The 57671-nt window shown below is 49.8% G+C and carries 47 protein-coding genes and 1 pseudogene (1 of these 48 running past the window's edge); 30 read left to right on the top strand and 18 right to left on the bottom strand.

Translation table 11 applies throughout. The features are described 5' to 3' along the window. Window positions 1-298, bottom strand: a 298-nt coding sequence (locus tag V5T82_RS16725) for a hypothetical protein (protein ID WP_332896815.1), incomplete at its 3' end; no start/stop codon positions are given. Between the two features lie 395 nt (window positions 299-693). Here V5T82_RS16725 and V5T82_RS16730 point away from each other — a divergent pair. The 8 genes from V5T82_RS16730 to V5T82_RS16765 all read left to right on the top strand — a co-directional run bounded on the left by V5T82_RS16730 (window position 694) and on the right by V5T82_RS16765 (window position 12842). Further along, window positions 694-2463, top strand: a complete 1770-nt coding sequence (locus V5T82_RS16730; protein WP_332896864.1) for an ATP-dependent nuclease — start codon at window positions 694-696, stop codon at window positions 2461-2463. Beyond that, a complete protein-coding gene (locus V5T82_RS16735; RefSeq protein WP_332896816.1) occupies window positions 2460-4238 on the top strand; it encodes a UvrD-helicase domain-containing protein in 1779 nt (592 codons plus the stop codon). The genes V5T82_RS16730 and V5T82_RS16735 overlap by 4 nt, the downstream gene beginning before the upstream one ends. A gap of 12 nt (window positions 4239-4250) precedes the next feature. Beyond that, a complete protein-coding gene (locus V5T82_RS16740; RefSeq protein WP_332896817.1) occupies window positions 4251-4910 on the top strand; it encodes a hypothetical protein in 660 nt (219 codons plus the stop codon). A 9-nt stretch (window positions 4911-4919) separates the two neighbouring features. Next, a complete protein-coding gene (locus tag V5T82_RS16745; RefSeq protein WP_332896818.1) occupies window positions 4920-5519 on the top strand; it encodes a hypothetical protein in 600 nt (199 codons plus the stop codon). A gap of 41 nt (window positions 5520-5560) precedes the next feature. Continuing rightward, a complete protein-coding gene (locus tag V5T82_RS16750) occupies window positions 5561-6868 on the top strand; it encodes a hypothetical protein (protein WP_332896819.1) in 1308 nt (435 codons plus the stop codon). Window positions 6869-7601: 733 nt separating this feature from the next. Next, the gene (locus tag V5T82_RS16755; RefSeq protein WP_332896820.1) at window positions 7602-7889 is read left to right on the top strand and encodes a hypothetical protein; all 288 of its coding nucleotides are present in this window, start codon (window positions 7602-7604) and stop codon (window positions 7887-7889) included. Between the two features lie 304 nt (window positions 7890-8193). Next, complete coding sequence (locus tag V5T82_RS16760; RefSeq protein WP_332896821.1) at window positions 8194-8778, top strand: cell wall hydrolase; 585 nt, start codon at window positions 8194-8196, stop codon at window positions 8776-8778. A 206-nt stretch (window positions 8779-8984) separates the two neighbouring features. Then, on the top strand, window positions 8985-12842 hold the full coding sequence (locus tag V5T82_RS16765; protein ID WP_332896822.1) for a DUF3683 domain-containing protein: 3858 nt from the start codon (window positions 8985-8987) through the stop codon (window positions 12840-12842). 27 nt (window positions 12843-12869) lie between these two features. On the opposite strand, the gene phnN is transcribed toward V5T82_RS16765, so the two are convergent. Beyond that, window positions 12870-13427 (bottom strand): phosphonate metabolism protein/1,5-bisphosphokinase (PRPP-forming) PhnN, encoded by a 558-nt coding sequence (phnN, locus tag V5T82_RS16770; RefSeq protein WP_332896823.1) that lies wholly within the window; start codon window positions 13425-13427, stop codon window positions 12870-12872. A 656-nt stretch (window positions 13428-14083) separates the two neighbouring features. Here phnN and V5T82_RS16775 point away from each other — a divergent pair. Then, window positions 14084-14929 (top strand): GNAT family N-acetyltransferase, encoded by an 846-nt coding sequence (locus V5T82_RS16775; RefSeq protein WP_332896824.1) that lies wholly within the window; start codon window positions 14084-14086, stop codon window positions 14927-14929. On the opposite strand, the gene V5T82_RS16780 is transcribed toward V5T82_RS16775, so the two are convergent. Continuing rightward, window positions 14926-16413, bottom strand: a complete 1488-nt coding sequence (locus tag V5T82_RS16780; RefSeq protein ID WP_332896825.1) for a protein adenylyltransferase SelO — start codon at window positions 16411-16413, stop codon at window positions 14926-14928. The two genes, V5T82_RS16775 and V5T82_RS16780, sit on opposite strands and share 4 nt — an antisense overlap. A gap of 149 nt (window positions 16414-16562) precedes the next feature. Here V5T82_RS16780 and V5T82_RS16785 point away from each other — a divergent pair, with 149 nt between their 5' ends. From V5T82_RS16785 to V5T82_RS16820, 8 genes and pseudogenes are all read left to right on the top strand, one after another. After that, on the top strand, window positions 16563-16943 hold the full coding sequence (locus tag V5T82_RS16785) for a transporter substrate-binding protein (protein WP_332896826.1): 381 nt from the start codon (window positions 16563-16565) through the stop codon (window positions 16941-16943). Between the two features lie 33 nt (window positions 16944-16976). After that, window positions 16977-17216 carry a hypothetical protein gene (locus tag V5T82_RS16790; RefSeq protein WP_332896827.1) on the top strand — a complete coding sequence of 80 codons (240 nt, stop codon included), beginning with the start codon at window positions 16977-16979 and terminating at the stop codon, window positions 17214-17216. A 181-nt stretch (window positions 17217-17397) separates the two neighbouring features. Continuing rightward, window positions 17398-17790 (top strand): annotated as a pseudogene (locus tag V5T82_RS16795) (GTP-binding protein); the annotation flags it as partial. Between the two features lie 202 nt (window positions 17791-17992). Continuing rightward, the gene (locus V5T82_RS16800) at window positions 17993-18835 is read left to right on the top strand and encodes a hypothetical protein (RefSeq protein WP_332896828.1); all 843 of its coding nucleotides are present in this window, start codon (window positions 17993-17995) and stop codon (window positions 18833-18835) included. Then, a complete protein-coding gene (locus V5T82_RS16805; protein WP_332896829.1) occupies window positions 18832-20526 on the top strand; it encodes a hypothetical protein in 1695 nt (564 codons plus the stop codon). Before V5T82_RS16800 ends, V5T82_RS16805 begins: the two co-directional genes overlap by 4 nt. Continuing rightward, window positions 20526-21746, top strand: coding sequence for a hypothetical protein (locus V5T82_RS16810; RefSeq protein WP_332896830.1), 1221 nt, complete (start codon window positions 20526-20528; stop codon window positions 21744-21746). The genes V5T82_RS16805 and V5T82_RS16810 overlap by 1 nt, the downstream gene beginning before the upstream one ends. Window positions 21747-21748: 2 nt before the next feature. Next, entirely contained in the window at window positions 21749-22702 is a 954-nt protein-coding gene (locus tag V5T82_RS16815; protein WP_332896831.1) for a hypothetical protein, read from the top strand. A gap of 15 nt (window positions 22703-22717) precedes the next feature. Further along, window positions 22718-23473 (top strand): hypothetical protein, encoded by a 756-nt coding sequence (locus V5T82_RS16820; protein ID WP_332896832.1) that lies wholly within the window; start codon window positions 22718-22720, stop codon window positions 23471-23473. Window positions 23474-23508: 35 nt separating this feature from the next. Here V5T82_RS16820 and V5T82_RS16825 read toward each other — a convergent pair whose 3' ends face one another. Genes V5T82_RS16825 through V5T82_RS16840 form a run of 4 tightly spaced genes read right to left on the bottom strand, consistent with a single transcriptional unit; the run spans window position 23509 to window position 30527 of the window. Beyond that, window positions 23509-24048 carry a cyclic nucleotide-binding domain-containing protein gene (locus tag V5T82_RS16825; protein ID WP_332896833.1) on the bottom strand — a complete coding sequence of 180 codons (540 nt, stop codon included), beginning with the start codon at window positions 24046-24048 and terminating at the stop codon, window positions 23509-23511. Window positions 24049-24069: 21 nt separating this feature from the next. Beyond that, window positions 24070-27015, bottom strand: coding sequence for an NHLP bacteriocin export ABC transporter permease/ATPase subunit (locus V5T82_RS16830; protein WP_332896834.1), 2946 nt, complete (start codon window positions 27013-27015; stop codon window positions 24070-24072). Window positions 27016-27017: 2 nt separating this feature from the next. After that, the gene (locus V5T82_RS16835) at window positions 27018-29207 is read right to left on the bottom strand and encodes an NHLP family bacteriocin export ABC transporter peptidase/permease/ATPase subunit (protein ID WP_332896835.1); all 2190 of its coding nucleotides are present in this window, start codon (window positions 29205-29207) and stop codon (window positions 27018-27020) included. Window positions 29208-29225: 18 nt separating this feature from the next. After that, the gene (locus V5T82_RS16840; protein ID WP_332896836.1) at window positions 29226-30527 is read right to left on the bottom strand and encodes an NHLP bacteriocin system secretion protein; all 1302 of its coding nucleotides are present in this window, start codon (window positions 30525-30527) and stop codon (window positions 29226-29228) included. A 228-nt stretch (window positions 30528-30755) separates the two neighbouring features. On the opposite strand from V5T82_RS16840, the gene V5T82_RS16845 reads away from it, so the two are divergent. Together V5T82_RS16845 and V5T82_RS16850 are read left to right on the top strand one after the other, a co-directional pair. After that, window positions 30756-32249: a radical SAM/SPASM domain-containing protein gene (locus V5T82_RS16845; RefSeq protein ID WP_332896837.1), complete on the top strand. Its 1494-nt coding sequence runs from the start codon at window positions 30756-30758 to the stop codon at window positions 32247-32249. 52 nt (window positions 32250-32301) lie between these two features. Beyond that, window positions 32302-33627: a radical SAM/SPASM domain-containing protein gene (locus tag V5T82_RS16850; RefSeq protein ID WP_332896838.1), complete on the top strand. Its 1326-nt coding sequence runs from the start codon at window positions 32302-32304 to the stop codon at window positions 33625-33627. On the opposite strand, the gene V5T82_RS16855 is transcribed toward V5T82_RS16850, so the two are convergent. Further along, on the bottom strand, window positions 33608-34138 hold the full coding sequence (locus V5T82_RS16855) for an HD domain-containing protein (RefSeq protein WP_332896839.1): 531 nt from the start codon (window positions 34136-34138) through the stop codon (window positions 33608-33610). The two genes, V5T82_RS16850 and V5T82_RS16855, sit on opposite strands and share 20 nt — an antisense overlap. Next, window positions 34135-34878, bottom strand: coding sequence for a hypothetical protein (locus V5T82_RS16860; RefSeq protein WP_332896840.1), 744 nt, complete (start codon window positions 34876-34878; stop codon window positions 34135-34137). The genes V5T82_RS16855 and V5T82_RS16860 overlap by 4 nt, the downstream gene beginning before the upstream one ends. Window positions 34879-35029: 151 nt before the next feature. On the opposite strand from V5T82_RS16860, the gene V5T82_RS16865 reads away from it, so the two are divergent. Next, complete coding sequence (locus V5T82_RS16865; RefSeq protein ID WP_332896841.1) at window positions 35030-35215, top strand: bacteriocin; 186 nt, start codon at window positions 35030-35032, stop codon at window positions 35213-35215. A gap of 58 nt (window positions 35216-35273) precedes the next feature. Here the strand turns inward: V5T82_RS16865 and V5T82_RS16870 are convergent, their stop codons facing one another. Continuing rightward, window positions 35274-37097, bottom strand: a complete 1824-nt coding sequence (locus V5T82_RS16870) for a B12-binding domain-containing radical SAM protein (protein ID WP_332896842.1) — start codon at window positions 37095-37097, stop codon at window positions 35274-35276. A 43-nt stretch (window positions 37098-37140) separates the two neighbouring features. On the opposite strand from V5T82_RS16870, the gene V5T82_RS16875 reads away from it, so the two are divergent. From V5T82_RS16875 to V5T82_RS16890, 4 genes are all read left to right on the top strand, one after another. Further along, window positions 37141-38058, top strand: coding sequence for a hypothetical protein (locus V5T82_RS16875; protein ID WP_332896843.1), 918 nt, complete (start codon window positions 37141-37143; stop codon window positions 38056-38058). 1065 nt (window positions 38059-39123) lie between these two features. After that, window positions 39124-39480 (top strand): hypothetical protein, encoded by a 357-nt coding sequence (locus tag V5T82_RS16880; RefSeq protein ID WP_332896844.1) that lies wholly within the window; start codon window positions 39124-39126, stop codon window positions 39478-39480. After that, on the top strand, window positions 39477-39692 hold the full coding sequence (locus V5T82_RS16885; RefSeq protein WP_332896845.1) for a hypothetical protein: 216 nt from the start codon (window positions 39477-39479) through the stop codon (window positions 39690-39692). Before V5T82_RS16880 ends, V5T82_RS16885 begins: the two co-directional genes overlap by 4 nt. Beyond that, a complete protein-coding gene (locus V5T82_RS16890) occupies window positions 39679-40008 on the top strand; it encodes a hypothetical protein (RefSeq protein ID WP_332896846.1) in 330 nt (109 codons plus the stop codon). The genes V5T82_RS16885 and V5T82_RS16890 overlap by 14 nt, the downstream gene beginning before the upstream one ends. Window positions 40009-40500: 492 nt before the next feature. Here the strand turns inward: V5T82_RS16890 and V5T82_RS16895 are convergent, their stop codons facing one another. Both V5T82_RS16895 and V5T82_RS16900 read right to left on the bottom strand, forming a co-directional pair. Then, the gene (locus tag V5T82_RS16895; protein ID WP_332896847.1) at window positions 40501-42411 is read right to left on the bottom strand and encodes a relaxase/mobilization nuclease domain-containing protein; all 1911 of its coding nucleotides are present in this window, start codon (window positions 42409-42411) and stop codon (window positions 40501-40503) included. Continuing rightward, window positions 42383-42748: a plasmid mobilization protein gene (locus V5T82_RS16900; protein ID WP_332896848.1), complete on the bottom strand. Its 366-nt coding sequence runs from the start codon at window positions 42746-42748 to the stop codon at window positions 42383-42385. The genes V5T82_RS16895 and V5T82_RS16900 overlap by 29 nt, the downstream gene beginning before the upstream one ends. Before the next feature lie 294 nt (window positions 42749-43042). On the opposite strand from V5T82_RS16900, the gene V5T82_RS16905 reads away from it, so the two are divergent. Together V5T82_RS16905 and V5T82_RS16910 are read left to right on the top strand one after the other, a co-directional pair. Continuing rightward, entirely contained in the window at window positions 43043-43471 is a 429-nt protein-coding gene (locus V5T82_RS16905; protein WP_332896849.1) for a hypothetical protein, read from the top strand. A 10-nt stretch (window positions 43472-43481) separates the two neighbouring features. Further along, entirely contained in the window at window positions 43482-45035 is a 1554-nt protein-coding gene (locus V5T82_RS16910; RefSeq protein ID WP_332896850.1) for a TrbL/VirB6 family protein, read from the top strand. A gap of 75 nt (window positions 45036-45110) precedes the next feature. Here the strand turns inward: V5T82_RS16910 and V5T82_RS16915 are convergent, their stop codons facing one another. The 6 genes from V5T82_RS16915 to V5T82_RS16940 all read right to left on the bottom strand — a co-directional run bounded on the left by V5T82_RS16915 (window position 45111) and on the right by V5T82_RS16940 (window position 50903). After that, on the bottom strand, window positions 45111-45245 hold the full coding sequence (locus V5T82_RS16915; protein ID WP_332896851.1) for a hypothetical protein: 135 nt from the start codon (window positions 45243-45245) through the stop codon (window positions 45111-45113). A gap of 537 nt (window positions 45246-45782) precedes the next feature. Further along, window positions 45783-46925, bottom strand: a complete 1143-nt coding sequence (locus V5T82_RS16920) for a ComEC/Rec2 family competence protein (RefSeq protein WP_332896852.1) — start codon at window positions 46923-46925, stop codon at window positions 45783-45785. Beyond that, window positions 46915-47526 carry a hypothetical protein gene (locus V5T82_RS16925; RefSeq protein WP_332896853.1) on the bottom strand — a complete coding sequence of 204 codons (612 nt, stop codon included), beginning with the start codon at window positions 47524-47526 and terminating at the stop codon, window positions 46915-46917. Before V5T82_RS16925 ends, V5T82_RS16920 begins: the two co-directional genes overlap by 11 nt. Continuing rightward, window positions 47523-48221: a hypothetical protein gene (locus V5T82_RS16930; RefSeq protein ID WP_332896854.1), complete on the bottom strand. Its 699-nt coding sequence runs from the start codon at window positions 48219-48221 to the stop codon at window positions 47523-47525. The genes V5T82_RS16925 and V5T82_RS16930 overlap by 4 nt, the downstream gene beginning before the upstream one ends. 129 nt (window positions 48222-48350) lie before the next feature. Beyond that, on the bottom strand, window positions 48351-49370 hold the full coding sequence (locus V5T82_RS16935; RefSeq protein ID WP_332896855.1) for a site-specific integrase: 1020 nt from the start codon (window positions 49368-49370) through the stop codon (window positions 48351-48353). An 849-nt stretch (window positions 49371-50219) separates the two neighbouring features. Further along, window positions 50220-50903, bottom strand: a complete 684-nt coding sequence (locus tag V5T82_RS16940) for a hypothetical protein (protein WP_332896856.1) — start codon at window positions 50901-50903, stop codon at window positions 50220-50222. 205 nt (window positions 50904-51108) lie between these two features. Here V5T82_RS16940 and V5T82_RS16945 point away from each other — a divergent pair, with 205 nt between their 5' ends. The 4 genes from V5T82_RS16945 to V5T82_RS16960 all read left to right on the top strand — a co-directional run. Continuing rightward, on the top strand, window positions 51109-52740 hold the full coding sequence (locus V5T82_RS16945) for a hypothetical protein (protein ID WP_332896857.1): 1632 nt from the start codon (window positions 51109-51111) through the stop codon (window positions 52738-52740). Beyond that, window positions 52737-53765, top strand: a complete 1029-nt coding sequence (locus tag V5T82_RS16950) for a hypothetical protein (protein ID WP_332896858.1) — start codon at window positions 52737-52739, stop codon at window positions 53763-53765. Before V5T82_RS16945 ends, V5T82_RS16950 begins: the two co-directional genes overlap by 4 nt. Continuing rightward, window positions 53762-56428 carry a hypothetical protein gene (locus V5T82_RS16955; RefSeq protein ID WP_332896859.1) on the top strand — a complete coding sequence of 889 codons (2667 nt, stop codon included), beginning with the start codon at window positions 53762-53764 and terminating at the stop codon, window positions 56426-56428. The genes V5T82_RS16950 and V5T82_RS16955 overlap by 4 nt, the downstream gene beginning before the upstream one ends. Window positions 56429-57293: 865 nt before the next feature. After that, window positions 57294-57671: the 5' portion of a retron St85 family effector protein gene (locus V5T82_RS16960; RefSeq protein ID WP_332896860.1), read on the top strand. The gene runs 591 nt beyond the window's last position; 378 of the gene's 969 nt are visible here — the first part of the coding sequence; the start codon lies at window positions 57294-57296; the stop codon falls past the right edge of the window.

Genomic DNA, 57671 nt, shown 5'->3' on the forward strand with positions numbered 1-57671 from the left:
CCATATCTCCAATGGCCTTTTTGTTTTCCGTAATTGCAAGTGAAAGGCCGAGTTGGGCGAGCGGATTGACAATAGCCAGGTTTCGTCGCCCTTCAACTGTTCTTGGGACGGTATAGGTCTCAAAGTCAGTGTTTAATTTGCTTAGTCGGCGGCGTTCAGGTTCAAGATACGAGAAGTCCAATTTGCAGTATTCAGAGAAGGTCTTTGTTGTTAAGACAGGTGGTACTTCCTCCGGGAAATATGCCGTTCTAATTAGGCTGGACAGGAATTCGTTTTTGGGAAGTCGACGTGGTCTCATGCTGTAGCCCTCTGTTCCTTATCCGTACAAGCGTCACGTATTGAAGAGTTTCTAGGAGCCATTGGCAGATGATTTCGGTCAATGCGATGGTCGCCACTAACCAGCCGCTCGTGATCGAAATACACTTGTCATTTAGTACAGTTTCCCAGGTTTTTATTCGTCTTCTTACAAAATGGGTCTGGTTGATGCTTATAAGAAATTGATGTCTGCATGTGTTCGGCCACACCTTTTGATGGACTTGGCAGATTTACATGGTCATAAATGTACCTGAAAATTGCAGAAAACCAAGGCATCAATACATCCTTACAGTTGTAAGGTAAGCGTGTTGTGGATAATCAGCCCTTGTCTTGCCCTGCCATCACGAGAGAAAATTAACAAAATGATCGATTCTCTTGATGGAAGCTGCCGTGCACCTCGACACGTTGATATTGACACGCTTCAAATCCTGCAAGCTTACGAAAGTAAAGCTGCAACCTGATCTTGCGGTTCTTGTTGGTCCCAACAGTGGTGGCAAGTCAAACCTGATTGATGCTCTTCGCCTGCTGACGCCCCCGTTGAACGGGCGGCGTGACCGGTATCCTGAGCCTGATGATCTTCAGCGGGGTAGCACTGAAACCAACTTTCTGATTGAAGGGCACTTTTCCGGTCTGAGCGTGGCCCAAAAGGGGCTGCTCATCAGCGCGGTCCCCGATCCGACGCAGGACCTAGCTATATTTGGAATTCGCCATGACACAGAAGCGGGCAAGAGCGCGCGTGGGCGCTCCACCTACTGGGCTGGGAAATTCCAGGAAACAAGCCCAGAGCCCGGCTCAAGGGACTTGATCCGCCATGTCTACTTGCCGCCATTGCGCGATGCACAACAAGCCTTGGGTTCGGGGAGTGCTACGCGGGTTACCACTTTAATCCAACACTTCCTCGCGGAAGACGAGGAGGAGAATTTTAAGAACCATTATCAAAGAGACGATGCTGCCCCGCACCCTGTCGTGACTGACATAAACACCGCGATTGGCAACGCCCTTACCGATTTAACCAGTGGCGTAAGGCCACATGCTGCCGAACTGGGCTTTAAGACAGAGACCCTTTTTGATGTTGCTCGCGACCTTCGGTTCCGGATAGCCGATGCAGGTTTGACTTTGGAAGAAATCCGCATGTCGGGCCTCGGGTATGCAAATCTGCTTTACATGGCAACCGTCATCGTCGAACTGGCGAAGGCACGGGAAGCTGATCTCACATTATTCCTGGTCGAAGAGCCTGAGGCACACCTTCACCCTCAACTTCAAATGCTGGTTTTGGACTTCTTGTTGGGCCAAGCCAAGAAGTCGAGGGAACGTCCATTGGTCCCAGGGGAGCCCGAAGGCCGTATCCAAGTTATCGTCACCACACATTCCCCCAATCTGACCGCATGGGTTTCGCCCAAGCACCTTGTCGTGGTTCGACCGATTAAGGATGACACCGTTGAGCCTCCCGCGCACCGCACTGCTTGCGTGCCAATTGCGGAGCTTGGGGTGGACGACAAAACGCTGAACAAGGTGAGTCGATATCTAGACGTTACCCGATCAGCAATGCTGTTCGGCGGACGTGTTTTGCTGGTCGAGGGCATTGCGGAAGCGCTGCTCGTCCCGGTTTTTGCGAAGCACGTTGTTTTTCAGAAAGCACCTGCCTCGTGGAAACGCTTTCAAGGGGCGGTGCTTGCCTCCATTGAAGGCGTTGATTTCAAGCCCTATGTTGAGATGCTGCTTCGTCAGCACGACGGGCAGCATGTGGCGGATCACGTTGTCATCGTCACGGATGCCGATCCATCGGTTCCAGGAAACCGGCAGGACGAACTCGAAGCGCTGGCGAACTCCTTCGGATCGCGAGAGAAGCTAAGTGTGCACGTTAACCAGCGCACGCTTGAGCATGAACTTTTTTTGGCAGGCAACGAAGCTTTGTTGAAGAAGGTGTTCATTGAGATTTACCCTCAGTCCGAACATCGCTGGCAGGAAGATGTCGAGATTTTCGGGGACGATGCCTGTCGCGCTGATGCGTTTGTAGAGCTTCTTGCCGACAAGCAAACGCGCAAAGGGGACTTCGCTCAACATCTCGCGCAAATGATCCAAGAGGGGGAGGCCGTCACAGTTCCTGACTATCTTCTCCAAGCCATTAATGCGGTGGTGACGGAATGACGCTTCCTGCTTTGACCGATGAGCAACAGGCGTTCGTCGATCATGCTGGCGAGGCTTTTGTTGAAGCTTGCCCGGGCGCGGGGAAAACCAGAGCTATTGTTTCGCGAATTCACAGGCTCAGCTTAACCTTGCCCCCGCGCAAGGGGATCGCGGTCCTGTCTTTCACCAATACCGCTGTCGATGAATTCAAGGAGCGTTGTTTTTCCATAGGACTGGAAAGCTCACTCCGACACCCGGGGTTCATTGGCACCTTTGATGCGTTTATCCGGCATTTTTTCGTAATGCCTGCGGGGATACCCGGGGTGCATGCTCGGCCACACATTGTTGATAGCTGGAAAACACTTGGGATTGATGACATCCGGCTATCTGGGGAAGCTGCCTTTTATGCTGGCGTCTCTCTGGATAAATTTAGTGCAGTTGATGGGACAATTGACTTCACCAAAATAAATAATGATGCACTTCAGCGTCACGTCCAGCAGTACCAGGACCGGTTTGAAAACGCGGCCCTTGCTAGACGTAACGCACTGCGTCGAAACGGCACATTAAGTTCGGCAGATGCTCGAGTTGTAGCAATAGAAAACCTTGGCCGCGAAGGCTGGGAGCAAGCTTGGCAGGATGCTCTCTCTGCTCGTTTTTCCGAAATTATCGTAGATGAGGCCCAGGACAGCAATGACGTTGATCTAGCTTTATTGGAACTGCTTAAGGCAGGAGGAATACCCGTCACAGTCGTTTGTGATCCAGACCAAGCGATTTATCAATTTCGCCACGGAATGCCGTCTGAACTCGGGGAATTCAGGCAGACCTATTCTGCGGCCAATCAGCTTAGCTTGACCGGAAACTTTCGCAGCAGCCCAAGCATTTGCCGGCTTGCGGCCACCCTACGCGCACGAGAGGAACCCGATGACACTCTAGGTGCGAGCCGGGATATCCAAACGCCAATTCAAATACTGGAATATGGCGCATCTATCCAACCCGCTATTGGGCAGTCCTTTTCCGCTCTGGCCCTGGAGCGCGGAATTTCTATTGATCAAACGTATATCCTGTCACATGGACGTAGTGCCGCTATCCGGGCGGCGGGGAAAGGGGGCAGCACGTCAAATAGTGGAGCAAAAACGGCCCAAATGGCGGTGGCTGTTGGCGCATATTGGTCTTCAGCTGGGTCAAACAAGACACGCGAATATGCGCTCAGGACTGTTGAGAAACTCATCCTTCAACTCACGGGTATGGTCGAAGATAACCAGCCCTTGAGCAAAGCGATTGAGCGCAACAACCTAAGCGAACGAGAACTTCGTCGCACGGCACTTACTCTACTTACATCGCTACCGAAAGCTTGTGCTCACACTGATGATGGGCGCGCAACATGGCTTGAAGCCCTACGTGCCTCCACGGTGGGTCTCAATCTGGAACTGCCGCAGGGCCAAACCATCAGGAGCTTTTTTTCAAGCCGAGGCAACACAGACTGGAGCAAGGCTCTCCAGGAGAATGATCAACAGAGCTCACTCCCCTGTGCCACCGTTCATGAAGCAAAGGGGCGAGAGTATGACGCTGTCTGTTTTGTGATCCAACCCAACCGAGCGCCGCAGAACTATACGGAACAACTCTTTCATGCCTGGGAGGAACGCGAGGGCGATGAGGCGAAACGTGTTGCTTACGTGGCGATCACACGCGCTAAGAATCTTGCGGGCATCGCAGTTCCGTCGGCGTACTCAAGACGCTTGACCTCAATTTTGGATGCAGCAGGTGTGCAATGGGAACGGCACGATCTAACGCAGTAAGTGGAGATATCCATGTCGCTCAAACTTTCAGATTTTTTTCAGCCTAAGCTGGTTTACAGCTTTCTCAAGGCCTGCGTTCTTATCGGCATGATTGGGTTTCTTGTTGCCACAGGGCACATACCCGTTCGCGAAGTCGCTCTAGAAGTATACGGAGTAAAAGCTCTGCTAAGTGGTGCAACTCAAGAAAAATGGAAACCAATTTTGTCACGAATAGTTCTGGAGGCGGATACACCGTGGGCCACGGAAGTAGGACTATTCCTTCAAATCAATAACGAACAAAACATCGATGGAAGGTTGGCCCGAAACTATGGGGAGATTTGTTACGCTGTTCGAAAAGCACTGAAACCTTCCCCTAATCAGGATGTCACTTGTACCCCAGAAGATTTCGCACGCACACGGATGGCTGTTGAGACTCTGAAACATTGGGGTTTCCTGGAACCCCACAAGTACGTAGCGGCTGATTATTGGAGTTATAGATTAAATGCTTTGGGCACGAATGCCTTTGAGGCTGTAAGAGTAAAATGGCTACAGGAAGGGAATGAGAAGGCTAGAATTATCGCACTCTTAGATTCTGAATACCCCGGCCTAAGAAGGAAACTTTTGGAAGCTCGTGATTGGTACGGTGCGCAAATCAAAGCCGAGTTAAAGAGGGGCAACGATTACAATAGCTGAGTTTATACAATGGGCCATCATTCACGTGAAAATCCGACCGAAGAATTTCGCATAGCTGCTGATATGTTTAAGGCGGATCAAAGAAACTTGGACGCCCCCCATCTGTTTGCAGGTCAACCCATCTCAGCTGAAATGTTCAGAGACTGGGTCAATGAATACGATATTCCAGAACATTGTCCCGAGGATATCCGTGTTCAGTTTGACGTTTCCAGAAACTTGTACATCTACTCTTGGTATGTCTATAGGTTCACATCCCCGGCACAAGCCCAGGCATATGCAACACTTGAGCTAGCGCTGCGGACTAGGTTTGAAGAACTCGGTATTAAATTCAATAAGCGGAGGGATGGTCTATCTGTGCTGCTTCAGAAAGCAATCAAAAAAGGCTTTCTTCGAGACGGGGGATTCCCTCATCTTAAACACACTCCTATAGCAGATAGCCTAGATCCGAACGGAGTTGAATACTGCCAAATGCTCCCGAAGATTATATCTACCTTCAGAAATTCTTTCGCTCATGGGGGCACAACTCTTCTCAATTTGCCACCATCGTTAATGGCCCTGCAAGCGACATCGGCAATTATCCATCAGATATACTCAACTACTGAAGACTGAATTCGGGATAATTGGGAACCAGATGTTATTGAGATAACCAGATGTCAGATGCCCTATCTCTCCAAGCAATTAAATTAATATTAGAGGCAATGTCCTCCAAACCAGGAGATGGCCTCCTTGCATCCTTTATGTTCGGTAAACCAGGGGCTCCTGATTGGGATAAACGTATGGGGACCGAGGTTTACTTTGACCCAAGCAAGCTTATGCGTGTTGCATCGCTCGTGCGCCAGAAGGGGCCTCCCCACCTTAGACATCTTGCAGCAAGCGATATTTCAAACATGTTGCAAGACTTTGTAATAGAAAACTTTTGGTATTTAGCCGACGACGTATTTTTGTCGCGCAATCAAGGCCCCTATTCAGAACAAGTTCGTCCACAAACCGTGCTAACCCTGGTGAGTGTCCTCACAAATTCAAAAATCTTTCAGCCCGAAAGCCATCTCACCCTCTTCCCCCTTGTTACTGTAAAAGTGCATGCCAATTTCCAGGCCTATTCGTATTTTCTTATTTCATCAAATTCCCTGACTGAGGGCTTTCTTCCTTCGAGCGTTGATGAACATTATATCGTGCCCGATCAATTTCCCCCAATTCGTGATTGGGAAGGTGTCAAAAACAAGCCTTCTTGTTGGTTAGGAGTCCACTCACCTGTGGTGCAGACCGCCACTAAAACGAAGTCAGCGATTTTGGGGGCAATAGCCCTAACACCTTTGCCACAATATCGGCATATGTTTTCAGGAAGGAAGATGTTCGGCGGGTACTGTTCAATAACAGATCGAGCAACAACGACATTTGAAGATGTCCACACTCCTCCTTTAATGCACAATATCGAAATTACTAAGGAAGACCACAAGTGGCTGGAAATCCTTGCCACAAAACTAGTTGCAAATGACAAAGTGACGCGCCGTCAGATTAAGGCGCTGGAATATTTTTACAGAGCTTGGGGTCAAGAGCCTTCACAACGGTTTCCTACCCTCTGCATGACCTTAGACGCAATTTTTGGGGATGCAGGTGGCGCTACCCAATCCGTAATTGATGGCGTTAGAAATGTGTTAGGGCCCCATATCCGACATGAGCGTTTAAGTTTGCTCATGAAATTACGTGGTTCCGTCATACATGGCGGTGCTCCAGATGTATATGAATCGCGTAAGTATGCGAAATACTTTGATACATACGAGGCCGATCCAATTCACGACTTAGAGTTGGTTGTCGCGAAATGCCTGCGCCAAGTCATGTTTGCAGACGCTCTGAAAGAGCATGCCGATCCGAATGCGGAGCTAATTGCAGAGGCGAAAACGAAGGGTATGATCCCAAAGGAAACCAGGAAACCAAGTATCCTGGAAGATAAGGCCTAGCAGTGCCTGCGACGATGTTAGGTCTTTTTCAGTGATTATCTGCAGTCATCTGCGGGTGCCTCAGTGAAAAGGGTGCCCCCACCCCCGGAAGTGGTCTCTAAAATACCCCCCCACCTAGTATGTCTAAGCGCAGCAATGAGGCGTTATTAATATGACGGTGGCTTGTGCATTGCTGCATCTAACACTCAGATATCTCTTCCGTTTTTCTTCTCGATTTGCCATCCTATAGCCGGAACAGCCGACGCAGCTGTTTTGGGGCTTTGTAACCCCGATAAACCGGTATTGCTCCGACCGGAACGGAGCAACCCTGATCCTTGAGGTCGGGGAGCCTGCGGCGTATGTCCAGGTTCCTCGAACTAAAGGCCGTAGGGACCGTGTTTATCCGGTTTACAAACTCCCCGATCACCAGAGGTTAGGTATCGAAATGCGGTGGGCGCACCGCATGCTCTGGGGACGTGTTATGAAAATCCGTACTGCTAAAACAAAGATGGCCGTAAGAGCACTATGTGTGTTCGGGCTTGTGGTTCCTATGCTTGTCGGCTGCACAGCACAAGGAAGGCTCATCAGTGGAAGCCCCTCATCTGCGATCATTAAGCACGATGGTTCATATGAACAGGCCACGGGGATAGCCGTTCAGCATTGTGCGCAATATGGCAAGGACGCTCGATTGATCCACACAGAAGGCTGGATCATGTCTTTTGATTGCGTCGAGAGGTGAGCGTGGAGGGCGTAGATGAGTGACAGTAAAAACGATAAGGGCATTGCTCTTTTAGCCATCTTTGCATTCATTGGCGTAGTGGTTGTCACACTGTTTTTGAAGGATGCGTGGAAATGGATGGAATATAAGGGCTACGATATCTACGTGGTCTATTTCGTTCTGGGCGTAGGTCTCTTGTGGGGCATGTTTGTGACTTACACGCGAGATGGATTGGTAGCCGCTTTTTCATTGCCATTGGGTCTTGCCGTTGTGTTGGGTGTGATTTGGGGTGTGGGGGAACTTGTTGCTGGTGTCTTTGGTTGAACGGAATAACGTGAGGCCAAAAGGAGTATTGTTTGTGGGCTTATTTGTGGGTAAATATAAAAAACAATTATAGTGAATTGTTTTAAAAGATAATTATTATCCCTCCCTGTCCGCCAATTCAAAAGCCGGGTCCAATTGGGCCCGGCTTTTTTGTGATTTTTTTCACCCCAACCTCACTCATATTTCAACACCTTAGCCATTTCCTCCCCAATCCGACCTAAAATAACGCTGGACATATGGGTACAGTATATTAGATAAAGCTAAATTAGAAACTTATGGACTTCCCCGAGTTCGGAGTGAGGACATGCGGATCGACCGTTTTCCTGCTTTTGTGGTTGCATTTTTTGCGCTGTACCTGGGTGCCGATTTGGCGCACCAGTCGTTTGCGAGCGTGCCGAAATCTTATGAACCGCGCGCAGAGCAGTGCTTGGCGTTGAACGTTTATTGGGAAGCCCGTTCTGAATCCGAACTGGGGCAAAAGGCTGTGGCGGCCGTGACGCTCAATCGTGTCAAAAGCGAAGCCTTTCCCAACGATATTTGTTCCGTGGTGCGTCAAGGTGGCGAACGCCGTCATCGCTGTCAGTTTTCCTGGTGGTGTGACGGTAAAAAAGATACGCCCACGGACAGGACCGCCTGGGACGAGGCCGTGCGCATTGCGCAAGCCGCCCTGGATGAGCGCCTCGAAGACCCGACACATGGGGCGCTGTTCTATCACGCGACCTACGTCAATCCCAGCTGGGCCGGGCGCATGACCAAAACCCGAAAAATCGGGCAGCACATCTTTTTCAAAGACCCGACCTTGTCTGCCGACAACTCCCCCATGCCGGTGCAAAATCGCGATCTGGAGCAAACCCGTTTGGGCGAGCGGATTATCGCGTCGTTATTCTAAGGTTTTTGATTTCGCATGTGCAGCATCGAAAGTGCTGTGAGATCAGAGACTTGAGCAAAAATGGGGCGAATCTCCCTCTCTTCAGCATGGCTAAAGCCCTTAGAAATCAAAGAAATTTTCGCCCAATCCGCTTGAAATCCGACTAAACTTAGGGGTAGTAATGGCGCTTCCTTCGCTTCCCCAGACTGTCCAATTAAGGACTGAAATTGTCGGCCGCCATGCGCATTCGTGAAATACCGTACAACTACACATCCTATTCCGACCGGGAAATCATCATTCGTTTGTTGGGCGAAGAGATGTGGGACGTTCTCAATGGGCTGCGCGAACAACGCCGCACGGGGCGCTCGGCGCGGATGCTGTTTGAGGTCTTGGGCGATATCTGGATCGTGCGCCGCAATCCGTTTGTGCAAGACGATTTGCAAGACAATGCGAAGCGCCTGCGTGATTTGGAAGACGGCATGTATCGCCGCCTAGATGAAATCGACAAGCGCGCGCAAGACAATGAACAGGTTCAACTTCTGGCGGCCCGTGCGCGCGAAGCCGTTGTGGACTTTTACGACTGGCTCAAAAACCAAAAGAAATTGCGCCGACGTGTCGAAAGCCATTTCAAGCGCCACACCCGCAAAGACCATGTGGATTTCAGCGGCGAAGCGCGCGTGGCCCATGTGACCGACGCCACCGACTGGCGTGTGGAATATCCCCTGGTGGTGTTGACACCGGGCCGGGAAGACGAAATCGCGCCGCTGGTGCAAGACTGTATCGAGCTGGGCCTGACCGTTATCCCGCGCGGTGGCGGTACGGGCTACACGGGTTCTGCGGTGCCGCTCTATTCCGATACGGCCGTTCTCAACACCGAAAAGATGGACTTCATTGAGCCGGTCGAGGTGCGCACCATCCCCGGACGTGAAGAGCCTGTGTCCACCATCCGCGTCGGCGCCGGGGCCGTGACCAAACGTGTGGCCGAGGCCGCAGAAAAGGTCGACGCCATTTTTGCCGTCGACCCGACGTCGCAAAATTCTTCGACCATTGGCGGCAACATCTCCATGAACGCAGGCGGCAAAAAGGCCGTCATGTGGGGCACCACGTTGGACAACCTGTTGTCTTGGCGCATGGTCACACCCGACGCCGACTGGATTGAAGTGACCCGCCTGGATCACAACATGGGCAAAATCCACGACATGGATGAAGTCCAATTCCAGGTCGAACACTTTGCGGCGGATGGCGTTACCCCCAAAGGCGACATCGAAGTCATTACGCTCAAAGCTGCAGACGTGCGCAAACCGGGTCTGGGTAAAGACGTCACCAATAAGTTTTTGGGTGGCCTTCCGGGCGTGCAAAAAGAAGGGTGTGACGGGCTGATCACCAGCGCCGTGTTTGTGCTACACCCCAAACCGAAACACATCCGCACGCTGTGTTTGGAATTTTACGGCAAAGAGCTGGGCCGTGCCGTGCCGGCCATTGTTGAAACGCTGGATTATCTGAAAAAGACGCCGGGTGTCGGTTGTGCGGGGCTGGAGCACTTGGACCAGCGCTACATTCGCGCGGTGGGCTACAGCCCCAAATCACAACGCAACGATCCGCTGAAAATGGTTTTGGTGGCCGACATCGTCGGTGAAGAAGAAACCGCCGTCGTGCAAGCGGCGAAACACATTGTTGAGCTGACGGTGCAGCGCGAAGGCGAAGGTTTTATTGCCACCAAACCCGCTGCGCGGGCACGTTTTTGGGCTGACCGGTCGCGCACAGCTGCGATTGCCGCGCACACCAACGCGTTTAAAATCAACGAAGACGTCGTCATCCCCATTGAGCGCATGGCGGACTATTCCGAAGGGATTGAGCGCTTCAACATCGAACAATCCATCACCAATAAAATCCGTCTGTTGGAAGCTCTGGAAAGCTATTTGGACCAAGGCTCGTTTATGGACGTGCTGCCCAAAGAGCTGGTCGGTGCAGGGGTCAACGCCGATATTTTGGCGGGTAAAAAAGAAACCTCGCTCCAGCTTTTGGAAATGGTGGCCGAGCGCTGGACGTCGGTTTTACACAACTTGGATGGCACGGCGGAAAGTTGCACGTATCTGCCGCACTATGCCCCAGATCCGGGCCACCTTCCAGACGATTGGAAGGGGCTCTCCATTGAACGGTTGATGCTGCGCGGCGACATTCGCATTTCGTATCGTGAAGAAATCGAACGGCCCCTCAAAAGCATCTGGGCAGGCGATCAGTGGACCGCGTTTCGCGACGCGATTGACGAAATTCACAAGGATGTCTTGTCGAGCCGTCTGTTCGTGGCCCTTCATATGCACGCGGGCGATGGCAACGTCCACACCAACATTCCGGTAAACTCAAACGACTATGCCATGCTGCAAGAAGCGGAACACCTGGTTGATCGCATCATGCATCTGGCCCAAGACCTGGGCGGCGTGATCTCGGGCGAACACGGGATTGGGCTCACCAAATTCGATTATCTGGAGCCGGAAAAGATCGAAGACTTCCGCATTTACAAAGAAAAGGTCGACCCCGAAGGCCGGTTCAACCGCGGCAAGTTGATGGCACAATCGAAACATCACGAAGCCTATACGCCGTCGTTGCGTTTGGTGCAGCAAGAAGCGTTGATCATGAAAGACAGCGCGTTCGAAATCTTGAACGATATGACGCGTCATTGCTTGCGCTGTGGCAAGTGTAAAGAAGTCTGCTCGACCCACGTGCCGGGGGCGAATTTGCTTTATTCGCCGCGCAACAAAATTTTGTCATTGGGTTTGATCATCGAAGCGTTCTTGTACGAAGAACAAACGCGCCGTGGCGTGTCGCAGCACCATTTTGACGTCTTGAACGACGTGGCCGATCACTGCACGGTCTGCAACAAATGCGAGGTACCGTGTCCGGTCAACATCGACTTTGGCGACGTGACCGTGAAGATGCGCGAGATTTTGCTCAGTCGGGGTAAAAAGCAAACGGCCATCGGCGCAAAGTTGGCCATGGCATTTTTGACCACCAGTAACGACAAAGCCATTCGCGTGATCCGCTCGGGCTTTATCCGTGGCGGCTATGCGGGCCAAAACCTGATGAGCACCATTGCCAAAGCCACAGGTGCCTTGAAAGAAGACGCCGAGCCGTTAGCAACGACGGGCGCGGCCCCCCTGTCCAAGCAGTTGTCCAACATGCTGCGCACGCCCTTGCCGCTGGACAAAGTCCCCAACCGCACTGCACGCGATTTCTTGGAACTGCGCGACGATGGGGCCAGCATCCCCGTGATTAAGCCTTTGGGCCTGCCCAAAGACGCACGTGAAGCCGTGTTCTATTTTCCGGGCTGTGGGTGCGAGCGATTGTTCAGTCACGTGTCTTTGGCGACCATCGCCATGCTTAACGCTCAAGGTGTTCAGGTGGTTTTGCCGCCCAGCCAGAACTGCTGTGGCTTCCCACAAAAAAGTGCGGGCGACGCGGCGTTGGGCCAATCCATCGCCACGTCCAACCGGGTGCAGTTCCACCGGGTCGCCAACATTTTGGGCTATCTGGACATCAAAAACGTGATCGTGTCGTGCGGAACGTGCCACAAGCAATTGACAGGCTATGCGTTTGACCAAATTTTCCCGGGCTCACGCCTGATGGACATCCACGAATTCTTGTTTGAAAAGAACGTGAAGCTGCAGGCGCAAGAGGGTGAGGCCGGTTATCTGTTCCATGACCCGTGTCACACGCCGTTCTCGCACTACGACCCGATGGAGGTTGCGTCCGAATTGATGGGCCAGCCGACAAAACTGACGGAGCGCTGCTGTGGCGAGTCCGGAACCTTTGCCGTCAGCCGTCCGGATATTTCAACTCAAGTGAAGTATTCGAAAGCCAACTCTATTGCGGCCGCGGCTTTGGATAATCAAGCGCAAACCGGCAAGGCGCCGCAAAAGGTTCTGACCGCTTGCCCGTCGTGTTTACAAGGTTTGTCCCGTTTCGAAAATGCCCCGGACGCCGAATTTATGGTCGTCGAACTGGCGCGCAAAATGTTGGGCGAAAACTGGCAACGTGATTTCTTGAACGACGCCCGAAATGGCGGCGTGGAATACGTGGTGCTTTAACGAACGGCAAGACCGCCGAGGTGGGGGTTAGGCTTTGACGTTAATCGCTGTTAAAAATGTAGAGATCGAGCTTTCCAAGGCACCGCCATTGTCGATCATAATCACGTCTTCACCGTCGAGCTGATAAGCCTGTGCCCGTTCGACCCTGCGTTTGATGTCAGACGCTGATTCCCGGCCGCGCGCTTTTAAGCGTTCTGCCAAGATGTCCTCCGAAACGTTGATGTAGAGTACTTTCATAGGCTGAAGCTGTTGACGGGCTTCCTCCACAACGGTGCGCGAGACATTGACGACAACATTGCGCCCTTGCTCCAAATGGTCTTGCACAGCGGCGGGAACACCATAACGCAGTTTGTGGGCGTGCCATTCCAGAACCATATCGCCGCGTTGGAGCATGGTTTCAAACATCTCTGTCGCGACGGGTATGTGGTCTTCGCCACCTGCATCGGCGGGGCGGGTGATGTAGCGGCGCGGGAAAACGTACTGCCCATTGCCGACAAGTTCGGCTTTGGCCCCGTCGATGAGACTGTCCTTGCCGGCACCACTGGGGCCGACGACCAAATATAAAGTTCCGCGTTGTTGGGGCATGGGGGTTCCGTGGTTAGTTTGTGCTGCATCATTTCATGCCAAGCCACAGGCCGGATGACAATCTCAATTATATGACCCTTTTGTGACTGAAGTGTTTAAGCCGACCAGACGCACCAAGTGGTGCAGGGCAAGCGCAGCCATCAAAGCCCCTTGGCTCAGTGACAGATCAGCTCGAAAAACGATGTGTACATACTAAAAAGGATGGCCAAAATAAATTCCGCTTAGGATTGCTACGGTTTATTTTAGGTATGGAGCTCACATGGCGTTAACGGATATGCCGGGTCACTTGATCCGTCGATTGCATCAAATTTGCACACAGCTGTGTCAACAGCATATGCAAGACGCAGGTTTTGACATGACACCCGTGCAATATGCAACGCTGGAGGCCTTAGACAAAACACCGGCTTTGAACAAGTCCAGATCCACCCAAAGGTCAAAGCGCTACAGTCAGGGATATTGAGCAATCTCATGAAATCCGAGCAGAAAAGCTTAACCGCGCTCTTGCAAAAAGCCGTCGCTGAGGATTAAGCGCAGCCCCCTGACACAATCCTAAAACGAAACAGACATACAAGAGTAGCCGTGCAGTCATGTTTCTAAAACGTTTCGGGTAGACCCTATCCAAAATGGACTTTTGTGATTCGTTAAGGGAAAAACATATGCGTCCCTTGCGTGTGAACGGTTTAGAAGTGCGCTTGGCGCAGACGGCGCGTGAGGTTGATGCCTCACAAGGGCTTCGCTATCGCGTGTTTTATGAAGAGATGGGCGCAAAACCCAGCGCCTTTTTGGCGGCCTGCCGACGCGATGTCGATCGTTATGATGAGCGGTGTGACCACTTATTGGTGATCGACACGGAACGCGGCACCGCCAAAGATCCAAGTGTGGTTGGAAGCTATCGGCTGCTGAAAGGTGAAGTTGCCGAAACGCATGACGGGTTTTATTCACAAAATGAATTTGATCTCACCCAGTTGGTGCGGGGGCGCGAAGATATTCTTGAACTGGGGCGCTCATGTATCGACAGCGATTACCGATCGCGCGGCACCATCCAACTGTTGTGGCGGGGGCTTGCGCAGTACATTTTTGACCAGGGTGTGCGCTACCTGTTCGGCTGCGCATCGTTTCCGGGGACCGATCCCGATGAAGTGAAGCTGCCTTTGTCGTATCTGTACCATCACCATTTGGCGCCTACAAAAATCCGAACGCGGGCGCGTACCAAGCACAGTGTCGAAATGAACATGATGGACAAAGACACCATCGATGCGCGCCAGGCTTTTCGCGAGTTGCCCCCCTTGATCAAAGGCTATTTGCGCGTCGGCTGTGTCGTTGGGGATGGAGCCGTGATTGATCATCAGTTCAACACGATCATGACGAACATCGTTATCGACACACAAGCCATCACACGCAAGTACTTGGATCATTACACGCCCCAAGCGGACAGCTTTGCCCCGCACAATCCGGCAGAACCCGTGATGACCACTCCCGAGCCCTTAGCACCCTGTGTTTAAGTGCCGCAAAATGTCAGGTGAACGATTTCATCCGGCTTTGGCGGATTTTGAAGCGTCTTGAACGCGGCCTGATCATCGAAGGGTTTGGACAAGCAGTTCACAAGGTCTTCAAACAGGGTGAAGTCGCCGTCACGGGCTTTTTCGATCATCTCTTCAATGCGGTGGTTGCGTGGGATAAAGGCGGGGTTGGCTCGCATCATCGTCTGTCGAACTTCTTCGGGCGTCCGGCTTTCTTGGTGTAACCGGTCTTGCCAAGATTTAGCCCAGGCGTCGAAGGCCTCTACATTCTTGAACATGCCGCGCACAGCATCAGCGCCATCGGCTAGTCCGCGAAACAGCAAGGTAAAGTCCGCACCGCTTCGGGCCATTTCATGGAGCAACGTCCGCGCCAGTCGGGAATCTTCGGGCTGTATTTTCGCCAAGCCCAACTTCGCATTAAAGACCTGGGTCCAGTAGGCTTCGTGCACGTCTTCAAAGGTGTCCAAGGCGGCTTGCGCCATGTCTTGGGCTTTGGTTTCGTCATCGTGCAAAATCGGGATTAACGATGCGGCTAAGCGCGATAAGTTCCATTTGGCGATGGGCGCTTGGTTGGCGAACGCGTAACGCCCCATCTGATCGATGTAGCTAAAAACGGTTTTCGGGTGGTAGGCGTCCATGAACGCGCAGGGGCCGTAATCGATGGTTTCTCCACTGATCGACATGTTGTCGGTGTTCATGACCCCGTGGATAAACCCGATGCCCATCCATTGGGCGACCAGACGGGCTTGGCGGTCCAAGACGGATTCAAACAGGGCCAAGTAAGGCTGATCCGCCTCCCGGCAATTGGGATAAAAGCGGTCAATGGCGTAATCGGCCAATGTTTTGAGTGAAGTCAAATCGCCCTTGGCTGCAAAATATTCAAATGTGCCAACACGCACATGCCCCTGCGCCATGCGCACGATCAGGGCACCGGGCAGGACCTCTTCGCGCACCACGTCTTCGCCCGTGCTGAGCGCGGCCAAAGCCCGCGTGGTGGGAATGCCCAAAGCGGCCATGGCTTCGCTGAGAACGTATTCCCGCAAAACAGGACCCAGCCACGCGCGTCCGTCCCCGTTGCGTGAATAGGGTGTGCGCCCAGCACCTTTCAGGTGAATATCGAACAATTGTCCTGTGTCGTCCGCGACTTCGCCCAGCAACACCGCACGTCCATCGCCCAGTTGGGGGACAAAGTTGCCGAACTGGTGACCTGCATAGGCCATTGCCAACGGCGTCGCGGTTGCGGGGATGAGGTTACCGGACAACACGCTGACACCGGCGGGAGAGCACAAGAAGCCGTCATCAATGTTAAATGCGCGGGCAAGCCCGGTGTTGACTTTGATCAGTTGCGGTGCGCGCACGGGCGTTGGGTCAATCCGGCTGTAGAACGCATCTGGCAGTCGGGCGTAGCTGTTGTCGAACCGGGCGGGTTGGGTATCGTCATAGGGGGGGAGGAGGGGTGCTGTCATACCTTCATACTTAAGCGCGTCCGACGCGTGTTCAATACCGCCGGGGGAAAATAAAGCCCTTAAGGTCTCTGGGGGGACCGGGTTCAAAAAACGTTTGTCAGCTGGGCCGTTCCACTCATATGACGGACCCCCTTTCTTGGAACGGCATTATGGCACCCCAATCCAAAGTCTTCACAGAACGCCACCGGCTTTATTTGTTTGCAGCACTCGTTGCCATCATGGGGATGGTTTTGGCGCAGCTGACGCCGTATCTGTTTGGTGTTCGCAAGCTTGAAAACAGGACGCCGATCAAGGTTGGGGTGTTGCACTCCATGTCCGGCACCATGGCGGTTTCGGAAAAGGCGGTGGCGTTTGCGACTTTGTTTGCGGTGGATCAGCTCAATGAAAACGGCGATGTTCTGGGCCGCAAGGTCGAACCGATCTTGATTGACGGCTGGTCGGATTGGGATGTGTTTGCCGAAGAGGTCGAGAAACTCATCGACGATCAAAAGGTCTCCGCCCTGCGAGGCGAAGTTATTGGTGAGGCCTAGGTGCCGCTGGGCGGGCGGGATTTCTCGGCCATTGTGAACGACATCGTGACCAAGCGGCCGGATGTTATTTTCAACACCATCAACGGCGCGACCGGCTTCCTCAGCGCGCCGTTCGATATTGGCGTATTCATCGCTGGTCAATGTGCCATAAACCCGCTTGCGGGTTTTGTGAAACCGCTTCCAATACTGCTTACGATAAACGCGCATCTTCTCAGCACGATCAGGGGTGCTGTCCTGGGCGTGCTCTGCGTTTTCGTCTTCAGGGTTGGGTGAGGTTTCGTCTTTGCTCATGGCTCATTGATGTTCGGGTTCCAAGGGGGCACTCCCCTTGGCAAGTTAGGGATTTTCTGCCGGAAGTCATGGCTTTGTCCATGCTCTGTGCAGAATCCCAATCGTGCACGGTGCTCTTTGCTCTTCGATCAAAGCTCATCGCTGGCGCGATTTTGGGGCGTAATTGTTAGCGGTGAAGGATATGTCGCAAAAGTTTCCGGAGTTGGAAGCTGTATTTGTGGAATCCGGGGGTGACAACTTGTCCGCCACGTTCTCCCCCGAACTCGCCGACATTACGATCTATGTGATCGATGTTTGCGCAGGCGAAAAGATCCCGCGCAAAGGCGGCCCAGGCATCACCCGTTCGGATTTGCTGGTCATCAATAAAATCGAGCTGGCCCCGCTGGTCGGTGCAAACTTGGACGTTATGGACCGTGACGCCAAAAAAATGCGAAAAGACCGCCCCTTTGTTTTCGCCAACGTCGAAAAAGGCGACGGCGTGGATGAGATCATCGACTTCATCATCGAGACCGGCGGGTTAGAACAACGCGAAATCAAAACGAAAACGGCTGGCTAATCGCCTAGACCTTGAGGGCGCATAATCCCTTGGCGGCGGTTTAGACACCGCTGTTGGGATGTGCTCGGCTCAGTATAGATTAGCGCGGCACACCTATAAGTAGTTATATTAGCTGAATAGTGTTGACGCACGAATAAAGAGTACATATTGTCGGAAGCAACTTAACAGTGTTTTTATTGATTTTGTGCGTGCGGTGCTCTCCATGTCCAATTTCCGAATACTCATTTCGGGTTTTCTACTCCTTTTTGTGACGTCTTGCGGGCCAACAGCCAACGAGATTCGCGAAGAAATAGCCAAGAGAGATCAGAAAGCCAGTCTTGAAAGACTGGAGCGTGAACGCGAGTTCAAAATAATAATCGAGGAATTTAAGCGCGAAAGAGATGCAAAAGACAGACGTGTCGCAGAAGAAGAGCGTCGGCTAAATGCAGAGCTGGAGGCGCAGCGCCGTCGTGCACAAGAGCTGGAGGCTCAGCGGCGTAAAGAACTCGCCGCTCGTCTAGAAATCGAACGTCAAAAGCGTGAGGCAGAGGCCCGCGCAGCTGAGGATCTGCGCAAAGCACAAGAGCGCGCCAGCGTCGAAAGCACCTTAGTTCGTCAAAATACTGAAAACTTTCAAAACCTTAAAAAACTAATTATGGAGCTGGATTATAAATTGCTCGAATTGGGTTCTGAAATCGATGCCTTTCTTTCGCCGAACAGTGCGAAGAATGTCGAAGATGTCGGTGCCACCATTGTGCGGCTGAACAACGAAATCAACGTCTTGAAGCAAGAGATCATTGAAGGCAGCGCCCCTCCTGAGGAAAGCATGGAAAAAATCACCGCGATTACCGAACAAGCAAAAAAGGTTCAGGGGCAGCTTGGTGAAATTGAGCAGGAACAAAAGCGACAAGTCATCTCTTTGACACCGAAATCATATGGTAAGGGAGAAGATTGGGACGCCTTTAAAGAGTATGACCTGAAAAGCATCGCGCCTGAGATCTACAACTTTTACATCCTCAAGAGGAGAACCATTGAAGGCTTGGCAAAGGACGCAGCTCGACGATGATTTGGGGTTTGACAGAACACCGTAAGGCCTATGAAGAACTCAGCCAGGAGGCCCAACGGCTTGAGGCTGAGGTTGAGGAGCATAACGGCACACGTATGCGTCTAGAAGCCGAGATGAAAGAGGTAATCGGCAATGCCGACAGTCTGGGCCGAAAAGCGGCACAAGATATAATTCGGCGTCGGCCCGCGTTGACATCTCCTGAGCAACTTCAAATTCCCGTGGACAAGCATGGCTTTTCGCTTGGCATGGTGACCGGTATATTGGATCCGGCTATTGAAAGAGTTCAGTATTGGGACAGCTGGCGAAAACGCACACTTCTCGAATTTGAGAACATCGGAAACAAGGCGAATGAACTACTCCAAGGTAAGCCGTCAACATTGGATCTATTGGTTCGCAAGAAAAAATTGAAACGGCGCCTTGAAGCGTTACGCGAAGATTGCTCACATGAAAAAGCCGATCCGGAGCTTTCCGATTATCTTCAGGTCAAGGAACGCTTCGTCGAACAACAAACAGTCGATAACGATGGCTATGCATCAGGTTCGTTACTGAAATACATTTTGATTGCCAGCGGACTTTTTATCGTAGATAGCGTCGTCAATTTTTGGATATTGAAGGGCTACTTGGGAAAAACAGGGTTTGTCAGTTTCTTTTTTGCGGCCCTAATCGTGGTGTTCTTTGGCATTGCCGCGCATTTGGCGGGTGGCTTGTTAAAACATGGCGTGACAAGTACCAATGAGAACGCTGAAAACAATGCCCGTGTGTTTGAGAACGCAGTGTTGGGGCCATTCCGATTCAATCGGTTGTACCGCCCGTTTACCACGGCCAGCTTTTTTGTGATGTTTTTTTTAGGCTCGGGAATAGCCTTTTTGATTTTGCCCCGCTTGTCTGATTTGAACGGTTTGGTGAGCTCTATTTGGGACAGTTTGACCGGTTTGTTTCAAGATGCTGCAGAACAAACCGCACGTGTACGTGAGAATTTGAGCGGCGTCGCGGATAACGTAACGGCACCGTTAGAAATGACTGGCGCAGTCAATATAACGGGGTTTTCCGCACTGGATCCGGTGTTTTGGGCATTGCCTTTTGCGAATGTCTTGTTGATTGCTGTAGCCATCACAAACGCCTACCGCTATCACCCAAGCTTTCCAGAACTTAGTCAAACGGAAACGAAACTCGCTGAGCGTGAGGTGCGCTGGCAAAGTGCCTTGGCACAAGCCAAAGAGGACTATGAAACGGTAGATGCACAAATTAAAGAAAATGAGACGGTGCAACAAAATATTGAGCAGAACCTAAAGGGAATAGCTGCACGGGTTGAAGGGCAACGAAACGGATTAAATGATACGAGCCCTGCAGTTGTCTACAGCTGCGTAGCCCAATTTACCAACAAGGCGTGCATGATTTTTCACGACGCATTTGAACGTTTATTGTGCGCTGAACTTAAAATTCATGAACCAAAATATATCAAAGTCCCACGCAGTGGAGATGCCGATTTTGAGCGTGCTGACCCGAATCCAACATATCTAGGATCGAATGGCGACCTCTTGGACAAATTGGTAAGCCGGCCTCACACACGATTAAGCTTGCAAGTTCCGCTGGTCTCTGCAACCGCAATGGTTTGGGGCGGTCAAAAGAATGAAACGACATCTCAGGCAATCGATCCATATTTGAATCTCGGTAAAGAGGAGGGAGTATAATGCCGTTGTCTGCCATCCGTGCCGTTGCGTTTTTTCTATGTGCAATGACGATTTTACCCAATGTTCCTACGGCCTCCCCGCGGGCTGAACGGGAAGCTTCCGTGTTCATCGAAGAATGCGACCCTACGGTCACGCGTCAGACAATTGTCTTGATAGATTTGGCCAGTGTGGCACAAGCCCGCAAAGAATTTGAACGCGCGGTTCTGCAGCCGTCTGGCATACTTGGCCCCAACGGTTTGGTCGACGGTGAAGGCTATCACATTTTGGTGTTTGATAGTCGTTTCGACAATCCATCACGGTTCCAGTACCACATTCGTGGGTGCACCATTGGCCCAAAATCCAGGGCAGCTCCGGCCGGGAGAGATCCATTTGATTTAGCAGACGACAAGCGCCAGCTCGCAACACAGCAGTTATCGGCTTCTCTTCGAAATTTGGTGGAGCTTGCGGGGGTGCCATCTAGTGATGGATACTCACCGAAGTTGTCGACCTTGTTGAATGCCTTGTATGGCGTTACTGAATTGACGGACAATCGCGATACGATCTCCCGTCTATTTGTTTGCGCCAATTTGTACGCCCACGAGCAGGGGGCCAGTGGTCAACGCCAGGTGCCCGGTGCTGTGGTTAACCAGAAGTCCCGTATTACAATCAATGATTTGAACCTACAAAGGGTTGAAACTCACGCTTTCTGCGTCGACAACCAAACGCTTCCGCGTGATCAATCCAGCAGGGTTGCCGAGTTGTACCTGAAGTATTGGAAGGGTTTGTTATCTGGTGCGGGAGGCAAACTGGCGTCCTTTGGCATGGACCTTGGCTCTCCAGGCATGGCAGGGAATAGTGTTCCCGCAGGCCTGCCCGTTATCCTTCACGCCAAGGGCTATTTAGGCCCCGCCGGTGCGTTAGATGATAAGGGTATTGAGATTAAACTGGATCTGACCATGCGCAACAATGGCGGTAAGGAAATGATTGATTGGTTAACCGTCTTTCGCCCCGGCGGCACGATGAGTGCTCCTGTAAAAGGCATGATGACATGCGGCAGCCGAACATGTAGCTATCGCGGCGTCGTCGACGGTTTGGTTGAAGATCAAGCGGGTGGGCCAAAAAATGGTGACATTATTGAAATGGTTATTAGCCAGATCATCTATGGAGTTGTCTTAAAGCCGGGGGTGAACGGACCCCCCCATAAGCCGAAATATAGCTTCGTGGCTGTGGTGGATCGATAGTTATGGGTACATATCGGTATTTTTGGTTTTTTATCCCAGCAGTTGCGGCTGTGGTGATTTTGTTTGGTCTTCTCCCGCTTGTTTTTGTGAGCCAAGAAAAATTCGTCTTGCTTGCGGGTGTTGTCATGGTTGCAGAAATGTGCGCTTATTTTACGCACCTTTGGGTTTTGCACCACACCTTGAACAAGATCAATTGCTTTTGGTTCAAACCCTGTGTGGAGACTGGCTATTTAAACCCTGATGTTCTGCGCGCGCTTGGCTGGGTTGACAGTCCGCATTGTAAAGGGAGGAATAACCCTACAATAGGACATCACTTTGGCGATCCTGAAAGTCGCAAAGGGGCAGGCTCAGTACCAATGCAAATTTTTGGCTATGGCATTTTGACGTTCATTGTCCCTTGTTTATTTGTGATCATCACCAACGTACTTCCCTTAGAAGAAATTCGCCGTCTCTTGAATCCTGAGCATATTATAGGCCTCGGCAGCAGTCTGGAAGCCAGAGACTCAGGGGAGGTTGTTTGGAGCATCCCCAGAGGCTTGTTGGCGCAAATTGCCATGGGCAGTCTGATTGTATTGATCACGGCAGAGCTATCCACGCTCTTTTCCCTGCATTCGGAAACAGCCCCGATTGCTCGAGATTCGCTTATCATCACCATGGCGATGGATGTTTGCGCTGTCTTTTTTATATTGATTTTTGATGTTTTAGATTTGTTTCCGTCTGATGTTGGTAGCTCTGGGGATGGCAAGTATGCGTTATCCTTATTCCTTGTTGCGCTTTGGGCAACGGCATCACTTGTCAGTCTAACAACCCTTGTTTTTGCAAGGCGCATGGCGGACCAACTGCCGGATATGACGTACGAACTTTTGAAGATTGTCGGTGCTGGCCATGTGCGCCAAGTTCCGCTCTGCAGAGGCAATGCACGCGGCGAATGTGGGTGTTTCGACGGGCCGCAATAGTCGGAGTGTTCAAAAATGGCCGAACGTGAGTCTAATTCAACAACTCAACTGGCGAACAGTGAGATAAACGATTTCTTGCAGCTCCGTGATCGGCTGATGGCCGACATGAATGCGCGTGAGCGCAAGTCCAGCTTGGGATTGATTATTCTGTTTACAGTATTGATCGGTCAGCTGTTTTATTTCGGGACCTATTTCATCCGGGCAGATGAGAAAGCATCATCGAACTTTGACGAAATACGACGGGATGTGGCTGAGCTCCAGGAGATCTACCGGGATCAGCAGAAGCTCTTAGACAACATTGGTGAGGCGAACATCGGCTTGATACAAATGCCGCCTGCCGCAGAGCCGCAGGATAACGCAATCCTTGAGCGTCCCAAAGTTAATCCTGAAATGCCTGTTGACCTTGGAGCTTCGTCGCGCTCGCCCGATGAGACGCCAGTGCCCCCGGTGTTGGAAAAGCTTGAGCCCGCGTCTCTTCCCGACCTTTTTTCTTCGGGGTCACGCCAGAACGAGGGTCCGATTGGTGATCGCGCGCCCACTCAGCAATTGCCTGTCGAACAGGTATCAAAACCGGCACAACGGCCGCTGGGATGCAGTCAGGGTTTAATCTCAAGATTTACGAATACGGCCTTCGTAGAGAATTTACCCATAGGGATGGACAGGGCAGATATTTATGAGCGCTTATCAGCATTGTTGCAAAACTGTCGTTCGGTGCTCAGCCGTGAAGAACGCTCTGGGCTAGAGGCGAACCGAGCGCGGCTGCTGGAGTAGTTGGTACGCCTCCACCCAAGCCAATAGTCGTCAGCCTAAGCGCCAATTAATTTTTTCAGCATGCGATCAAACCGTGCCCCGGCGAGATGGACGCTGTCTAAAACATTGAGGTCTAACTCACCCTCCAATTCGATTTCATCGTCAAGACCGCCGTCATTGTCGCCGTAGCCCATGGTTTGCACTGTGCCACGCATGCGGTCCGACAAGAACGTTGCCAGGGCTTTGTAAAACCGTGCTGCAAAGCCGATGTCTTGGAGCAGTTTTTGATTAATCACATCCTGGGACAAAGCCAGCACAGTTGCATCCTCTTCGACGATGATGGACGCAGAGGGCGGGCGGGAGTCGATAAATGACATTTCCCCCACAATTTCGCCCGAACCGAGGTCCGCGACTTTACCAAGCCCTTTGATTGATGCGGACATTTTACCATCCAAGATGATGTACATGTCAGATAATGGTTTGCCCTGCGCAATCAAGACATCGCCCTGGGCTGCGCGCTTGCGGGTACCGTTTTGGGATAGCCAGTCAACGTCTTCATCGCTTAATTGGCCCAAAATATAGAGAACCTTTCTCATGGCGCACTCCTTAGGTTTTCATCAAATCAGTTGACGACGGGCCAGTTCGGCAAATGCTCCGTCGCGTTTCATGAGGTCAGCGTAAGTGCCGCTTTCAACAATGTGGCCTTGGTCAAACACATAAATACAATCGGCATTGATGACCGTGCTCAGCCGATGGGCTACGGCAATGCGGGTGACGGAAAGTCCGTCCAAACTGTCCGTCACAATCTTCTGGGTGTGATTGTCCAATGCGCTGGTGGCTTCATCGAACAGCAAAATTTTGGGTTTGGAAACCAACGCTTGTGCGATGAGCAGACGTTGGACTTGTCCGCCGGACAAGGTCGAGCTACCTTCTGTCAACATGGTGTGCATGCCCATGGGCATCTCGCGAATATCGTCTTCAAGCCCGGCCATGCGCGCGGCGTCCCATGCATCGTCTTCCGTTGCAGCTGAGGCACCGCGAATGTTTTCAAAGATGGATCCGGGCATCAGCTTTCCGTTTTGTAGAACCACACCAATTTGTCGGCGCAAAGCCTGCAAGTCCAGGGTCCGGACATCCTTACCATCATAAAACACGCCGCCCGTATTGGCTTTTTCAAACCCTAACAGCAATTTGATAAAAGTCGATTTTCCGCAACCTGACGTGCCGACAATGGCGACGGACTCGCCCGCATGAATATTCATTGATATGCCGTTCAGAACGCGGGGGCTGTCGGTGGCATAACGAAACCCAAGATTGTTAACTTCGATTTCACCGGAAATGGTTCCGGGGTGGTCCATGCTGTCGTCGACTTCAGGCAGGGCGTGCATGATAGGTTGGGCGCGTTTATACATAGGTGCGGCGTGGAAACACTGGACCACGGCCATGCTCATTTGGTAGCTGGCGGCTAAGAAGCTGGAAAAGGCTGCAACAAAGGCTAAGAACGCCCCCGTGGACAGGGGGTCTTGATCCGCGCGCATATTGACCAAGCCAATGACGCCGAATATGGCCGCCATGGCCAAAATTTCATAACCGGATTTAAAGACGCCAAATAGGTTGCCTATTTTCCGCGAAGTGATCATTCGGGCGCGCACATCACCAAAAGCTTTGCCCCACAAGTTGAAAGCCCGCGTTTCCGCACCCGCAAGGCGCAGTTTCGTGACGCCATTGATGATTTGGAGAACCATGCCATAAATCTTTCCACCGATTTTTTCGGCTTCAAAATTGGCTTTCAATTGGGCATAGCCAACCCAAACGGTTACGCCCATCAAAACAAGAAACAGGCCTGTTGCGAGCATTGCCGCTCGCGGCTCATAATAAAACAGCAGTGCGAAGGAAAAGATCGAAAACACGCCGCTGAGAATTCCGGATAAAACGATTCCGGTTATGGCGGCACGAATATTTTCCACCATCATGGTGCGCACAGCTAAATCACCTGCGGAATATTGTGCGAAAAAGCTGTTGGGCAAACGCAACAGCCGGTCCAAAATAGCGGCCTGCAATCCCCCAGACATGCGCCCTTCTATACGCAATAAGGCGATGTCCCCTGTTATTTTAAAGGCATATGTTGCAACGGCTGCGACAACGAGCGCTAAGCCAATTTGCATCAGTTGCCCGACTTCATGTCCAGGAACGACGGAATCGAACACCAAAGCGGTTGCAATCGGTGTTACCAATGCGATCAGTCCACCGACAGCCCCCATGATGAACACAGTGAGCAGGTCTGATCGGTTTTGAAAAATGCCAAATTTCAAGAGATCCATGATCGTCAATGAACGTTCCGGCAGGGGCGTGTAGAGCATATAGGCCATGGGCGCAATTGCGCGCGCAATCTCAGCGTCAAGTTCCGTAATCTTGTCCTCAACGGGATCGTGAATGCAATATGAAGCCCTGCGCCCACCTGTCTGTTTCAACAAAGCCACGGGGCGTTCATCGTTGCCGACAAAACCGACCAGTTGGCCTAAGTCCTGTTTCCACCATTCCCCACTGAGTGTGACTTGTCGCACGCGCAAGCGTGAAACGCGTGCGATGTCTTCGACGCTGATGCCTTGGTCGTCTGAGCGTCGACCCAGTCGGTCAAGTGATTTCAGAGAAACTCCAATGGCATCAGCAACCAGTCCACACGCCATAACGGTAGGGCTGCTTGACGTATACTTGTCGCGCCGCTGCCCTGCGTCATCGAGTACCGTAGCAAATCGGCCCAAGACCTTTGAGGTGTCGGCTTGCACGCGTTTGAACAAATCGGTCAAACGGCGCTTCTCGCGGTCTTTTGCATGGCGTAGGCTGTGGCTCAAACAGCCAACAGCAATCTCATGAAACTTTTGAATGTGGTTCCACCACATCGGTTGACACAGTAAAGCCGTGCTCGTCATACCATGGACAGTCGTCTCAGTATCACAGTGCAACCAAGACTGTGGTGTCAGGGGAACCCGGTCGCCATCATGTCCGGGGCCAATAGCAACGATGTCTTTGTAGCGTGCTGTGCCTTCGCTCAAGGTTGCCCAGACCACTCCGCGCCTAGAGGTCATACGCTCCCCAGGTTCGGCCGTGAGGGTTTCTCCCGCTGCAGCATATGTGTCGGCTGGGCCACGTTCGACGATATAGCGCGCCACTCCAGAACCCAGATCCCGAACCCAGGTTTCCACAAGGGGGGTGAGATCTTGCGCAGAGGGTTCATCCAATGGGGTGTTGGGGTCGTCAGGACAGGAGATACGGCTGATCTGAGATGTTTTTCCGCCGACGCCAATAAAACGCAGATGACTCCCCGGACCTTGGTCGAAGACAAGTGGAAACAAAATGCCACCAGCAGGCACATGGAACAAAAATGTCCGTGTTTCGGGTTGGTCGGTGTCGTCGCCGGAGACTGCAAAGACATCCACGCTGCCACCGTCAACACGCCACAGACAAGATTGGTCGTTCAGTTCAATGCTGGCGCCGCCTTCCAAGGAGCGGTGTTGGTGTTCGTCTGAGCCGGCTTGCCACCAGTTTGGCGCAGGGTGCGTCATGATCAACTCTCAATCAGGCGTTTGTAGACGCCATCTTCAGCGATCAAGGTTTCATGATTGCCCCTTTGAACAATTTTTCCACTTTCCATGACGATGATTTCATCACAGTCACGAATGGTGCTGAGCCGGTGTGCGATGACGATGCACGTACAGCCCCGTCGGCGAATGTTATCGACCACCATCTGTTCCGTGGTGGGATCCAAAGCACTTGTGGCTTCATCTAAGATCATCACGGCAGGATCCCCCACCAACGCACGGGCTATTTCGATGCGTTGGCGTTGGCCGCCACTAAAATTTCGCCCCATTTCTTCAACATTGTGATTATAGGCCTCGGGCCGTTCGTTCACATCGTTGTGGATCATGGCATCTTTTGCCGCTTGCACGATGCGCACCTCTGGCATGGTTTCATCCCACAGCGTGATGTTGTCGGAAATTGAGCCTTCAAAGAGGGCGATGTCTTGATCGACCATAGCAACAGATGTGCGCAACACATGGCGGTGAATGGCTCCAAGATGTTTGCCGTCCAGCTCAATAACGCCCGACCATGGCTCATACAGTCCGGCCAGTAATTTACCCACCGTGGATTTCCCACTTCCAGACCCCCCCACCAAAGCAACCCGCTGGCCGGGTTTTAGGCTCAAGCTAAAATCTTCGATCAAAGGGGGATTGGTCGGAATGAAGCCAAAGGTTAGGTTTTTAACGTCAATGGCGCCGGTGAGTTTTTCGCCGATTGTGACGTCGTCGGTTTCATCGGAAAATTCTTCGGCTTGGCTTTGGCGCAGGACATCGTCGATACGACCGAGATAACCTTGTGCTTCTTGAAATTGAGTACCCAACCCAACCAAGCTGTTTACAGGGGCGGAAAAATTGCTCAGCAGTGTTTGAAAGGCAATCAACATGCCAATTGTGATGGCGCCATCCATGACGCGCAACCCGCCAACCACCAAGACGGACGTGGTGGCAATCATACCCAGGAGAACCGGTACCCCCATCAATAAAATGCGAAAACGTGTGAGCTCTTGTTCGGCGTTGACAACTTTGCTGTGATAGCCGGCCCAACGGTTGAAAAAAAGCCCATCGGTTCCGCTGGCTTTAATGTTGTCGATCATCTGTAAGCCTTGCATGGCAATGCCGGTTAGCTTGCCCTGATCCAACAACAGGCGTTGGTGGGCGTCTTGTAATTTCCGAGACACCAACACAAAAGCCAACAGGTTCATCATGGCAAAGCCAATGCCGATGACGGTCAGCACTGCATCATACTGCACCATAATCAGTGCATAGATCACCATGGTCATCAAATTGAGAATTGCGACGGATAAGTCACCCGCAACCAGGTTGGCGACACGATCATTGAACTGAATGCGAGAGCCAATTTCGCCGCCATATCGTTGGGCAAAAAAGCCAATGGGCAACCGGAGCACATGCCAAAAAAATTGGCTGGATGACGTTAACGACATTTTGGTTTGCAAACGCAGAAGATAGTGTTGTTGAAACCAGGTTAAGCCCGCGCGCAAAATGGCAACACCGATCATGGCGACGATCAACGGGGTCAGCCAATCGCTGAGCCCTTCGATCAAGATGTAATCGATATACACACGGGTAAAGGCAGGCACTAAAAGTCCTGGAACCACAAGCCCAAGACTGATCACCACAATCAAAAGCATCGCCATGCGTGAACCGGCCAAGCGTTGACGCAGCCCCGCCGTCACGCTTGGGGGCTTTCCGCCGGGGACAAAATCGTCACTTGGTTCAAAAGCCAAAGCCACGCCAGTGAAGGCTTCGTCAAAATCCGCAAAGGCCACCTTGCGGGGGCCCGTAGCCGGGTCGTTGAGGAAAAAACCATCTTCGTCATAACCTTCAACAACAACAAAGTGATTGAAATTCCAAAAGACGACCATGGGAAAGGGAAGGTCTTTCAGGCCTTCCGGCTCTTTGCGAAATCCTTTGGCCTTTAAGCCATATGACTTGGCGGCTTTGACAATATTGCTGGCTTTTGTGCCATCGCGCGATATGCCGCAGTCGTAGCGAAGATTTTCCAAAGATACATATCGACCGTGGTAGCCTAATATCATCGCCAAGCATGCCGCACCGCACTCCACCACTTCCATTTGCAGCACAGTTGGTGTGCGAAAGCGCACGACATCTGATGCCTTTCCCATGATGCGGTTAAACAGGGGGGGGATCGCGTTCATACGGGGGTTAACTCACCTCTAGCTGATAGGGCCAAGCAATTGTTCCAATGCGGGGATCACGACGCTGATTAATCGCACCCGGCGCACGGTGACCTTGGCGTCGGCGAGCGTGCCGGGGTTCATTTGTACATTCGGGCCTTGGGATGATGACCACTTAAATCCGGATGGCGTATCGGGGTTGCGGTGCAATTCGACGGTAATTTCAAATGGCGCACCACCGCCGGATAAGGTTTCGACCAGCTTTTCATTTTTTAAAATGCGCGTCATGCCTTGGGATGTTGACGGAATTTCTGCGACACTTCTGACCTGACCTAGGATAAATCCATATTCTTCTTGTTTGACGGTGGAGGGCGAGATGTGCACATCCATGCCCGTTTTTATTTTTTTGCCATCCGTTGGGGCCACATACAGCACGGCGATCAGGTTGTTCGCTTCGTTTTGTGCTGATCCTGTCGCAACATTCGCGGACCGCGGTTGCGTGGGGAGAAGACTGAAAACGGAAACACCTGTGTCGACAATTTCTCCTGGGTTCAGCTTCAGCTCCACAATACGTCCGGTGTAGGGGCTGCGCAGGCGGGTGTTGCGTTCGTATTGGCCTTCTAAACTTTCCACCTCACGCCCCAGGACCAGGGACTTTAGGCGCAGATCCAGAATTTCGCGTTCCTTGGCAATGGCTAAGGTGCTTTCTTCGAGGTCGATTTCTTTCAGCGCGTTTTGTGATTTCGACAAATCTTCGCGGGCGGTGTTGATTTCAATTTTGGTGTCGATGACCTTTTGGGTTTGGATGTACCCTTTCTTTTGCAGCTTGCCTTCGTTGCGCGCTCGTTCTTCCAACCATTTTAAGCGGTCCGACAAAAAGCCAATGCTTTGTTGAACGTTGATGCGGCGTTGTTGCAAGACGGACAACTGGATGTCCATTTCGCGTTGATGAAAGGCTTGGACTTGTTCTAACTGCAACACCAATTCGGACAGCTCGGCCTTTTTCGAATTGAGTTGGTGTTCTAGGTCGGGCTGTTCGATGTGGGCAACCACATCCCCGGCCGTGACCTGTTCACCGGGACGGGCCTGGAAGGTTCTAATCCGGCCTTGGCTGGCCGACACGATGTCTAAAACACCCGATGGCGAAATTAAGATGCCTTGGCCGGCAACCTTGATCGGCACACTGCCAACAATACCCCACACAACACCAGAAATCACGAAACAGACAAAAACGACCGCTGCGAACCAGCCCATGGGCGAGGTTACGCGAATGGCTTGGTCCAAATTTTCCGGCGTCGAAAGACGATCAACCGCAGCTTGACGGAAAATTTGTTTGCCCATTCTTGTTTCTCCCCAAGGTCTCGCACAGCTGCATCTTTGTTGTTTATTTTGAGATGCTTGCACTATGGTGACAAAAGTTTGACCCGATTTATAGTTTTTTTTCCCAAATGAGCTCTCAGGGCGATTTTTTACTCTTGGGCCAGCGCCGATCAATGCTTAAATGAGTAGGGTTGACGCGAAGCTGTTAACCGTCACAGCCAGGACGTTGTCTCGACTATTGAGGATCCCATGGACCACCCGGTAAGCCGCCGGACATCCCGAAAGACAGTGATCGCTGCCGCCCCCATCGGCAATGGCGGTGTCAGCGAGTTTATGCGCGTCAACGGCCGGGCGATGGCTTTTAATGGCCGGGATGGAGGCTTTTTACCCACAGTTGATCCTGATTTTGCAGCCCTTCTCGACCTCATTGCGGATCACGGCGGGTGGGATGACGGGTTGTTAAATGGTGAGAAGCCGACACCTGAGCTGAAAACATTTATAGATCAATGGTTGGTTGCCGGCCCCAACAGCTTGTCGGGCGGGTTCGAGTCTTATCTGAACTTACAGCAGCTGATCGTTTTTCCCGCCACCAGCTGCAACATGGCGTGTTCATATTGCAGCAATGGCCGTGGGGCATACAGTGGCCGTGAAACCGCCGGGTTGATGACCGTCGAGACAGCTGAAAATTTTGGGCGCTGGCTTAAAGCCGGAGCCGACGGACATTTGGCAAAAGACACACAACTGATTTTGTTGGGTGGAGAGCCCACCTTGGCGGTAGACGCCTGTGTAGAATTGATCCGCACGCAACACTCCAACACATGTGGTGGGGGCACCCATCGCGTCAAGCTGACCACCAATGGTTTGGTGATTGAGGAACGGTTGTTAACGGCGCTGAGCGAAAATACAGCCTTGAGCCTTGTTGGGTTCAGCCTGGACGGGGACGCAGAACGTCATGATCGGTTCCGCCCAGACACCAAAGGTCAAAATACGTTTGCGCGTATTGTTGAAAACTTGGAACGTGTTCGGCGCAAAGGCTTGCGCACAACCGTGACTGCCGTGGTGCCATATCCGTTTGATTTTATCGGAGCGTTCAAGGAACTTGAAGCTCTGGGTTTTGAACGCATCGAATTGAAAGCCGCAACCGTGAACGCCCACAATGCTGAATTCGGTCTTCGGGTTTTGCCCGATGACTGGCTGGAGATTTGGCGTGAACAGTATCTGGCTTATAGCGATTTTTTGATCGACAATATTGCAAACGGACAAGACCCGGCCATGTCGGAACGCCGTCATATCGTGCACCAAACATTTCAGACTTATGGCGGGGATGGGTTGTCGTGTGATGCGGGGACCAAACAACTGGCTTTGGCGCCGGATGGGCGGGTGTATCCTTGTGATCGTTTCTTTGGCCGCGATGACTATGTCATGGGTGACTTTGCCCCCACTGACGATGCACCGAGGGGTGCAGGGTTGCACGAAGACAGCGTGCAACGCTATCACCACAGCGTCGCTGAGGAAGGGCAAATCGTGCATAGCCACCCCTTGTGCAAATCTTGTGTTGCCCGCGAAATGTGTCGGGGGGGGTGTTACGGACATAATCTCGATGCGCTCGGAAATATCAGCGCTGCCGAAGCCACACAGTGTGCCCAACGGCGCGATAAGTTGCGAATAGACCTCTATTACATTGCCCGGTTGGCCGAAGTTTCACCCACAGGCTTTCAAACGTTAGGGGGGCGCATTGGCTGATCCCTGTTTCCATATAGCGACCACCCATTGTTTCGGTGATCAGAACCATTTATTGGATATTCAGTTCGGTGATGACCGACTGGTGTTTGACGGGATGCGCCGGGGCCTTTATGCAGATCTGCCCGCAGATTTATGCGCCGTTCTCGATGGGCAAAAAACGGACCCGTCAAACCCTGAAATAGCGCGCTGGGTTGCGACTTTAAACGATTGGACTATTTCCCCCGCCCCAGAACAGCCCCTAACAACCAACGAAGAGCGCGGCCCACGTTTTTTCACTGTGTACCCTGCGGGTGCGTGCAATTTGGCTTGTGGATACTGTTATAACGACCGGGGCCGTTTTGGCGGTCACGGCGTGATGATGAGCGACGAAACCGCTGAACAATCCCTGGCCTATTTGAAAGATCATTTTTCCAAAACCAACTGGCCGCAAGTGCAAGTGACACTGTTGGGGGGCGAGCCCACGACCAATCCCAAAGTGGTGAATTTTTTGGCCCGTGAAGTGTTAGCCTTAAATACACAACCCAATATGCCGGTCATTGATTTGGTGATCGACAGCAATGGCGTGGCCTGGGATCAAACGGAGCTCTTTGAAATCTTACGGCCACATGCCAAACGTGTTTTGGTTGAATTGAGCCTTGACGGATTAGCGGAGCGACACGATGCCCAACGCCCCCGCACCAACGGGGGTGGTTCTCACGATCACGTCGTGGCGACGGCCAAACGGTTGCAAGACTTAGATATCAGCGTGCGCATCGTCGCCGTTGCGCCGCCTCCGTTTGAGTTTGTCACGATTGGTGAAGAGCTTCTGGCGCAAGGCTTCACAGATTTTCGCATCAATCAATTGGAAGCCTATCAATTCGGAACAGGGGAAGAAATTGAACGGGGCTTTCGCGATTGGGCCCAGCGCTATGAATCCTATGCGAAGTGGACGTTGAGGCACAAACAAGCGGGCTTGGATTTTTATTCGGACTTGGATCAAAGCCGCGATAAAATATTGCGCATGTTAAGTGCTCCGGTCTCGCCCTATGCCTGTAATGCGGGGCGAAAGTTGATCGGAATTTCTGCCGAAGGCCAGATTGCGCCGTGTGATCGTTTTTTTGATCTCGATGGCTATCATTTGGGTTCAGTCGCAGATCCAAACAAAACAAATTCAGCACATTGGCTGGAACAACTTGCCGACGATGGTCACCCCATGGACGGTGACGGGGATTGTTCGCGCTGTTTTGCGCGTTGGAAATGCCGTGGGGGTTGTTATGCGAAGCAAGTCCGGCGACCAGGTGGCTTAGGCGATATTGAACGCAAGGACTGCCCCTTTATCCGTCATCGATTTGCCGTTGATCTTTGGTATACAGCAAAGGTCAGCCTGATGGCGTCGTGATCAATTCAAAACGGGGATAAGCTTTAAATTGCTGCTGGGCCATTTCAATGGTTTCAGCACGTTTGGCCACATCGCTAGACAGGCGATTGATGTTGGGTTCAATGCCAATGCGCCACAAATCCAACCGATCGGAATCCCAACACAGTTGGATGGTGGGGTCGTCATGGCTGCGCGCCTTGGAATGATCGGCGCATGCGCGGGCCAACAGGTCCAGTTGCTTGGGGGTGCAGGTAAACCAGTCTCCGTTTTTGGTGCGTATAAAGTCGGCGGCACGTGATCCATGCTGGGGGTCCGCACCGTCCGTTGTGCGTTCAATGTCGTGAAGTATTGCAAATAGCCCGACAACGTCACGATCAACTGAACGTTTGGATCCCGTCTGATCGCATAAATATTGCCCAAGGGTATACACCCGCACCCAATGGGCAAGGCCATGAATACTGTCAAGCGGCAGGTGGAAATGTTGAGAGGCGATCTGAACGAGGCGTTCGACATCATAAACAGGTGTGCTCATATCAGCCCCCCAATCGCCAAGACCGCATCAAAACGATCGCGTTTGTCGCCCTCAGGTGTGACGGTCGTGACATCCTGACCGAGATCGACAGGGGACGGCACAATGATTTCCGGCACCAGTGGGAATAAGGCATGGCGTGCGTAGAAATCTTCTACAGATTTGTGCAGATGATCGAATGCGCGGCCTTGGTGCGCGGTGAAAACAAAATCGAGATACGCAGACATATGTCCATGATGGACGGCTTGGACGTAGGCCCAAATGATTTGACTGGCTTGGGCGGGCGGGAACAAGTGGCTCATATAGACATCAACAGCCTGCTGAAATTTATCAGATTGCTCGCGGACATCGCGGGCTGTTATGCGAAAGACTTTGAGAATGTCTGCGAAATCATGCGCGGCAAACAGGGAGCCTTTGGCCTGGATCACGGTTTGAGATTTTGCGCGGGATAACACGACCCCGTGCCCATCAGGATGGGCGGCGTCAATGGTGGCAAAGCCGGGGGTGAAAAATACCCCAGTGCCCAAGCCGAGCATCCGATCAAATGAATACGTGTTGGTATCTTTCAAACTGGTCAACTGACCACTTTGAAGAATGACGGGCAATGCGGCGGGTGGGCAACAATGGACCAGGGAAAATGAAAGCCGGTCATTGTCATGGTCAACGTTGGGCGCCAATTGTGACAGATATCTTTCCGCGTTGTTGTGCAATCGATCAGGCTGGGTGGCAAATGCATGCTGCATGCGCGAGATATCCATAAAAAAATAAGGCATATCATCTTGTATGATTTAATATGTGATGTTAGCCTAATTATCGTATTCAATCAGCCAAAGTATTTGTTATTCAATCAGTTTAATTTTGTACTATCCAATCAGCCAAAAAGCGGAGGGTTATATGGCCGACGATAAGAAAGATGAAGAACTGTCCGAAGACGATCTCGATAACGTGTCAGGTGGTCGTGGAGCAACTTTAGATCCCAAAAAAATTGGCGGCATTAAACCTGCCGGTGATCTTGGTTCAGCAAGTGCCGAAGAAACGGGTGGCGCACGTTGCGGCATGGCATTCCAGTGTGATGCTTAACGCAAAGCCTACGTTTCCCATAAGACCGTAAGAAAGGGGGCCTCGCGGCTCCCTTTTTTTATTCGGCGCTCTGTTTGATCGGCGAATTTAAGAGGGGCACATCCGCTAAAAAGTGCCGTAAAGACAGTTCTGGGTAATGTTTGTGAAGCACGGAACGGGCGTCATCAATCACTAAGCCTTCCCCACCATCGCGACGCAGCCGTTTTAAAAACAGCGGGGCGTAATGATTGGTGTTCAACGCATGCCCAGCCCCTTCACTGGTGACATTGTCGTATAGATTTTCCAGTTCGCGGAAACGTTGGTTGTTCAACGCATCATATTCAGGTGTGGTGAAGCTGTTGTGATCGATACGGTACAAAGAGATGTCTTTGATCCGTTGTGTTTTGAGCGTTTCAAGCGCTTCTTTGATTTTTGCATAGCCGTATCCTTTACCCAAATAGGCCAGTTCTTCATCGACCGTATTTTCCACACCGATGTAAACGTAGTCCACGGCGTGGGTGTAGGTCCCTTTGTCATAATTGAAAAAGCGCTCAATTTGATCTCTTGTGGCTTTGTTGATCATACGTATGCCCGTTTGAAACGCGCACACGCGCAAGCCTGTTTGATGAATGATCTCCGCCATGCGGCTGACACCTTCAATATCGCTGAACAAATCATCGTCGATGAAGGTGACGTTTTTCGCACCTGGCGGGATGTCGCCATCGTAGGCTTCATGTAAACGCTGCATCACGGATTGAAAAAAGCTCTGCATTGTTTTGTCGCTTGGAACGCGAACCGCCCCATGGAACGGTGCGGAACAAAACGAACAATAATTGCGACACCCGCGGGTGAGATAAATACACAGTCCCGTTTTCAGGTCTTCGGCGCTAAGCGATTGAAGGTCGAACGGCACATGATCTTGCGTATATTGATTGATGACCGTCATGCGCTCAGAGCGCATCACATTTTCCCCAAAGACCAAAGTCCCGGGAAGGCTGCGAACATCTAGGTCGTCCAAAGCATCGCGCCCCCGCGTGCCCAAACGCCGGGCCAGCTCGGGCAGGATGTCTTCGCCCTCACCACGCACAAAGATGTCGGCCCCTTCCATGGCCGCTGCGGCCTGTTCAGGGATGAGTGTTGGCGCGACACCGCCAATGGCGACCGCACAATTGGGTAAGACCTGACGAATGGTTTTGATGACGGTGTTCATTTCCAATTCGGAACGGGCAAATAACGTGATGGCAATCAAGTTAGGCGTGTGCGGCAAGGCGGTGATTTGGTCTTTTAAGTCTTGAGGTGAGCCGTCGCGCAAGCGCCAATCCAAGATGTCAAACGGCACATTTGCTTCACGCATGGCCCCTGCCAAATACTGCGTTGCACTGGAATACGCCCAAGGCGCACCGCTGCGGACATAGTGATTTCGAAACAACAGCACACGCGCTGGTTTATCTTCGTGCTGAACCTGAGGCAAAGAAGACGGCGAAGCAGGGCAAAGCGGTGTGCTCTTATCCCAAGCCTGGAATAGTTTGAGCTGTGCCACGAAACGACTGGTCGGGGTTGGGCTGTCCGGGTCAGGGAGTGTGATGGTGATTGTCCCATCGGGCTGGATACGAACGTCATAATCCGCACCGGGTTGCACAGAAATGTCGACATCCGTAAGGCCTGGGTATCGCAATTGCAAAACGGCGGCCACAACACGGGCTTGGCGCAGTGCAGCAATGCGGCCATTGGTCCAATCTAGGCTGACGTGCATCTTAGAAGAAAAGCCGATGGGGTCTTTGACATACAACACCGGACCGATTGTAGATGGGAAATCAAAGATCAGCTTTTGTCCACTGACTTCTTCCCAAGCGGTGGCGTGGGCAAGCTCGTCATTTGCCAATGGAATGTAGAGATGATCCATACAAGTTGCTCTTGCAAAAGCTTCGGGCCACAATGACCACGCTATGAACTATGATCATACCCTTGATGAAACGGAACTTCCAGGAAATGCCCCCACAAATGCTTTAGGTGGGGCGACGCCGGATCGCTTGCCGCGCGATGGACGGTATCGGGTGAATTATCATCACGGTATGAATAAGCTCAACTGGGACCAAATTTCTAAGATCGAAGCCATCCCTGGTTACCAAGAGGTCTTTTATTATCCCTATCCCCACAACTACGTTCTGATTGCGTTACCGCAGCGCTCTGACCTGGATGGATATTTAGCGTCTATTCGAAAGACGTATGCGCCCTTGAACGATGCAGATGGGGCCTTGTTGGACTTCCTAGATCAGCAGATCACAGGCGAAGAAGCCCGCAACATCATTGCACGTTGGCGTGAACGCCGCAGTCGTGGGCTAAATCTGGAAGGTGTGCGTTATGCTCATCAGTTAACGGGCTTGATGGGAAAAACATCTCTGCCTGAGTTGATCATGGAAGAACAGCCGGGTTTGATCGACCGCTTTGTGTTCATTTCGCCATCCATTCAAGCCACCGAACGGATCAATATCTATACACCGATTGAGAAAGCCGTCGACAACTTGGCGGCCCTGCTTTCTGCACTGGGAACAGATGAAAACATCACGGCTTCTTTTGACCGGATCGAAGTGGCAAAAGCGGGCTTGGATAGTGAACAAGACGAAGCGTTTCCGAGTTTGATCCTCTACCCTAAACAGAATGCTTCTGCTTTGGACCGGATTAAAGGGGCTCTCCAAACCTTGGCCCCGGCTTTGCTGCCAAAGCAAACGTTTGCCCAAGAATGGACCCATAATGCAACCTACAGCCAAGGGTTTAGGTTGTATAAATGTTATTTGCAGCTATTGGGGCAGCTGGACCACGTTTATGATTCCCAGCGCAACTATGCAAAGCTGCGCTCAGACTGAGACTTTCAGGCCGGCTTGCTCTCATTCTCATCAAATGCGATCAGAGCTTTAAAGCTGACTTGGGACTTGAGATTGTAGCGCACAAATAATTTAGAGATATAAACCTTGCCGATGTGTTTTGTTGATCATTTTTTATGCCTCTTTTGCACAATAAGCTGCCCACTTATCCATAAGCGGCACGCGCATCTCAAAGAGATCGCTACGCATGTAGGCGACCTCAACAGCGCTGCCGAGTGTGTGTGCGAGGGCAGCCTCGGCTGCTTCGCGCCGAACGTTGGCAACTTCTATTGCCCATATATACACGCGAAAATCAGCGAAATTAAGCGAACCCTGATGAGATCGTTCAGAGTTTAATGCGTTGAAATTAAGCTTGTTTTTAGGTATTTGCGGACTTCCGCGAAAGTGGGGATGGCGGAGAGAGAGGGATTCGAACCCTCGGTGCCCGTGAAGGCACAACGGTTTTCGAGACCTGTAGTTTCAATAATATAACACATTCAAAATCAAAGATAAATATTATAAGTCATTGTTATTAAAGTAATATGTTGTCACTCTAAATTGCACCTTATTACCTGCAATCACTGCCATTTACGATACTAATTGCAACGAAATTGTGATGAGTAAAAGTGTGTTATTACCGCTAATGACTTGGCGGCGTTTCACTCGTTTTTGCTGTTTTTCACAGATTTTTAATTAAAGACCTGATACGGTATTCAAGTCGCTCACGCGATCTGCATATCTTACTGCAGAAAGGGTTTGCCCTGCGTAACCAAATTACGACATTGATGCGATCTATAATGCCTATCTGGATTTGGAACTTACGTACCTAGACGGAAACCAAGGAAGTGGAGCTCTCATTGGATTCGAGAGAGTGAGGAACATCTGAGCCTAAACAGGATGCGGCTAGGACGAGGCTAGTTAGAAGGGTCGTCCCGTTGGGGAGAAAGCCAAGATCGCAGGATGACCGTGAGCATACACGGGCAGTGAGGGTATCCCGCCGGCAACGCGTATAAGATCCGGTTTCTGAAACTATAGGCGCATAGCGTCTAAAGATCGGAGGCCGAGCTTATGCACGGAAACCATCATGACCGCTTCGTGACACGTCAGCAATTAGCTGACATATACCCACATATTTTCAAAGAAAACACTCTGGCAAATTGGGCAAGCCAGAAGAAGGGGCCGCCGTTTACCAATATCGGTGGAGGAAAGACTGCCCAAGCGATATACGACCTTGTTTTGGTTGAAAGGTATATTGCAAAAAACATTGTAGCAGATGCGCAGGAGCGATGCCCTGAGGTGCTAGAAGGATTTGATCCTTTGAGCATAGCGTCACTACCCAGACAACCTGACAAGAAAATTGACCGACGTAGAGCTTCTGGCGGGCGTGGGCTTGCTTCCATTAAACGGAAGGGAGCTAAGTCATGAAAAAGCTTCGGATGATGTTTGAAAGGGCGGGGCACTATGTGGCGATAACCATTTTGGTTGTTGGATATCTCGGTGCTATTTATACCGTCAGTTTTAAACTAGCGATCATAGCGACAGTAGCGGTGATTCTATATTGGGCTAACAATCGCTGTTTTGGCAAAACATTACCCACAAGGTCAATGATCAGGAGGGGGCGTGATGGAAATGGATAATGAAATTCATTTTGAAGATGTGCGCCCAATCGGCTCAGTACCAGAAGACATCTTGATCGATCCGGAGATTTCTAGTGATGCAAGATTAGTGTTGGCATGGATGGTATCGCGTGGAGAGCGGTGGAAAATATTAGTCTGGTATCTAAAAGAAAGATTGGATCTTTCGGATTACATGTGGAGAAAGGTTCGAGAAGAATTGAAGGAAAGGGGGTATTACCAGCAGTATCAAAAGCGTGGTGAAGATGGAAAATTGCACTGGGTGAAGAAAGTTACAAATAAGCAAATTTACTTTCCTCCAAAAAGAAAGCGGAGGTAACCCATATATGTAAAACTCACCACCCTGGGAAATTTCCAGGGTAGTGAGTTTGCCACGGTACGGAATTTTTCGTTAATAGATTTAGAGATGATGAGATTAAGAGTAGATATATACTATACGAACCGTTCCGCGCAGCGGATCGTCCACAGCTCGTGAAGCGCGCCTTCATGGAGCGCTGTAGCGAGCGAGCTGTGGGCGAAACCCGGCCAACGTTTGTCTCCGTTGTGAGTGATGTTTTTAGATCTAAATCTTTTAAACCTTAGATCTAGGATCTAAAGATCTAACAGCCGCCCCTTAGGGCGGCGTCCTTGCCAAATTTTTCGAAAGTATCGAAGCTGCTCGCGTAAAAGAGCTCGTGCGTTGTCGAGTTGTCTGCGAAATGGAGCGAGCTTAGCTCGCAACCTGGCGTCTCAGCCTACGGCTTCGACCAGGCGCGGCCCTAACGGGCCTATAAGCGCCTGTGATGCCCTGCGGGCTGTCTCCAAGGGGCATTTATTCGCGCCCTTTGCCTTTGCTACCTTTGTTAACCGATTTGCTCATCGATGTTGTTTTGATGTCTTCCAGAAGTTTTGGGCGTTCGGCCTTAATGAATGCATTTATCTGATTTACCCCAGCCCTGAAGTGACGATTCTTTTTGGCATTGTTAGATATCTGAGGGGCACGTTTTGCCGCAGCCAAGGCTTCTTTCGTGACTTTTTGGATCGCAATTATCTGCTTGTCTGTTTTAGGACCAAGAACCCTGTAGGCAACCTCTTTCGCTTTGGGATCTTCCGGGTCAAACTCAAGAGGCTCTGCCTTTGTTTCTGTTGGTGAATTCTTCTTATCAGCTGTTCTGGCCCCTTTTTTCAATGACTGTTCAATTCGGTTCAGGGCCATTTGGGCTTGCTGAATTTCTAACCAGTCAGCACCAGACCGCTCCTTCTCATGCAACTTCGTTTTGGTTGCTATATGAGTTTCTGCCTTCTCTTGATCGGACATTTGAGAAAGAAGCTCTTCGCACTCAGTAGTAAACGCGATGTTAGTGAAGCCTGTTCTCGGCTGGCCAGGCACATCTGGATATTCGATGATCCAAGGTTTGCCCACTACATCCCGCAGACGCGATTGGAGTTCTCTTGCTTCATTTTCATTCTGTTTATGTGCTTGTGGTTCTGTGATCGGCTGAGATGAAACATCGGGCTTTCTTTCAGTTGCGGATGGTTCCGGTATGTGGGCTGGATATGATTGTATGGTTGGACGGAATTCTGCAAACAGTTCGTCAATTTCCTTCTTATGCAAATCATCCTGGCGTTGTTTTTCGGCTTTGTAATTCTTTTCTAACTGTTCAATAGTGATGCCTTGTTGCTTTGCTTCAAGATAGAATGTCCAGTCACAATCGAACCTATCTTCAAGCTTTTGCCGCCCGTTGCCTGCGCCAGCAATTTTCGTGAGCTTGGCTTCGTTGCCATGATCGTCGCAAAGCTTCATGCCTCGACCGGAGGCACGAAGGTGATAGCCATCCCGGTTGAGCCGGTCTTCTAACTCCTCCCAGCTGGTGAGAGTTGTGAAGGGTTTGTCAGCAAGATCTTGTTTAACCTGACGGGCAAACTTTTCCATATCCACGCGTGATTTGCGAGGGCGATTCCGAGGGACCTGGATTTCTCCACGGCGCACTTTATCCCAATCGTATGTCTTTCCAGTACTTGGATCGATGTGTCGACCAGGTTCAATTTTTAAGCCAAAATCTTTTTCGATTTGGCACTTCATTTCTTCAAGCTTAATTAAGTCACGCAACGGATCTGACACTGTGCATTTAGTCGGATGAACACGATTTATCATGACGTGCATATGCCGATTGTCAGTATCGCCATGAACAACGTATAGAGCCTGATGCTCATCCATGCTCAAGGCCCGCAGCATTCGCTCTGCCGTCGCACCCCAAAGCTCAGGGGTTGATTTGTCATTGTCAATTTCGGGAAGGGATACAACATAGTGCAAGGAGGCCGCTTTTCGTGCACGCGTGTTGAGGGCCGCTGTTTCACCCATCCAATTCGCTACATCTCGAACTTGGTTTGCTGTGAGAGGTTTTTTGTCATTGAACTGGCAGTTTAATGACGCTGATATTTCCACGCGCCCCTCCCCATCTTTATGCGGGCGGTTACCGTTTGAATCTGGCTCACCTTCCAGAAAATATTCAGCCAATCCAATAAAATCACGCCGGTGTTGATGGCGGGGGCGTGGGGTAGAGCCAATGGGGTTGGCAGGAGTGCTGCGGCGGTTTCCACCGGTTCTTACAGAGGGGCCGATAATGCCTATTTTCTGCCCCTTAGTGAGCTCGCGCATGGCTTTGTCTTCTGCAACACCAGCCCCCCCTGTGTGACGCCTTGTGGGGTCGTCTTCAAGCTTCTGAATTTTTTTTACGATCATCGGTGTGACCTATTTGTTTTACAGCAACACTGAGTTCATCAAGAACGCAAAAAATGCGCTCTTCAAGTTCCTGTAAACCTTCGTTATGAGCCCTGCGAGTTAGTTGGTTGAGGTTGTTTCCTAGCAACATCAATTGACGAATAGTTTTTGCGTCTGTGCGTGAAAATAAGCGTTTCAGGGACGCGTTGCGGATGTATGTCGAAGTGCTATTGAAGCCAGCGCTCTCGGCAAGTTTTTCGAGTTCTTCGTTTTCACGCGCGCTGTAGCGAACAGACCAAATACGTTCACGGTAATCTGGCTTCTTTTCGCGCTTTTTTGAGGGGCTTTTTGGGTTCATTTTTAGACCTTGAGTGGGCCTGCGGGCTCCACGAAAGCTGGTGATAATTATACGCGTAGCGTATGACATTATCCTCGCCAGCACTATACCTAATATCTATTTTTTCTTGAAAACATGGTGTGTCTAGTGTAGTGTGGGGCGTGTGTCACAAATTACTGAACAGAGATAAGTGTGCTGGCGAGGATAATGTCATACATAAATGTATGTCCTTATCGCCAGCATTCGGGGATGGCTGCGCCACCCCTCAAGTCTTTGGGAAAGCTGATATGACGTCAGCATTAAAAGGAATGTGACATGCAAAATGAATCGAACGAATTCATCGCGAAACAACCGAAAAATTTAGACGCCCATGAGCAGATTGGAGCCGAAGAAATCGGCCACGAAACTGTGACTGATGGGGCTGTGCCGGAGAGCCAATTTCAGCGTGTTCTCGGGTGGGGATATGCTGGCGCGTCTTTCGTCTTTGCGGGGGTTTTGTGGTTCGTTGATGAAGCGTCAGTACCCGTTGTAACGTTCGGCTTTATTGGCTTCATTCTTCTGATTTTTGCTGCCGTTAAAATCAAGGGATTTTTGTCTGATCCCGCGTCAATTCCCTATAAATATGATCAGGTCGAAAAGTGGATAATTATTGCTTTTGAGCGCCTACGTCTAGAGCTCGGAAACAAAACTCTTGGCACGTTGATTGTGCTCGCAGTGCTCGCCCCATTTATTCTTTCTCTTTGAGGGGTGTGCTATGACAAACGGATTTTTTTCTGCGCTGATTTGTCTTGTTTTTATGGCTGCGATTGGTCCTAACGTGGCTTATGCGCAGACACCTATTATGAACGCACCAGTAGTCGATGAAAAAACGGTCATTCAAAAGATTGAAACCGTTTTGAATAAGGACTGTTACAGCTGCCCACTTTTTGAAAAGCTCGATGAAGTTAAAAAAGAATGGGTGATTGATTTATACAAAAAGCTAGCGCCCCATCTTCTTATTCCGCTTAAAAATATAATGATCCTGTTCATGGTCATCACTGGAGTACGTATGGGATTGAACCCCGGTGGCGCAATGGAGATCGGTAGAAAATCATTAATCTCCCTGGGTGTTTTTACAGGTGTTGTCGTGTTGCTCTCGGCGACCAATGGTGACCCTCTAGCGTGGATGATAATTGAAAAAATTGAGAGTGGAGCTCTCAAGCTTGGAGCCTTTGTGGTTCAGAACACGATCGATAAAGATATTGCTCAGGACTACGCATCACTAGGTGGTGGGTTCTACGGCATTTTAAGTAAGTCAATTGAGACTTCGATTTTTGAAGTCCTTCATGTTGGTGGTGTTCTTATAACCGGTCAAAATGCTTCAACGTTTGGTGTCACGGAAGCAATTGTTCGTGTGGCAACCGGGCTCATGTTGATCCTTCCTTTTGTATTTGTGTTGGGGCTCTTTATGGCCTTCTTAGTTGAGGCCATGTTTAAGTTTGCTGTGATCTCTATGCTGTCTCCATTGTTAATTGCAGCACTCTCATTTCAATGGTCTCGAGCATATGTAAAACAATCATTTCAAGTTCTACTGAATGGGTTTCTGATTATTGTTTTTGCATCATTTGCGATGAGCCTTTCAATAAAAGTTATCAATGCACAAGTGTCGGAACTTATGTTCATTCAAGATAAATATAGCCAGTTGAAAGAGGAGGCAGAGCAAGAAGCAAACAAGGTTTGTTCTTCTCAAGTCTATGCCCACGAAGACGATGGTCTCGGCAATGAACATGATGAAGTTTTTGATGATCAGTGTAAGCGTTACTGGCAACAGATAGACGCTATAGACGCGAAAGCATTCAGTGTGTTGGGCACTGAATATTTTATGGTCGTCGTTATCGGCTTGATGTCCGTTCTTCTGCATCTTCAATCGAAGACGTTGGCCTCTAATATTAGCAGCGCACAGGATGGGGCAGGTGCTGCTGCAGGTGTGGTTGGAGGTGGCAAGATTGCTACTGGTGCTGCGCTAGGTGTGGCCTCAAGGTTTGTGTCTGGAGGGGCTCGAGCGGCTGGGCGCGCAAGTCCTGTTGCCAATGTGATGAATCACGGCTTGGCAGGTGGAGCCGTTCATACTGCTACGCAGATGATGGGCATGGGAGGAGGGGGGGCAAATCCCTCTGATCCATTCCGCCAAGGCCCAATTCATGCAGCTGGGGGGATGCCACAGCCTCAAGCATCATCTGCGCCCACGTCCAGCTCTGTTGGAGACATGATGGCCACTGCTGGGGATGCTTTGTCAGGGGAGGGCCTTCGCAAAGGGCCTAAAAAATAGGCCTGTTGTTTTCTTGGTTAAATTGGCTTTAGGGGAGATGCTATGAGGTACACAGTCGTCGGATATTGCGCAGATCTATACGATCTCCAGACGTGGGTTATTGAGGCACGAAATGTTGATCAAGCAATTCGCTGCGCTTTCCGCAATGCGGATTGCACTTGGCGATTTGTGGCTGCCTTTGATGGTGAGGTAGCCATCAAGGCTCAACATGAGAATTTCCCAAAAACGATGCCTGAGCCACCTCATTCCCATGCTTATGGCTTCATGCCATCAGAGCCGTATACGTCAATGTGGATCGATGAGCATAGTGAGAAGGTGGCTATATTCTCATCCCAAGAAACACATTGGTTATTTCATGTGCGTGAATTCTCTTTGATGCACAACGAACAGGGAAACTATACATTTGTAGGATGCCTTAAAGGGGATCATACGCCGGTGAGAATCCTAGCGCCGATTGGCTCAAATAAGTTGTGGTTACAGCCCATCGAACATTCTGAGGCTATGGTTTAGGCACTTCTTGGATAAAGTCGTCAGCTGCCTTGCAGCTGAGCTGAAAGAGGACGGCAAACACCAATATCAAATTCATCTTTGACAACGAGTTTATGGTCAGCACTTTCGAAACGCCGCCGGGAGGTTCTGTGTTGACGAGGCACATGCTGGGGGGCGAAAGCGAGTTAATCTCGTTTCCCACTAACACTGCGCAAGCGATGCTTCACAGTGCCCCTCCCTTAACGCGCGAAGTGGAGGTTAGCGGACTTGTGACAAATGTACTGCGCTGTTGAAGAGATTTACGCTCACACTTCCGTCCTTTGGGTCCACCCGAAGTCGAACATGTCCGTTTTTGGGATAGAGATCATAACGGTGAATGTTGTGCCGGACTAGAATCTTATCGTTTCTACCCAACCTTTTTTTCTTTTGCGTGGAGAAACTGGAAGTACTGTATGCATCGTTGGTATGTCCAAGTATGCGCTTAACATCGGATGACGTTGGTAGCTCAGTCGAGCCGCGTTTGAATGGAGAGAGAAAGGCTACTGGCGAGTTCATGTTTTTCCACAACTGTGGAGCATCGGCGTTTGTGGAGCCGTGATGGGCCACTTTGAAGGCACCAGCTGGTTGCGCAGCTTGATAGGACAAAGATGTATTCAGGACGGATGTCCAGCCCTTTCCTGGTGTTTCTTCTAAGTCAGCTCCAAATATTGCCGAAAACGGCTGGACGCTTGAGTTAGTGTTACTTGCATTTTGTTCCAGAAGTATCGCGGCAGAAACATCGTTAGGACGCAATTGCGTTGCGCCTCTTCGTTCAGCTTTAAAGTCAGGTGTCTGGGTCGATACATATGCGAGAAATTGGCCGACCTTAGCGTCGGACGGAGCCAGGGCGCTTACGCGCATATCTGGTGTGTTGATGAAAAGGGTATCTTGTTTAACAAAGGTGGGGGTTTTCGGCGCGCGGGCAGTACTGAGCTTTAAAACATTATATAGCTCTCGAGTTGTTTGACTGAGAGCAGCTGGGTCATTGTTGGCGAAATAGGTGATGTATTTCACCATCTCTTTAGTTGCAAGAATGCTAGGGCAGACAAGCTTTGCTGATTTGCATTCATCGAATAGTTTTGCAATTCCACCAACATGATCCCCGTCTGGATGAGTAATCACATTATGCGTTACTTGCTCCGCAACATTCACGCCAATAGCTTCTAGGTATGCAAGAGCAGAAGGGGTTCGTTTGTCTTCTTCAAGACAGCTATCCACTGTAAACCATAGGCCGTCGCCATAGTGGACAACAATGCACTCCCCATAGCCGGGGCCAAATAGAGATATTTCCAACTCTTGAGGAGATGGCGAAGAGTACTCAGCTTTTGAAGTTGTGGGCTGAATTGCTCTTTTAGCTACCAAACTTATCCTCACGAGTTTCTGTTAATGAAGCTTGGGCTGGAGCAGCCATATCTTCTGCAGAAGCTGGGCTCTCAATACTTCCAAGACTGCGCCAGAGTTCATCAGCTACTGCGTCAGCGCGTTCTAAATCTCGTTTGCCCCAACGAGGCATGCGCCGGAAGACTAATCGTGTGGTTTTTTGGCGCCCTTGCCCAGGGGGATGGATGACACCAACTGTGAGGTAAAAAATGGAACCTTCTTTAAGGAGGTCTAGATCTCCATGGTCCACCTCATCAATTCCAATTTCGACACCATCTTCAGCTACAGATAAATCGCTATTTGTTTTTCGAATTGATGCGTAAAACTTCGTTTGCTCAACCGCAGTAATGACTCCTTCCCAGTTGGAAAGAACATCAAATCGAACAGCGTGATGATTTGAGGCCCGGGCTACTTTTTTTCGGGTACGAATATGAGGGCCATTTCCTTCAGCTGCCGTGTCTTTGTAATCCGCATTTCGAGGAGCCGAAGGGCCAACTTCAGGGGTCCTGGAAAAGACAGGCATAGCTTCAGCGCTGATGGTGTCGTCTTCGAAATAGACTGGTGCGGTTGATGCCTCAATCATTGTTTTACGCTTTCAATGGTTTCCATGAGGCCATCTGCGATAAATTCAGCCTTTTCCATCACAGCTGACCAGTGTGTATGTAATACGTCTATAGCTTCAGTGCAACCTGTTGTATTTTCTGGGTCACTGATGGAAAAGTGATTGTTGATACCAAGCTCAACTGCAGAGTGGTCGTCTTTGACCGCCCGAACCTCAGCATCAATGTATCCTTCAATGCCATCTGGACGGGGTTGTTGTCTCATGGCCATGCGAATCATGCCACCATGCTTTTGAGCATCTTCTCCCTTGATCTCATCACCCCATTTCCCCCAATGTTCTTTAGGGGCGAGTAATGAACCAAATGCATCCCTGGTAGCTTCGTTGCCACAGGAGAATAAAATAGTACGGTTAAGACCAAGCTGCCAGATTTGCGAATGAACGAGGTGCTCTCCAAAAATGGAAACAGCCATATCTTTAATCAAGTCTTTATATATAGCTTCGCAACCTACCATAAAGCGGTTAGCCTGGATTTCGAATGTAATATACCCAGCTGTAAAGCGGGTAATATCGGCATGAATAATCTCTATATCCGCATCTTCGGCTTGTTCTTTTGAAATCAAGCTATTGAGCTCAAGCCATGCTGGATGGAAAATGCGGGGATTAAATGCCCCGCGTAAAACAATACTTGCTTCATCCCGTAGCGGTTCGATGCGCATGGCCGTATCCTGTTGAGAGCGTGCTTACTACTGTAAGTACAATACGTTACGTTAATATAGTTATAAACTCAAAAAACTCGGGTATGTGGTGTTCTGATTAACTCGTTGAGAAATAGAGCTATTTCAGGCTTATCCGAGCTTTTTGGCTAAGTCTGTTGCCTTTAGATGAGTGTACCGTCTCAACATATCTAACGTTTTGTGGCCAGTTATGTGACTAACTTCCATGATGTCGAGACCGTGTTCGAAAAGCCGTGATGTCGCTTCATGCCGCAAATCATGGAAGCGAAAATTCTCAATTTCAGCAGCCGCGCGGGCTTTCTTGAAATGGTGCTCAAGGGAGTGTGTTGTGATTGGGAAGGCTCGTCCTTCTTTGTCTATGGACGCGGGCGTGTTTTCCAAAGCATCCAAGGCACGAGAGCTCAATGGCACATCACGTGAGGTCCCATTTTTCGTATCTGGTAGGTGAATGACCGCGTCCTTGTAATCGATGTGTGCCCGTTTGATCGACAGAATTTCTCCCAAACGCATGCCGGTTTCGATCGCAATAATAACAATTGGTTTTAGCCAATGGCTCTTGCTGGCATCACAAGCCTTCAGGAGGCGGGCCTCTTCGTCTTGTGCCGGATCCGCATGTTTGACTAGCCGACGATCGCGGCCAGGTCGATGCTTTGGCATGGGCAAACCCTTCACTGGATTGTGCAACCCTTCCATACCCCATTCGAATTTTGCTGTCTCATAGACCTGGGAAATGATGGTGGCCATGTTTCGGATTGTCGTTGGTGCTTTGTCCATTCCGACAAGATCATCCCGCCAGCTCGCAATATCTGATGAACGAAGCCGGGTTAACGTGAATTCAGAAAGCTTCATACGCTTTAGAAGGTCAATCCGCGCCTCTTCCTGCTTTGCCCCTTTCTTATTAGGAGTGACCTCTTTGAGATAGCGGTCGAGGGCATCGTGCAGCGTAGTGTTTTCTGCGTTTCCAATTGGTACGAACGAGCGCTTATCCATCTGGCCTTCAATATCGCGTGCCCAGGCCTTGGCATCAGGGTGCTTATTAAAAGTACGGGTTTGAGTGGGATAACCTTTGCGCCGAATCTGGACGCACCAGGCCACCCCCTTCTTGGTTTTTCGTTTGCTGATGGTAGCCATGCCACATTCCCCAAACTGACGATGCAGTGTGATTAAATTGTGACATATCGAGCGACCGCAAGCAAGTTTATGGCTCGGAGGTAATGGGCTGTGCCTTCTAAGCACTTGTTTTTCATTTGTAAAATGGCGGAGAGAGAGGGATTCGAACCCTCGGTACCCGTGAAGGCACAACGGTTTTCGAGTTCGTTTGAGTATTGCATCACGAAGGCGATGAAGTAGCTGTGTTTGACATAATCATCTGAAAATAAGGACTAATGTTATGCGTCAATACAGAAATTAGAGATTTTAGTGAATTTGGGGTCGTTACAAACTTGTCACACTAACATCTTTCAACAAATGAAATGTAAAGTGGTTTATGTCGCCTTTGACGCATGGGTAAGTTGTTGCTGTCTTCGGTTGGTCGTGATGTCACGCTTTGTGATAAACTCTTCCCAGCCTTTAATGATTGCATAGATCGCGAGGTCTTTGGCTTTCAATCCCATTCAGAAAATGCCTGATCTAGGTTTTTGTCTAGATATAAACTGGTATTTATGACGTCACCATGAACAATCTTTTGCCTCATCAATTTGCGACGTTACATCGATCATTGGTAGTAGTTCTTCAAGGCCAAAAGCAAAGCATGGATATTTCAGGGGGACATGGTGTCGTGACGTGCATCTGCAAAAGGTTGAGGTAAAGAGTTTCTCGGTCAGCATTATTGACCACGCACGACACTATGGGGAAGGTGGACATATCCGTTACGCAGCTCTGCGGATTGACCTAGCTACCGCTTAAGTAATGCATGACCTTCCCCGACAACCCGGCTGATGCGAAAATACAATCGTTTATGCACTATAAGCGGCAGAACATTTATTCAGAATCAGGAATTGATTTACTCAAGATGATGACGAAGAAAAAGAAAGTATTTATCAGCTCTGACGCAAACAACACACGCGCTTCTTGAACAAGGGGCTGAAAACCTCCGTAGGTCAATGTGAATGCGGTTGCAACACTAAGGTACAACGCATTCGTAGTGTTTACACAACCGTCTGGCCAAGCAATTAAATCGCTATATTGATACTCGTAAAGGTATGCATAACAGACAAGGTAAAAGGCGAGAGAAAGCATAAATGCTAAAAAGCGGCGTTGTTGATGAGGCAGATCCTTTTTTACTGGCAGGATGCCGCTCCAGGCATGGTAGTAAAAATAACTGAATAAATTGGACGCAATAAGGTACCAAATGACGTAGCCCATAATAGTGGAAGACACCTGATAGTAGATTGCGAATAAAACTAGTCCCCATTTCAGGATCATATAAACATCAATGGCGATACTTTTCGCTTTCCGATCGCCATCTTTTGACGCATCTTCACCGTTACAAAACAAGTAAAAATACCCGGAAAACACCTTCAACCATTCAATTAAATTTAATAATCTCAATAATGTGATTATTGATTTGGCGGTAGGGTAAATAAAACCATATTTATATTTACTATTTTTTTCATAATCATCTTTTGTGTCTAAAAAATAGGCTCTAACATATCTTGCAAACATTATGAGAAATTCCTGAGAATCTATGATTTCTACAGTGGTCCAGAAATGTATATGCGATAGATCTAAAACCAGCAGCTTCTGAGTTGAAACACAAACAGGGAGAAACCCGGACCAGATCATCCTATTGACGAACGCGCTATGCTACCTGTACGCTAATTCCCTAATCAATCACAATTACCTGTCACACTCGCACTTTATTTTGATCATGTCTGTAAATTTGACGCCACAACGCAATGAACGCCTAGATAGATATCGCGTAGATGGGCAACTCTATACCATTGGAACTTCAGCAGGGCGGGTTGGCTTTCATGCGCAACAGTGGCGTGCTCTTGATCTGGTGAGCAATTTGATTGTCGACCTTCAGTCTGTTGAAAATCCTGAAGTTGGGGTTCTCGGCGCAGGTGTGTCGGGAACGGTCTGCTTTACAGCCTTAAAGGCCTTGGGCGTGAAAAACGTAAAGCTCATCGAAGCACACGATGATATTTTGCAACAGCAGGCGACCGCAGAACATCGTCATGCCCATCCGAGTTACAATGATTGGCCGATTCAACTCGACCAGGGAAGAGAATACCTGTCGACGACCAATCTACCGTTCATGAACTGGTATGCCGATAATGTGAAAGAAATTACGGAGCAGATAAAGGAAGACGAAAATTTTGCGTCTTTTTGTAAAGAAAACTCTGATGATGTGTTGACGAGCCATACAATTACTAACATCCGTCTCGATAAGATGGATGACCGAATTTATGTCACCGCCGATCATCCGCTGAAGAGAAACAAACGGTTTAGGTTTGATTTCACGATTATCGCTCTCGGGTTTGGTCGGGAAAAACACCTCCACCTGTCAAGTTCAGGCTCTTACTGGTGGAGCGATAACGTGAAAAACTATCGCAGCGATCACTTGTACGCAGACTTGCCGCGATATGTGACGGGGAAAGGGGATGGCGGCCTCATTGATTATGTTCGTCTCGCCCTAAAAGAGGGAAATGTCCTCGATAAAAATGAAACAAACCCGGCCCTTGAAGTTATCGGATTGCTGAGAAAAGAAGAGTATCAAAAATTAGATAACGCCTGGCCTGAGAAAAACCAGCAGGCAACGGACGCCGAAAAGCATCTTGCCGAATGCTTTGCCCCTCAAGAAGGGGAGCCTAATCCCCAAAATTTTTATAATTTCATGCACCGCCTTTGCACGGAAAACAGCCATTACCCTGGCGCTGAAGAAATACAAAAAATGATTGAAAGAAATTTTAAGCGTGCGGAAGAGCTCGACAGAATTCACTTGGTCGGAGATGGGGATACGCCATTCAATGAAAAAGTCTCTCCGGTCAACGCGCTTTTGTATTCATTGTTTTACACATCAAATGAAAACGAACGGTACAAGCAAGGGGGCATTGAAGACAATCGTCTGCAAATCAATGGGGAGCCGGTTTCTGAAAAACATATCCATTTCACCAGAACGGGCTCACAAGACCTCATTGAGGGCTTGCTGGTCGGTGAAGATCTGAAAGAAAAGTATACGAAATTGCTGGCCGAAAGAGGGGTGAATAATGACCTGATCTTTGAGTGGGAGCGGATTTTCGTAAACATTCCAGTTAAATTCGATAGCAATAAACGCCTGGATCTAGCTGAAAAGTTTTTGCGGCGATACTTCAATAATGCCGACATATATCTCGAACCGGATGAAACTTTTGTTGTTTGTCTGCCTGAAGATGACTCAAATGATAATGTCTATAAAAAACTTGGCGGCTTTGACCGGCAGATTTTTGGTGTGGGCGTGAAATATGAGTTTCGGCACGCATGCCCAGTATGTGGCGTTGATTTTGAGGCTGCACCATGACGACAAATGCTGCCCCCCCCATACAAATAGGTCAAAAACTGTATTCTGCGCCGAATGAAACTGGCGGCAGATATTATTCTTTCATGAGCGGTTTCCTTGAAAACGCGCAGGGCTACGAATGCGAAGATGATCTTCGGCTGTACGGTTTGGTTCCTACCTCCTTCTTGGATAACTTGGGCACCGGGAAAATTTACATCAAAAAGGAAGATGGTGATTTTGCTGAGGTCGGTACGTCGCACCTGCCGTCGAATATGAACGGCGATGCCTTGGGGCAAGCTCTCCTTGGGTGTTTCTCGATTAAAGACGATGTGGTGATCGATCCCAATTTTGATCCAGAGGCCATTGTCACGGAGATCGTTGGAGGGCTTCGGCTCCTCTCTGCGCATGATGAAGATAGAAACAGGGCAACTGAGCTTTATATTGCGCATCCAAACCGCACATTAAGGTGTGACGCAATACATCTGCCTCAAGGTGCCCCCTCTACGATTGAGGGCTGCATATGTGTACGCTCGATGGGAGAGGCAAATCAGGACTTTCCTTCACAAAAAGAGTTTGGTGCGATTTATGCAACCCAAGACGGTTATCTTGGACCGACGATTGCTATCGACGAGGGGCGTTCTGAAACTTTTATTCTGCCTTACAAAGCCATCAGCGCCTTGCTTAAAACGACGTCTTTCAAGTTCGCCACTCCCAAAGTTCTGTTGGCCCAAAACGAGCGAAATAAACCGGAGCTTGTTTTGCTAAATCCGATAGAATTGGCTGCGCTCTTCAAAGCTGATCATGAGGCCAAACTGCTCGGGGCACTCGAACATTTAGACAATTGGAGTGGGATGATAGGTGAGTTAAGTGTCCCTGATTTCAATGAGTATACGGAACCTCTTCTCGGACTTGACGATATTCTTCATTTTTCCAATGATAATGTCTTCATGATGAGGCGCATTGGTGATTCACACGAGGTTCCAATTTCTGATTACATTCAGAAATTTAGATCTAAGAATCGTGAAGGGTTAGGGAATGTGTCATGAGAAAGCGGCATGGCGACCAACGTAAACTCCTTTCCGCGATGGCGTTTCTTCATTGCGAGATCATGGGGCGACAGGAGAGTGTGTCATTTAAAAGCAAAGATGATCACGATATTACTTTTATATATGACACCGATATCATCGCGACTTATCTTGAGCCGTGGAAGACAGGCCCCTTGGATAATGAGGGGGGGTGGGGCTACGGCCAACTCTTGCCACGTATGCATAGGGACGAAGACAAACTCCAGTATCGCGCGTCGGAAGATAGCATTGCTTGGTTTACAGCCTCTTTGTTGGCGCGCAAAGCCCTGAAGGCTCCTGTCGAGTATGAGGATGGTAGTTCATCTGACGAGAATGCCGAAGATCAATCTTTTAGCCGAGCATTGAGTTGCATATATCAATTCCCACACCATTACTCTGAAACAAATAGCCATTTAAAATATTTAGATAGAGAAACTAAATCTATCGCCAATCGTGACCCTGAAACGAACGAGGAAAGACGGTTTAAAGTTCTAACGGAAGTCCTTGTTGTTTCTGCCATCGAAAGAGGACAATCGGATCAGCAGATCGTTGATCTTATTTCTAAACGATTTGAATCTCGATTTATGAGATTTGGGAGCAAACAGTCGAAGCTTCTAAGAGAAAAAGAAAATTATACAAAGTTTTTAAATCGTTATGGCGACATTCATAAGTTTGATTTTGACGCATTTAACGACCTTTTGAACGACGCGAAAGAAAAAGTTGATTTAAATTTCGAATATTTTGAAGTTGAAAAATATGCTCGGCGTGCTCTTGAGCTGTTTTGGCAAGATCGTCTAGGGTCAAAATCTGGTGATAGCTTAAAGGCAGATGCTCGCGCTTTAACCGACATGGCCATTTACAATAAACGCCTCTTGATGCAGGGCGTTAAGCGGCGGCTCGTGTTTGTGACTGGGGATAGAACTCTAGTACGAGCAACATACAATACGAAACCTGAGTACTTAGAGCCAATCATCAGGCGTGTGCTAATGGCTGATGTTTTTGCACACAAATTAAACGTCAATGATAATCATGAAGCAGCCCAGTTATTAGAAAAGCTGTACGAATTTTTTGGAATTATCACAGATGAATCGGATGAGTATTCATCGTGGTTTAGCCGATTTTCATTTCATTATATTCGTCACTTCTGGGCAATTGCGCCTGATGCACTTCTGGAAAATGCAAAGACGATCCAGCTCAAAGATCTATTCCATGGATTATTCGCAACTGAAGGCGAACGTTTGTCCCTCTCGCGACAGAATATGGAGCGGCTTGTCCTGAACGGCACCTTCGGGGCACGTGGGGCAGAACTTAATCACGAAGGCTTCATTGACCTTTCTGACTGGTACCAATTTACAAAAGAACGAATTGAAACGGCGCGAGCTGAGGAATTCGGCCTTAACGACATTGATGTCAGAGCGATCCGAAACCAATTGAAGGCGGAAGGTGGTGAGAGCTTTTACACTCGTCTATCTGATGTATTCGAAGAATATCTCAGTCGTCAAAGAGACAGAACGATGTTGTCCTTTTCCAACCGCGGAGCGACAGAGCTAGTGCGTTCAGCAGAGAACGCATCTCGGCCACCGGATCTCTTTTTCCAAACGCTAACGAACACAAACAAAATATTCACTAACCTTTCTATCCGTGATTATTACAAAAATACGGAACATAGTTTCATGGATGACTTCCTGGCCATTAAGGACGACTGCTGCGATAAAAATGTCCGGGGTGAACTGGATGATCGGCAGAAATCGCACTTGAAGTTTCTGGTCTTAGCAGCCGTGTTTGCGGCAGCAGAAAAATGGGAAGCCGCATACGGCCATGCTAGGCGTGCGATCAATATCATCGAACGATCAGATGAGCCAATTCCCGTTCGCTCAGAGATTAAAAGCAACATGTCCGGTCGCGAAGCATATTACATCGCTTCGGTTTGTCGCCGTATGTTGGCCATCACCGAACAAGATTTAATAAAATATGCAAAACAGCATTTGGATAGTGCTCGAAAAGCGCTTGTCAAAGATATGAAAGCCAACGAAGACCTTATACAAGAAAAGCATAATTTAAGGTTTAACAACGAAACTCTCTCGCAGTACATCGCCACGTATTACTTCGTGAGAAGTCAAGTCAATGGTGACGTCGAGAGCGTATATAAACCGCGCAAGGGGCAAGTTTACGACTGTGTGTCTGAGTATGCGCCTGCTTTCATAACATTCTTACAAGAAATGCTCGCCGAAGATCGGGATGAGACCTTTAAATTGACCTGCGATATTGTCAGTTGCAACATCTTACAATCCAAAGTCATTGCTCATTTCTGGCAAGACAATATCTTTATACCAGGTGATATGGACCACTTCAGAGAGTTATACGAGCTAGCACTTCAGTGGCTAAATAAGAGAAAAGAAGAAGAGAACTATATAGAAACGTTTATTATTGGGTGTTACAGAAGGGTTTGTAATGGCCTGCAACAAATAGAATACAGCACGTCAGAAACGACCGTTGATGTTTTCGATACACCAGAAGATGTAGAAGCGTTCTTCGATATTGATTGGGATAAGGGTACATATCAGAACAAACAACTTTCGCGCTACGAGTTCTGGCGCCTTGAGGCACTGAAAGATTTTGCACTTGTTAATTTATTTAACGGCTAATGGCGTTCTTATATCAACATTGCTCATTGGCCTTCAATCCAGTTGAGTTGGCAAGTTGTGAGAGAGCCTGATGAAGATTTTTATCTAGATATAATCATATTTTTATGACGTCACTATCAGCAATTTTGTGTCTTATCGATTTGTGACGTTACGACTTTGGTTCCACTGCTGTGAAGCTATACCTTGCTTGGCAACCCTACGGGAACTGACTTCCTTTCCAATGATGAGGAAACACTGACCTGCAAAAATTGGGAAAATGATTGCACAAAGAAAACAGCTGCTGGATATGTCCTTGGGAGCATCATTCCCTTTGGCGGAATGATGGCCGGTAGCGATACGGAAATCAGAAGCCTAACTATTTTATCTCTTCGACCGGTGTCGTGAGTAAAATATCGCAAGGCGACATGATCATGAAAACCAGCGTGTTCCAGCTTTGATATTTATCTTTCAAGGATAAAGACTACAGCCCCTTTGGCAACAGAGGGAGCTGTGTGGTTACTATTACTCCCCCTTGCCAAGGCCCGTATTCCCGCACTTTTCCTTAACACATAGCACCGGAAAACTTCGGTTTTTTGCCCATTTGAGGCCTTTTTACAGGGTTTCGTGCCAGGCTGTTACGAAACGAATGCTCAGGACCGGTGTGGTAATTCAGTAGATTTCTTGACCGGGACTCCCTGTGCGCGTAACTTGATTATACCTTTACGCGGATTGGAACATCCACATGGAACATCCGGTGTCGGGCGCTTCGCCAGACGGGTTATATTGACGACTTTTATCGGCGCGATTGAGGCCTTTTCATCACCTCCGCTCGCTCCGGTAATGAAAAGGCCTCATCGCGCCTTATCAAGGGTAAAGGAAATTATCGGTGAATCCTTATATTGAAAGGTTCACGAAAAGCATTGATGTATTTAAATCGCGGGTTGCGAATACGTCTGATCACATATTTTTCTGTGGTGGGCCGAAAAACCCGGAGTTAGATCATGGTGCAAAACCACATTCGGCACGCGATTATATTTTGCGCAAAACGTTGGTACACAAGACCAGCCTTTATGAACGCTTCTATTTAGAAGAAAACATGCGTGAATGGCTTTTTGGGGGGCATTTTCAAGATTTGGCGAGTTTTGAGAGACACGTTTCGCAAATCTGTTCACTTGTGTTTTTGATTTCAGAGAGTCCCGGCTCGTATGCTGAATTGGGAGCATTTGCCCACGATGAGGATATCAGCGAAAGGCTCTTTGTGGTT

The organism is Magnetovibrio sp. PR-2 (genome assembly GCF_036689815.1).
Taxonomy (GTDB): Bacteria; Pseudomonadota; Alphaproteobacteria; order Rhodospirillales; family Magnetovibrionaceae; genus Magnetovibrio.

Excerpts from the sequence above, each read along its gene's own strand:
- V5T82_RS16730 (WP_332896864.1), top strand. The coding sequence starts at position 694 with ATGGAAGCTGCCGTGCACCTCGACACGTTGATATTGACACGCTTCAAA.
- V5T82_RS16735 (WP_332896816.1), top strand. The coding sequence starts at position 2,460 with ATGACGCTTCCTGCTTTGACCGATGAGCAACAGGCGTTCGTCGATCAT.
- V5T82_RS16740 (WP_332896817.1), top strand. The coding sequence starts at position 4,251 with ATGTCGCTCAAACTTTCAGATTTTTTTCAGCCTAAGCTGGTTTACAGC.
- V5T82_RS16745 (WP_332896818.1), top strand. The coding sequence starts at position 4,920 with ATGGGCCATCATTCACGTGAAAATCCGACCGAAGAATTTCGCATAGCT.
- V5T82_RS16750 (WP_332896819.1), top strand. The coding sequence starts at position 5,561 with ATGTCAGATGCCCTATCTCTCCAAGCAATTAAATTAATATTAGAGGCA.
- V5T82_RS16755 (WP_332896820.1), top strand. The coding sequence starts at position 7,602 with ATGAGTGACAGTAAAAACGATAAGGGCATTGCTCTTTTAGCCATCTTT.
- V5T82_RS16760 (WP_332896821.1), top strand. The coding sequence starts at position 8,194 with ATGCGGATCGACCGTTTTCCTGCTTTTGTGGTTGCATTTTTTGCGCTG.
- phnN (WP_332896823.1), bottom strand. The coding sequence starts at position 13,427 with ATGCCCCAACAACGCGGAACTTTATATTTGGTCGTCGGCCCCAGTGGT.
- V5T82_RS16775 (WP_332896824.1), top strand. The coding sequence starts at position 14,084 with ATGCGTCCCTTGCGTGTGAACGGTTTAGAAGTGCGCTTGGCGCAGACG.
- V5T82_RS16780 (WP_332896825.1), bottom strand. The coding sequence starts at position 16,413 with ATGACAGCACCCCTCCTCCCCCCCTATGACGATACCCAACCCGCCCGG.
- V5T82_RS16785 (WP_332896826.1), top strand. The coding sequence starts at position 16,563 with ATGGCACCCCAATCCAAAGTCTTCACAGAACGCCACCGGCTTTATTTG.
- V5T82_RS16800 (WP_332896828.1), top strand. The coding sequence starts at position 17,993 with ATGTCCAATTTCCGAATACTCATTTCGGGTTTTCTACTCCTTTTTGTG.
- V5T82_RS16805 (WP_332896829.1), top strand. The coding sequence starts at position 18,832 with ATGATTTGGGGTTTGACAGAACACCGTAAGGCCTATGAAGAACTCAGC.
- V5T82_RS16810 (WP_332896830.1), top strand. The coding sequence starts at position 20,526 with ATGCCGTTGTCTGCCATCCGTGCCGTTGCGTTTTTTCTATGTGCAATG.
- V5T82_RS16815 (WP_332896831.1), top strand. The coding sequence starts at position 21,749 with ATGGGTACATATCGGTATTTTTGGTTTTTTATCCCAGCAGTTGCGGCT.
- V5T82_RS16820 (WP_332896832.1), top strand. The coding sequence starts at position 22,718 with ATGGCCGAACGTGAGTCTAATTCAACAACTCAACTGGCGAACAGTGAG.
- V5T82_RS16825 (WP_332896833.1), bottom strand. The coding sequence starts at position 24,048 with ATGAGAAAGGTTCTCTATATTTTGGGCCAATTAAGCGATGAAGACGTT.
- V5T82_RS16830 (WP_332896834.1), bottom strand. The coding sequence starts at position 27,015 with ATGACGCACCCTGCGCCAAACTGGTGGCAAGCCGGCTCAGACGAACAC.
- V5T82_RS16835 (WP_332896835.1), bottom strand. The coding sequence starts at position 29,207 with ATGAACGCGATCCCCCCCCTGTTTAACCGCATCATGGGAAAGGCATCA.
- V5T82_RS16840 (WP_332896836.1), bottom strand. The coding sequence starts at position 30,527 with ATGGGCAAACAAATTTTCCGTCAAGCTGCGGTTGATCGTCTTTCGACG.
- V5T82_RS16845 (WP_332896837.1), top strand. The coding sequence starts at position 30,756 with ATGGACCACCCGGTAAGCCGCCGGACATCCCGAAAGACAGTGATCGCT.
- V5T82_RS16855 (WP_332896839.1), bottom strand. The coding sequence starts at position 34,138 with ATGAGCACACCTGTTTATGATGTCGAACGCCTCGTTCAGATCGCCTCT.
- V5T82_RS16860 (WP_332896840.1), bottom strand. The coding sequence starts at position 34,878 with ATGCAGCATGCATTTGCCACCCAGCCTGATCGATTGCACAACAACGCG.
- V5T82_RS16865 (WP_332896841.1), top strand. The coding sequence starts at position 35,030 with ATGGCCGACGATAAGAAAGATGAAGAACTGTCCGAAGACGATCTCGAT.
- V5T82_RS16870 (WP_332896842.1), bottom strand. The coding sequence starts at position 37,097 with ATGGATCATCTCTACATTCCATTGGCAAATGACGAGCTTGCCCACGCC.
- V5T82_RS16875 (WP_332896843.1), top strand. The coding sequence starts at position 37,141 with ATGAACTATGATCATACCCTTGATGAAACGGAACTTCCAGGAAATGCC.
- V5T82_RS16880 (WP_332896844.1), top strand. The coding sequence starts at position 39,124 with ATGCACGGAAACCATCATGACCGCTTCGTGACACGTCAGCAATTAGCT.
- V5T82_RS16885 (WP_332896845.1), top strand. The coding sequence starts at position 39,477 with ATGAAAAAGCTTCGGATGATGTTTGAAAGGGCGGGGCACTATGTGGCG.
- V5T82_RS16890 (WP_332896846.1), top strand. The coding sequence starts at position 39,679 with ATGGAAATGGATAATGAAATTCATTTTGAAGATGTGCGCCCAATCGGC.
- V5T82_RS16895 (WP_332896847.1), bottom strand. The coding sequence starts at position 42,411 with ATGATCGTAAAAAAAATTCAGAAGCTTGAAGACGACCCCACAAGGCGT.
- V5T82_RS16900 (WP_332896848.1), bottom strand. The coding sequence starts at position 42,748 with ATGAACCCAAAAAGCCCCTCAAAAAAGCGCGAAAAGAAGCCAGATTAC.
- V5T82_RS16905 (WP_332896849.1), top strand. The coding sequence starts at position 43,043 with ATGCAAAATGAATCGAACGAATTCATCGCGAAACAACCGAAAAATTTA.
- V5T82_RS16910 (WP_332896850.1), top strand. The coding sequence starts at position 43,482 with ATGACAAACGGATTTTTTTCTGCGCTGATTTGTCTTGTTTTTATGGCT.
- V5T82_RS16915 (WP_332896851.1), bottom strand. The coding sequence starts at position 45,245 with ATGTTGAGCCTTGATGGCTACCTCACCATCAAAGGCAGCCACAAATCG.
- V5T82_RS16925 (WP_332896853.1), bottom strand. The coding sequence starts at position 47,526 with ATGATTGAGGCATCAACCGCACCAGTCTATTTCGAAGACGACACCATC.
- V5T82_RS16930 (WP_332896854.1), bottom strand. The coding sequence starts at position 48,221 with ATGCGCATCGAACCGCTACGGGATGAAGCAAGTATTGTTTTACGCGGG.
- V5T82_RS16935 (WP_332896855.1), bottom strand. The coding sequence starts at position 49,370 with ATGGCTACCATCAGCAAACGAAAAACCAAGAAGGGGGTGGCCTGGTGC.
- V5T82_RS16940 (WP_332896856.1), bottom strand. The coding sequence starts at position 50,903 with ATGTTTGCAAGATATGTTAGAGCCTATTTTTTAGACACAAAAGATGAT.
- V5T82_RS16945 (WP_332896857.1), top strand. The coding sequence starts at position 51,109 with ATGTCTGTAAATTTGACGCCACAACGCAATGAACGCCTAGATAGATAT.
- V5T82_RS16950 (WP_332896858.1), top strand. The coding sequence starts at position 52,737 with ATGACGACAAATGCTGCCCCCCCCATACAAATAGGTCAAAAACTGTAT.
- V5T82_RS16955 (WP_332896859.1), top strand. The coding sequence starts at position 53,762 with ATGAGAAAGCGGCATGGCGACCAACGTAAACTCCTTTCCGCGATGGCG.